Annotated in this window: 53 protein-coding genes and 2 pseudogenes (2 of these 55 running past the window's edge); 18 read left to right on the top strand and 37 right to left on the bottom strand. The window is 72.3% G+C overall.

Going from position 1 to position 56723, the window contains the following annotated elements; genetic code table 11:
• The 4 genes in view from BAY60_RS07665 to hemB are tightly spaced (at most 11 nt apart) and all read right to left on the bottom strand, a layout consistent with a single transcriptional unit that may run on beyond the window.
• Window positions 1-224, bottom strand: the 5' portion of a protein-coding gene (locus BAY60_RS07665; protein ID WP_112280063.1) for a hypothetical protein. Its footprint begins 124 nt before the window's first position; only the first 224 of its 348 coding nucleotides appear in the window; the start codon lies at window positions 222-224; its stop codon lies beyond the left edge, outside the window.
• Entirely contained in the window at window positions 221-661 is a 441-nt protein-coding gene (locus BAY60_RS07660; protein WP_112280062.1) for a DUF3093 family protein, read from the bottom strand. Before BAY60_RS07660 ends, BAY60_RS07665 begins: the two co-directional genes overlap by 4 nt.
• On the bottom strand, window positions 658-1179 hold the full coding sequence (locus BAY60_RS07655) for a hypothetical protein (protein WP_112280061.1): 522 nt from the start codon (window positions 1177-1179) through the stop codon (window positions 658-660). The genes BAY60_RS07660 and BAY60_RS07655 overlap by 4 nt, the downstream gene beginning before the upstream one ends.
• Window positions 1180-1190: 11 nt before the next feature.
• The gene (hemB, locus tag BAY60_RS07650) at window positions 1191-2162 is read right to left on the bottom strand and encodes a porphobilinogen synthase (protein WP_112280785.1); all 972 of its coding nucleotides are present in this window, start codon (window positions 2160-2162) and stop codon (window positions 1191-1193) included.
• A gap of 122 nt (window positions 2163-2284) precedes the next feature.
• Between hemB and BAY60_RS07645 the strand changes: the two genes are divergently transcribed.
• From BAY60_RS07645 to BAY60_RS07635, 3 genes are read left to right on the top strand one after another with little or no spacing between them, the layout of a single operon-like run.
• The gene (locus tag BAY60_RS07645; RefSeq protein WP_112280060.1) at window positions 2285-3262 is read left to right on the top strand and encodes a LacI family DNA-binding transcriptional regulator; all 978 of its coding nucleotides are present in this window, start codon (window positions 2285-2287) and stop codon (window positions 3260-3262) included.
• 35 nt (window positions 3263-3297) lie between these two features.
• The gene (locus BAY60_RS07640; protein WP_112280059.1) at window positions 3298-4416 is read left to right on the top strand and encodes a M20 family metallopeptidase; all 1119 of its coding nucleotides are present in this window, start codon (window positions 3298-3300) and stop codon (window positions 4414-4416) included.
• Between the two features lie 21 nt (window positions 4417-4437).
• On the top strand, window positions 4438-5427 hold the full coding sequence (locus BAY60_RS07635) for a magnesium transporter (RefSeq protein WP_112280058.1): 990 nt from the start codon (window positions 4438-4440) through the stop codon (window positions 5425-5427).
• Between the two features lie 65 nt (window positions 5428-5492).
• Here BAY60_RS07635 and BAY60_RS07630 read toward each other — a convergent pair whose 3' ends face one another.
• The 8 genes from BAY60_RS07630 to BAY60_RS07595 form a co-directional block, all read right to left on the bottom strand.
• Window positions 5493-7025, bottom strand: a complete 1533-nt coding sequence (locus tag BAY60_RS07630) for a bifunctional uroporphyrinogen-III C-methyltransferase/uroporphyrinogen-III synthase (RefSeq protein WP_112280057.1) — start codon at window positions 7023-7025, stop codon at window positions 5493-5495.
• Between the two features lie 69 nt (window positions 7026-7094).
• A complete protein-coding gene (gene hemC, locus BAY60_RS07625; RefSeq protein ID WP_112280056.1) occupies window positions 7095-8036 on the bottom strand; it encodes a hydroxymethylbilane synthase in 942 nt (313 codons plus the stop codon).
• Window positions 8029-9360, bottom strand: coding sequence for a glutamyl-tRNA reductase (locus BAY60_RS07620; RefSeq protein ID WP_112280055.1), 1332 nt, complete (start codon window positions 9358-9360; stop codon window positions 8029-8031). Before BAY60_RS07620 ends, hemC begins: the two co-directional genes overlap by 8 nt.
• On the bottom strand, window positions 9357-10187 hold the full coding sequence (locus tag BAY60_RS07615) for a redox-sensing transcriptional repressor Rex (RefSeq protein ID WP_112280054.1): 831 nt from the start codon (window positions 10185-10187) through the stop codon (window positions 9357-9359). Before BAY60_RS07615 ends, BAY60_RS07620 begins: the two co-directional genes overlap by 4 nt.
• Window positions 10188-10447: 260 nt before the next feature.
• On the bottom strand, window positions 10448-11137 hold the full coding sequence (locus tag BAY60_RS07610) for a fasciclin domain-containing protein (protein ID WP_112280053.1): 690 nt from the start codon (window positions 11135-11137) through the stop codon (window positions 10448-10450).
• A gap of 62 nt (window positions 11138-11199) precedes the next feature.
• Window positions 11200-12762 carry a molybdopterin-dependent oxidoreductase gene (locus tag BAY60_RS07605; RefSeq protein ID WP_112280052.1) on the bottom strand — a complete coding sequence of 521 codons (1563 nt, stop codon included), beginning with the start codon at window positions 12760-12762 and terminating at the stop codon, window positions 11200-11202.
• 142 nt (window positions 12763-12904) lie between these two features.
• Window positions 12905-13147, bottom strand: a complete 243-nt coding sequence (locus BAY60_RS07600; protein WP_112280051.1) for a glutaredoxin family protein — start codon at window positions 13145-13147, stop codon at window positions 12905-12907.
• A gap of 7 nt (window positions 13148-13154) precedes the next feature.
• Window positions 13155-14669, bottom strand: a complete 1515-nt coding sequence (locus BAY60_RS07595; RefSeq protein ID WP_425466448.1) for an AMP-binding protein — start codon at window positions 14667-14669, stop codon at window positions 13155-13157.
• A 276-nt stretch (window positions 14670-14945) separates the two neighbouring features.
• On the opposite strand from BAY60_RS07595, the gene BAY60_RS07590 reads away from it, so the two are divergent.
• The 3 genes from BAY60_RS07590 to BAY60_RS07580 all read left to right on the top strand — a co-directional run bounded on the left by BAY60_RS07590 (window position 14946) and on the right by BAY60_RS07580 (window position 17747).
• The gene (locus tag BAY60_RS07590; protein ID WP_425466462.1) at window positions 14946-15560 is read left to right on the top strand and encodes a sigma-70 family RNA polymerase sigma factor; all 615 of its coding nucleotides are present in this window, start codon (window positions 14946-14948) and stop codon (window positions 15558-15560) included.
• 99 nt (window positions 15561-15659) lie between these two features.
• Window positions 15660-16733 (top strand): DUF5667 domain-containing protein, encoded by a 1074-nt coding sequence (locus BAY60_RS07585; RefSeq protein WP_112280048.1) that lies wholly within the window; start codon window positions 15660-15662, stop codon window positions 16731-16733.
• 60 nt (window positions 16734-16793) lie between these two features.
• Window positions 16794-17747 (top strand): HAD family hydrolase, encoded by a 954-nt coding sequence (locus BAY60_RS07580; RefSeq protein WP_112280047.1) that lies wholly within the window; start codon window positions 16794-16796, stop codon window positions 17745-17747.
• Window positions 17748-17769: 22 nt separating this feature from the next.
• On the opposite strand, the gene BAY60_RS07575 is transcribed toward BAY60_RS07580, so the two are convergent.
• The 16 genes from BAY60_RS07575 to BAY60_RS07495 form a co-directional block, all read right to left on the bottom strand.
• Entirely contained in the window at window positions 17770-18747 is a 978-nt protein-coding gene (locus BAY60_RS07575; RefSeq protein WP_112280046.1) for a lysophospholipid acyltransferase family protein, read from the bottom strand.
• Window positions 18744-19778, bottom strand: coding sequence for an NAD-dependent epimerase/dehydratase family protein (locus BAY60_RS07570; RefSeq protein WP_112280045.1), 1035 nt, complete (start codon window positions 19776-19778; stop codon window positions 18744-18746). Before BAY60_RS07570 ends, BAY60_RS07575 begins: the two co-directional genes overlap by 4 nt.
• 161 nt (window positions 19779-19939) lie before the next feature.
• Window positions 19940-20041, bottom strand: a complete 102-nt coding sequence (locus BAY60_RS07565) for a 30S ribosomal protein bS22 (RefSeq protein WP_005453035.1) — start codon at window positions 20039-20041, stop codon at window positions 19940-19942.
• A gap of 119 nt (window positions 20042-20160) precedes the next feature.
• Window positions 20161-20379, bottom strand: coding sequence for a helix-turn-helix domain-containing protein (locus BAY60_RS07560; RefSeq protein WP_112280044.1), 219 nt, complete (start codon window positions 20377-20379; stop codon window positions 20161-20163).
• Window positions 20380-20563: 184 nt separating this feature from the next.
• The gene (gene proC, locus BAY60_RS07555; RefSeq protein ID WP_112280043.1) at window positions 20564-21376 is read right to left on the bottom strand and encodes a pyrroline-5-carboxylate reductase; all 813 of its coding nucleotides are present in this window, start codon (window positions 21374-21376) and stop codon (window positions 20564-20566) included.
• Window positions 21377-21425: 49 nt separating this feature from the next.
• Window positions 21426-22247 carry a thioesterase family protein gene (locus BAY60_RS07550; RefSeq protein WP_112280042.1) on the bottom strand — a complete coding sequence of 274 codons (822 nt, stop codon included), beginning with the start codon at window positions 22245-22247 and terminating at the stop codon, window positions 21426-21428.
• Between the two features lie 253 nt (window positions 22248-22500).
• Window positions 22501-23298 carry a sugar phosphate isomerase/epimerase family protein gene (locus BAY60_RS07540; RefSeq protein ID WP_112280041.1) on the bottom strand — a complete coding sequence of 266 codons (798 nt, stop codon included), beginning with the start codon at window positions 23296-23298 and terminating at the stop codon, window positions 22501-22503.
• A 3-nt stretch (window positions 23299-23301) separates the two neighbouring features.
• Window positions 23302-24729 (bottom strand): hypothetical protein, encoded by a 1428-nt coding sequence (locus BAY60_RS07535; RefSeq protein ID WP_112280040.1) that lies wholly within the window; start codon window positions 24727-24729, stop codon window positions 23302-23304.
• Window positions 24730-24817: 88 nt separating this feature from the next.
• Complete coding sequence (locus tag BAY60_RS07530; RefSeq protein ID WP_112280039.1) at window positions 24818-25789, bottom strand: Ppx/GppA family phosphatase; 972 nt, start codon at window positions 25787-25789, stop codon at window positions 24818-24820.
• Between the two features lie 27 nt (window positions 25790-25816).
• Window positions 25817-26506, bottom strand: a complete 690-nt coding sequence (locus BAY60_RS07525) for a response regulator transcription factor (protein ID WP_112280038.1) — start codon at window positions 26504-26506, stop codon at window positions 25817-25819.
• Window positions 26503-27738 (bottom strand): sensor histidine kinase, encoded by a 1236-nt coding sequence (locus BAY60_RS07520; protein ID WP_170160326.1) that lies wholly within the window; start codon window positions 27736-27738, stop codon window positions 26503-26505. The genes BAY60_RS07525 and BAY60_RS07520 overlap by 4 nt, the downstream gene beginning before the upstream one ends.
• Before the next feature lie 286 nt (window positions 27739-28024).
• Window positions 28025-28774, bottom strand: a complete 750-nt coding sequence (locus BAY60_RS07515) for a phosphoglyceromutase (protein WP_112280037.1) — start codon at window positions 28772-28774, stop codon at window positions 28025-28027.
• A 460-nt stretch (window positions 28775-29234) separates the two neighbouring features.
• Window positions 29235-29750: a type III secretion system chaperone family protein gene (locus BAY60_RS07510; RefSeq protein WP_112280036.1), complete on the bottom strand. Its 516-nt coding sequence runs from the start codon at window positions 29748-29750 to the stop codon at window positions 29235-29237.
• Window positions 29747-31042, bottom strand: a complete 1296-nt coding sequence (gene mshA, locus BAY60_RS07505; RefSeq protein WP_112280035.1) for a D-inositol-3-phosphate glycosyltransferase — start codon at window positions 31040-31042, stop codon at window positions 29747-29749. The genes BAY60_RS07510 and mshA overlap by 4 nt, the downstream gene beginning before the upstream one ends.
• A 4-nt stretch (window positions 31043-31046) precedes the next feature.
• Window positions 31047-31886, bottom strand: a complete 840-nt coding sequence (locus BAY60_RS07500) for an alpha/beta fold hydrolase (protein ID WP_112280034.1) — start codon at window positions 31884-31886, stop codon at window positions 31047-31049.
• Window positions 31887-31902: 16 nt separating this feature from the next.
• Complete coding sequence (locus tag BAY60_RS07495) at window positions 31903-33060, bottom strand: L,D-transpeptidase (protein ID WP_112280033.1); 1158 nt, start codon at window positions 33058-33060, stop codon at window positions 31903-31905.
• An 89-nt stretch (window positions 33061-33149) separates the two neighbouring features.
• On the opposite strand from BAY60_RS07495, the gene BAY60_RS07490 reads away from it, so the two are divergent.
• Window positions 33150-33881: an SDR family NAD(P)-dependent oxidoreductase gene (locus BAY60_RS07490; protein WP_112280032.1), complete on the top strand. Its 732-nt coding sequence runs from the start codon at window positions 33150-33152 to the stop codon at window positions 33879-33881.
• A 6-nt stretch (window positions 33882-33887) separates the two neighbouring features.
• Here BAY60_RS07490 and BAY60_RS07485 read toward each other — a convergent pair whose 3' ends face one another.
• On the bottom strand, window positions 33888-34937 hold the full coding sequence (locus BAY60_RS07485) for a UDP-N-acetylmuramate dehydrogenase (RefSeq protein ID WP_112280031.1): 1050 nt from the start codon (window positions 34935-34937) through the stop codon (window positions 33888-33890).
• Between the two features lie 25 nt (window positions 34938-34962).
• Between BAY60_RS07485 and BAY60_RS07480 the strand changes: the two genes are divergently transcribed.
• The 7 genes and pseudogenes from BAY60_RS07480 to purU all read left to right on the top strand — a co-directional run bounded on the left by BAY60_RS07480 (window position 34963) and on the right by purU (window position 40156).
• On the top strand, window positions 34963-35463 hold the full coding sequence (locus BAY60_RS07480; RefSeq protein ID WP_112280783.1) for a DUF2505 domain-containing protein: 501 nt from the start codon (window positions 34963-34965) through the stop codon (window positions 35461-35463).
• Window positions 35442-36257, top strand: coding sequence for a class I SAM-dependent methyltransferase (locus tag BAY60_RS07475; protein ID WP_112280030.1), 816 nt, complete (start codon window positions 35442-35444; stop codon window positions 36255-36257). Before BAY60_RS07480 ends, BAY60_RS07475 begins: the two co-directional genes overlap by 22 nt.
• Before the next feature lie 201 nt (window positions 36258-36458).
• Window positions 36459-37208 carry a GNAT family N-acetyltransferase gene (locus BAY60_RS07470; protein ID WP_112280029.1) on the top strand — a complete coding sequence of 250 codons (750 nt, stop codon included), beginning with the start codon at window positions 36459-36461 and terminating at the stop codon, window positions 37206-37208.
• 68 nt (window positions 37209-37276) lie between these two features.
• Window positions 37277-37960, top strand: a complete 684-nt coding sequence (locus BAY60_RS07465) for a lysophospholipid acyltransferase family protein (protein WP_112280028.1) — start codon at window positions 37277-37279, stop codon at window positions 37958-37960.
• On the top strand, window positions 37953-38738 hold the full coding sequence (locus BAY60_RS07460) for a DedA family protein (protein ID WP_112280027.1): 786 nt from the start codon (window positions 37953-37955) through the stop codon (window positions 38736-38738). The genes BAY60_RS07465 and BAY60_RS07460 overlap by 8 nt, the downstream gene beginning before the upstream one ends.
• Window positions 38638-39270, top strand: a pseudogene (locus tag BAY60_RS07455) (maleylpyruvate isomerase family mycothiol-dependent enzyme); the annotation flags it as partial. The gene BAY60_RS07460 and the pseudogene BAY60_RS07455, both read left to right, overlap by 101 nt.
• A gap of 25 nt (window positions 39271-39295) precedes the next feature.
• On the top strand, window positions 39296-40156 hold the full coding sequence (purU, locus tag BAY60_RS07450; protein ID WP_112280026.1) for a formyltetrahydrofolate deformylase: 861 nt from the start codon (window positions 39296-39298) through the stop codon (window positions 40154-40156).
• Here the strand turns inward: purU and BAY60_RS37805 are convergent.
• Window positions 40109-40234 (bottom strand): annotated as a pseudogene (locus BAY60_RS37805) (ABC transporter ATP-binding protein); the annotation flags it as partial. The gene purU and the pseudogene BAY60_RS37805 overlap by 48 nt on opposite strands.
• Window positions 40235-40372: 138 nt before the next feature.
• On the opposite strand from BAY60_RS37805, the gene BAY60_RS07435 reads away from it, so the two are divergent.
• Together BAY60_RS07435 and BAY60_RS07430 are read left to right on the top strand one after the other, a co-directional pair.
• Window positions 40373-41800 (top strand): 2-polyprenyl-6-methoxyphenol hydroxylase-like oxidoreductase, encoded by a 1428-nt coding sequence (locus BAY60_RS07435; RefSeq protein ID WP_146770983.1) that lies wholly within the window; start codon window positions 40373-40375, stop codon window positions 41798-41800.
• Window positions 41787-43361, top strand: coding sequence for a carboxylesterase/lipase family protein (locus BAY60_RS07430; RefSeq protein WP_170160325.1), 1575 nt, complete (start codon window positions 41787-41789; stop codon window positions 43359-43361). Before BAY60_RS07435 ends, BAY60_RS07430 begins: the two co-directional genes overlap by 14 nt.
• A 49-nt stretch (window positions 43362-43410) precedes the next feature.
• On the opposite strand, the gene BAY60_RS07425 is transcribed toward BAY60_RS07430, so the two are convergent.
• The 4 genes from BAY60_RS07425 to BAY60_RS07410 form a co-directional block, all read right to left on the bottom strand.
• Window positions 43411-45264: an ATP-binding protein gene (locus BAY60_RS07425; RefSeq protein WP_146770982.1), complete on the bottom strand. Its 1854-nt coding sequence runs from the start codon at window positions 45262-45264 to the stop codon at window positions 43411-43413.
• Between the two features lie 510 nt (window positions 45265-45774).
• Window positions 45775-46611 carry an ABC transporter ATP-binding protein gene (locus BAY60_RS07420; protein WP_112280021.1) on the bottom strand — a complete coding sequence of 279 codons (837 nt, stop codon included), beginning with the start codon at window positions 46609-46611 and terminating at the stop codon, window positions 45775-45777.
• The gene (locus tag BAY60_RS07415) at window positions 46608-47663 is read right to left on the bottom strand and encodes a FecCD family ABC transporter permease (protein WP_245992362.1); all 1056 of its coding nucleotides are present in this window, start codon (window positions 47661-47663) and stop codon (window positions 46608-46610) included. Before BAY60_RS07415 ends, BAY60_RS07420 begins: the two co-directional genes overlap by 4 nt.
• On the bottom strand, window positions 47660-48715 hold the full coding sequence (locus tag BAY60_RS07410) for a FecCD family ABC transporter permease (protein ID WP_112280019.1): 1056 nt from the start codon (window positions 48713-48715) through the stop codon (window positions 47660-47662). The genes BAY60_RS07415 and BAY60_RS07410 overlap by 4 nt, the downstream gene beginning before the upstream one ends.
• Window positions 48716-48833: 118 nt before the next feature.
• Here BAY60_RS07410 and BAY60_RS07405 point away from each other — a divergent pair, with 118 nt between their 5' ends.
• Window positions 48834-50507 (top strand): ABC transporter ATP-binding protein, encoded by a 1674-nt coding sequence (locus tag BAY60_RS07405; protein ID WP_112280018.1) that lies wholly within the window; start codon window positions 48834-48836, stop codon window positions 50505-50507.
• Window positions 50504-52276, top strand: a complete 1773-nt coding sequence (locus BAY60_RS07400) for an ABC transporter ATP-binding protein (RefSeq protein ID WP_425466447.1) — start codon at window positions 50504-50506, stop codon at window positions 52274-52276. Before BAY60_RS07405 ends, BAY60_RS07400 begins: the two co-directional genes overlap by 4 nt.
• 118 nt (window positions 52277-52394) lie before the next feature.
• On the opposite strand, the gene BAY60_RS07395 is transcribed toward BAY60_RS07400, so the two are convergent.
• The 3 genes from BAY60_RS07395 to BAY60_RS07385 form a co-directional block, all read right to left on the bottom strand.
• Window positions 52395-53045, bottom strand: coding sequence for a LysE family transporter (locus tag BAY60_RS07395; protein WP_425466446.1), 651 nt, complete (start codon window positions 53043-53045; stop codon window positions 52395-52397).
• A 235-nt stretch (window positions 53046-53280) separates the two neighbouring features.
• On the bottom strand, window positions 53281-53475 hold the full coding sequence (locus tag BAY60_RS07390) for an MbtH family protein (RefSeq protein WP_112280017.1): 195 nt from the start codon (window positions 53473-53475) through the stop codon (window positions 53281-53283).
• Window positions 53472-56723: the 3' end of a non-ribosomal peptide synthetase gene (locus tag BAY60_RS07385; RefSeq protein WP_112280016.1), read on the bottom strand. The gene runs 10191 nt beyond the window's last position; 3252 of the gene's 13443 nt are visible here — the last part of the coding sequence; its start codon lies beyond the right edge, outside the window; it ends in the stop codon at window positions 53472-53474. Before BAY60_RS07385 ends, BAY60_RS07390 begins: the two co-directional genes overlap by 4 nt.

The raw sequence follows: 56723 nt of genomic DNA, 5'->3' as shown, positions 1-56723 counted from the left end.
ATCGCCGCGCCCACCCAGTTGCCCGCGACGTGCCGGGAGACCAGCTCCGTGCCGTCGTCGAGGCGGACGACGATCTCGGTGAACGCCGAGTCCCAGCTCAGGAACGCGCCCCAGACGGCAACCCCGGCGACCACGAGTTCGGCGAGCGCGACGAACAGCCGCCACGGCTGGTGCAGCCGCTCGCTGGAGTAACCGGGCACCGCGGGCCAACTCACGTCGCTCACGCGGCGCAGTCTCTCATGGCCGACCGCAGCGCCGAGCGCAACGCGTCGGCGTCCCTGGCCCAGGCGAGCACCACGGTGCCGTCCTCGAGCCTGACCGGCAGCTCCTCGTACTTGCGGGGCACGCTCCAGCCACCGCCGAGCGGCCGGGCGCCCACCGGTGCGCCGACGTCGTCGATCTGGGCGATCCGCGCGATCGGCAGCCGCTCGCGGCCCTGCTCGAGCTCCGTCCCCGTGACGCGGACGGCGAGGAACCGGCGCCGCGCGTAGACCCAGACCGCCGTCAGCCCCAGCAGGCCGACCCCGGCGGCCAGCCACAGCACGGTGTGCGTGCGGATGCCCGCGAACAGCTCCGCGAGATAGCCGGCCAGTGCGAAACCGGGGCCCCACAGCAGGGGCCACCAGGTCGCGCCCGGCTCGGAGTACAGCGGCGCGCTCATGGCAGGCGCTTCGGCACCTTCGGGTAGTAGTCCTGGACGCTCGGCAGGTACATCAGCGCGACGGCGACGATCGACAGCAGCGCCGAGCCCAGCGTGATGAGGTTGGAGAACAACAGCATCTGGAAGACGAGCACGAGGGCCGCGAGCACGGTGAGCACCGTCCTCGCGGAGCGGGTGCCCTCCCGCGCCTTGTACGCGAACAGCCAGAACAACACGGCGAACACGATCCCGCCGACGAACAGCATCCACAGCAGCGACGTCACGCCGGAGGCGATCTGCTCGTTGGTGATGTTGGCGTCGTTGTTCATCTCGACCAGCGAGTCGATCATTCGCTGCTTGGCCGTCAGCGTGAAGCCGTATCCGGCGATGAGCACGAGGCCGGACAGGATCCACAGCACGAACGACACCTTGACCGGCTTCGGCGGGTTCACCGTGGGCTGCGGGTCACCGGACAGCCGGGGCGCGGGCGGCAGGCCCTTGGCACGCCGCTGGTCGTCCGATTCGTCTGAGTCAGTCACGGTCGCCGACCTTAGTCGAGCCAGCTCGCGGCCTCAGCCGCCCAGTAGGTCAGGATCATGTCCGCGCCCGCCCTGCGGATGGACAGCAGCACCTCGAGGACGGTGCGCTGCCGGTCGAGCCAGCCGTTCGCGGCGGCGGCCTCGACCATGGCGTACTCACCGGAGATGTTGTACGCGGCCACCGGCACCGGGGACAGCTCGGCGGCGGCCTTGATGACGTCCAGATAGGACAGCGCGGGCTTGACCATCACGGCGTCGGCGCCCTCGGCGATGTCCAGTTCGATCTCGCGCAGTGCCTCGCGGGCGTTGCCCGGGTCCTGCTGGTAGGTCTTGCGATCCCCCTTGAGCTGGGAGTCCACCGCCTCGCGGAAGGGCCCGTAGAAGGCGCTGGCGTACTTGGCGGAGTAGGCGAGGATCCCGGTGTCGCTGTAGCCCGCGTCGTCGAGCGCGCGGCGGATGACCCCCACCTGGCCGTCCATCATCCCGCTGGGCCCCAGCAGGTGCGCGCCCGCCTCGGCCTGCGCGAGCGCCATCTCGGCGTAGCGCTCCAGCGTCGCGTCGTTGTCCACGCCGCCCGCGGAGTCGAGCACGCCACAGTGGCCGTGGTCGGTGAACTCGTCCAGGCACGTGTCGGCCATGAGCACCGTGTCGTCGCCGAGTTCGGCCCGCAGGTCGCGCAGCGCCGCGTTGAGCACGCCGTCCGGGTCGGTGGCACCCGAGCCGACGGCGTCGCGGGTGCGGGGAACGCCGAAGAGCATCAGCCCGCCGACGCCCGCGCGCACGGCCTCGACGGCGGCCTTGCGCAGCGTGTCGCGGGTGTGCTGGACGACGCCGGGCATGCTGGAGATCGGGCGGGGGGCGTCGGCGCCCTCGGCGACGAACAGGGGCAGGATCAGCTGGCGCGGCCGCAGCGTGGTCTCACTGACGAGCCGCCGCATGGCCGCGGTGCCCCGCAACCGCCGGGGCCGATGCTCGGGAAACACCTTCCTCACGGTACTCCGGCGCCTCGCGGCCGCGCTGACGACCCGTGGGCCGCGCCGCGCTCGGCATGGCAGGAGTGCGGCGGCTACCATGCTGGAAAACGTTTGCCGAGCGCCGGAGGGTCATGGCCACGATCCACGACGTCGCCAAGCTCGCCGGGGTGTCCACGTCGACGGTGTCGCGTGTGCTGTCCCGCTCGCGTGCGGTGACGCCGGACTCGGCACGGAAGGTACTGGCCGCCGCCGAGCAACTCGGGTACCGGTACAACGCGGTGGCCCGCGCGCTGCGGACCAACCGCTCCGGCACGGTGGGCATGCTCGTTCCCCAGATCTCGAACCCGTTCTTTCCCGCGCTGGTGGAGGCCGTGGAGCGGCGCCTGCAGCGGGAGGGGCTCGAACTGTTCCTCTGCGACTCGCAGCGCGATGTCGACGTCGAGGCCAGGCGCCTGCGTGCGCTCGTCGAGCGGCAGGTGGACGGCGTCATCATCAGCCCGTACGACTTCACCGGGAGCGCACCCGCCGTGCGGGGGATCGTCGGTCAGATCCCGGTGATCCAGGTCGACCGGCGCGTCGAGGGCTCGCTCACCGACTGGGTGGGCGTCGACGACGCGGCCGGGTTCACGCAGGTGGTGGACCACCTCGTGGCGGCGGGCAGGTGCAAGCTGGTCTTCGTCAGCGCCGAGCTCACCAACTACTCCGCCAAGGCCCGGCGCAGCGCCTTCGATTCGGCGCTGTCCCGGCACGGCCTCACCCCGGCACAGGCGCCGCTGCTCGGCGGTTTCGAAGTGGAATGGGGCCTCACGGCCGCGGCCTTGGTGGATCTGTCCGTTGTGGACGGCATCGTGTGCGGCAACGACGCCATCGCGCTGGGGCTGCTGCGCGGGCTGCGCAAGGCGGGGGTCGCGGTTCCCGCCGACGTGGCCGTCACCGGGTTCGACGACATCGGCTTCGCCGAGATCTCCGACCCGCCGCTGACCACGGTGCGCCAGCACTGGGACGCCATCGCCGACGAGTGCGTGCGGCTGCTGCTCCAACCGGCCGATCACGGTCCCCGCAGCATCGCGATCACCCCTACCCTGCAAGTCCGGGAGTCCACCCCGTGACCACACCGGTTCAGGGAGCTGGGAGGCGAGGCGGCATGAGTGTCGACGTCGTGAAGCTGACGCGGGACCTCGTGGCGGTCGACACGATCGGCCACGCGGAGAGCGATGCACTGGCGGTGGTCGCGCCGCTGCTGGAGAAGGCGGGCTTCGCCGTGGACATCGGCGAGCACGAACCCGGCAGGGGCACGCTCGTCGCCGAGTGGCACACCGGGCTGGAACAGCCGCCGCTGTGCCTTTCCGGGCACGTCGACACGGTGCCGCTCGGTGCCGCGCCGTGGCAGCACGACCCGTTCCGTGCCGAGCCGGACGGCGACCGCCTGCACGGCAGGGGCACCAGCGACATGAAGGGCGGCGTCGCCGCGATCGTGGCGGCGGCGGCCAAGATCGCGGCCCTGCGGCCGAGCAGGGCCGGGCTGCGGCTGGTGCTCACCGCCGCCGAGGAGCCCGGGTCGGCGGGCGCCCGGCACGCCGTACGCAGGCTCAGCGGCAGGCCGAGCGGTCCGCTGGTGATCACCGAGCCCACCGGCAACGCCGTGCTGCACGGCCACAAGGGCGCACTGTGGCTCACCGCGTCGGCGTCCGGAGTCACCGCGCACGGCTCGATGCCCCACCTTGGCGACAACGCCGTCTACACGCTCGCCCGCGCGGTGAACCGCCTGGAGACCCACGACTTCGGCGTGCCACCGCACCCGGCGATGGGCAGGCCGACGCTCAACGTCGGCACCTTCCACGGCGGGCTCAACACCAACTCCGTGCCGGACAGCGCCGAGGCGACCATCGACGTGCGCACCGTCGCCGGGCAGGACCACGGCGGCGTGCTGACCGGTCTCGCCGGGCGGGTGGGCGACACGGTGCACCTCGAACCGCTGATCGACCTGCCCGCCGTCTGGACCGACCCTGGCGATGCCTGGGCGGCGTCGGTGGCGGAGATCGCCAGGGAGATCACCGGCGCCAAGGACACCGAGCCACGCGCGGCGACGTACTTCACCGACGCCTCCGTGCTTACGCCCGCGTTCGGTCATGTGCCGACCGTCATCTGCGGGCCGGGTGAGGCCGAGCAGGCCCACGTCACCGACGAGTGGGTCTCGTTGCGCAAGCTCGCAGACTCGGTCGCCATCCTGGAACGGGTGTGCGTCGACTGGTGCGGCACCTGACGCCGTGGCCGACAATGCGGCATGACCGCCACCGCGACGGGCCCCGACGCTGACCCCGACTTCTTCGGCACGGCCGCGGAGCACGCCACCAGCGCGGTACCCGTGGGGGCACCCCGGGACCGGGTGGCGGACCTGCTCGCCGCCATGCGCGGGCGGAACTACGACAGCGCGGCGCTGGTCGCGGTGTGCGACGCAGGCCGGCTCGCCGGGCTGGTCACCGCCGAACGGCTGCTCACCGCGCCCGCGACCGCGGAACTGGCCGAGGTCATGGACGCCGACCCGCCCGTGGTGGCTCCGGGCATGTCGCAGGAACGAGCCGCGTGGACGGCGGTGTGCCACGACGAGGCGGGGCTCGCCGTCGTCGACGCCGACCGCCGTTTCCTCGGCATCGTCCCCGCACAGCGGCTGATGGCGGTGCTGCTGGCAGAGCACAACCAGGACCTCGCGCGCCTCGGCGGCTTCCTCGGCACCGCGTCGGCGGCAAGGCAGGCCACCTCGGAGCGCGTGCCGAGGCGGCTGTGGCACCGGCTGCCGTGGCTGCTGATGGGACTGACCGGGGCGATGCTGTCCGCCGGGATCGTCGGCGCCTTCGAGGAGGCACTGCAGCGCAACGTGCTGCTCGCGTTCTTCGTGCCCGCTGTGGTGTATCTGGCCGACGCGGTCGGCACGCAGACGGAGACGCTCGTCGTGCGCGGGCTGTCGGTGGGGGTGCCCATCGGCCGCGTCGCGGCCCGCGAGGTGGTCACCGGCCTCCTCATCGGGCTCCTGCTGGCCGGGCTGGCGCTGCCGCTGACCCTGCTGCTGTGGGGCGATCCGGCCGTCGCGGTCTCGGTGGGCCTCGCGCTGTTCGCCGCCTGCGCCATCGCCACGTTGATCGCGATGGCGCTGCCGTGGCTGCTGTCCCGGTTCGGCGCCGACCCGGTGTACGGCTCCGGCCCGCTCGCCACCGTGGTGCAGGACCTGCTGTCGATCCTGATCTACCTGGCAACGGCGACGCTGGTGGTGATGTAGAACGGCCCGTCACCGACGAGGGTCGGCGACGGGCCGTTCGTCTGAGCCGTCAGGCTGCTGCGCCGTCAGGAGCGGCGGGCGCGCTTGGCCTTGCGGGGCGGCGGAAGGGCGCCCTCGGCGCGCAGCTTGGCGGCGTGCTCGGCGAGCGCGTCGACCAGCTGCACGACGTTCGGCTTCTCCGGCTGCACGTCCACGCGCAGGCCGAACTCGGTCGCCGTCTCGGCCGTCTTCGGCCCGATGCAGGCCACGAGCGTCCGCGCGTGGGGCTTGCCCGCGATGCCCACGAGGTTGCGGACCGTGGACGACGAGGTGAAGCACACCGCGTCGAAGCCACCGGTCTTGATCATCTCGCGGGTTTCCGCGGGCGGCGGAGCCGCGCGCACGGTCCGGTACGCCGTGACGTCGTCGATCTCCCAGCCCCGGTCGCGCAGGCCCGCCGCCAGTGTCTCGGTGGCGATGTCGGCCCGCGGCAGCAGCACGCGGTCCACCGGGTCGAGCACGTCGTCGTAGGGCGGGAACTCCTCCAGCAGGCCTTCGCTGGACTGCTCACCGGAGGGCACCAGCTCGGGGATGATGCCGAACGAGCGCACCTTCTCGGCGGTGGACTCCCCGACACAGGCGATCTTCACGCCGGAGAACGCCCGCGCGTCGAGACCGAACTCGGCGAACTTCTCCCACACGGCCCGCACCGCGTTGGTGGAGGTGAACACGATCCACTGGTAGCGGCCGTCGACGAGGCCCTTCACGGCGCGCTCCATCTGCGCGGGGCTGCGCGGCGGCTCCACCGAGATCGTCGGCACCTCGTGCGAGGTGGCGCCGTGGCTGCGCAGCCGCTCGGCCATGTCGCCCGCCTGCTCCTTGGTGCGCGGCACGAGCACCTTCCACCCGTACAGGGCGCGGGACTCCCACCACGACAGCTTCGAGCGGTTGCCCACCGCGCCACCGATGCTCACCACGAGCGGGCCGACCAGCTCGCCGGCGTCGGCGGAGAGGGAGGCCAGCGTGGTGTCCACCGTGCGCTGGGTGTTGCTGGTGCCGTTGGAGGTCACCGCGACCGGTGTCTGCGGGGCCTGGCCGTGCTCGACCAGCGCCGACGCCGCCTCGGCGAGGTGGCTGGACGTGGCGTGCAGCACGATGGTGCCCGGCGTCGCGGCCAGCCCGGCCCAGTCGACCTCGGTGCGCACGTCCACCTCGGCATGGGCGCCGCCGAGCGCGACACCCGCGTAGGCGGGCACCGCGGTGCCCGGCGAGACGCCCGGCACCACGTCGAACACGGCGCTGGTGCGCGACACCGCCTGCACCTCGGCCACCACGGCGGGCTGCGTCAGCGGGTCGCCCGCGACGAGCCGCAGCACGAGCCTGCCCGCCTTGGCCTCGTTGGCGAGGTCCTTGGCGACGTCACCCGGCTCGCCGACGGCCGGGCGGACCTCGGCCTCGGAACCGGCGAAGGCGAGCACACCGGCGGGCACGTCCGGGTCGGTCACCACGAGCTCGGCCTTCGCGAGCAGTTCCTGGGCGCGAACCGTCAGCAGTCCGGCGTCACCGGGGCCCGAGCCCACGAAGGCGACGCGCCCCGTGGTCTTGCGTGCGCGGGTCATCTACTTCGTCTCTCCTCGTTGCCGCGCGACCCAGCAGGGCCGCGCGAGGTCGTTCGTACGATCCGGACGTCAGCGGAGCAGGGCCCCGGCGCCGAGGTCGAGCAACTCGGCGGCCAGTGATCGGCCGAGACTGTCCGCTTCCTGCATCTCGGCGATGGCCGACGCGCGCAGGATCCGGACGGAGTCGCCTTCGACCCCGGTCGCGGCGACGCCGCGCAGCGAGAGCCGCTCCACCACGGCGCCTTCGCTGTCCAGGTCCTCCACCACCTCGGCCAGTGCACCGACGGGCGCGCTGCAACCGGCCTCGAGCGCGGCCAGCATGGCCCGCTCGGCCGCCACGGCGGCCCGTGTCGCTTCGTCATCCACAATGGACTGAAGCAAGTGTTCGGTGTCCACGTCGTCGACGCGGGTCTCCACCGCCAGCGCGCCCTGGGCGGGCGCGGGCAGCATCTGGATGGGATCCAGGGTCTCGGTGATGACGTCGAGCCTGCCGACCCTGGCCAGCCCGGCGCGGGCAAGCACCACCGCGTCCAGTTCCCCGGACGTCACCTTGCCGATCCGGGTGTCGATGTTGCCCCTGATCGGCACGACGTCCAGCCCGAGGCCGAGCGCGCGCAGCTGTGCCATGCGGCGTGGCGACCCCGTGCCGACCACCGAGCCCGGCGGCAGCTCACCGAGGGTCAGCCCGTCCCTGGCGATCAGGGCGTCCCTCGGGTCCTCCCTCGGCGGCACCGCGGCCAGCGCGATGCCGGGCTCCGCGGCCGTCGGCAGGTCCTTGTAGGAGTGCACCGCCACGTCGACCTGCTTGTTCAGCAGGGCCTCGCGCAGCGCCGACGTGAACACCCCCACGCCGATCTCGGCGATCGGCGCGGTCGAGCGGTCGCCGGGCGTGGACACCGTGACGATCTCGACCCGCTGGCCCGCTTCCTCGAGTTTCCTGGCGATGGTTCCGGTCTGCGCCAGCGCCAGCTTGCTGCCCCTGGTGCCGATCCGGATGGCGTTCTCACTCACGCTTGTCACCGTCGATCTGGTCGTGCTTGGCGGCCGCCGACGGGCTGGACACCACGGTGGGCGCCTGCGGGTCGAGCTCGAACAGCTCGCGCAGCGCGTTCGCGTAGTCGGTGTCGGCCGTCTCGGCGGCGAGTTGCTTGACGCGCACCGTGGGCGCGTGCAGGAGTTTGTCCACGACCCGGCGAACCGTGCGGTCCAGCTCCTCGCGGACGTCGGCGTCGAGCTCCGGCAGCCGCCGGTCCAGGCGCAGCAGCTCGGCGTCGACCACCTCGGCGGCCCGCTTGCGCAGCGCGGTCACCGTGGGGGTGACGGCGGCGCTGCGCTGACCCGCGAGGTAGGCACGCACCTCGTCGAGCACGATGCCCGCGGCGCGTGTGGTCTGCTTCTCGGTGGTTCCGCTTCCGGATTCGTGCATCCGGCGGCGGACGGTCTCCAGGTCGACGACCTCGACGCCCGGCACCGTGGCGACGTCGCGCTCGACGTCGCGGGGCAGGCCGAGGTCGCAGACCACCAGCGGCGTGCCGGTACGCGGCTCGACGTGCTCGGCGGCCAGCACGGCGCCCTTGGCTCCGGTGCAGGACACCACCACGTCGGCGCCCGCGACGGCCGTGGCCAGCTCGCTCATCGGCACGGCCTCGGCGGGCACGCCCTGCTCGGCGACCGACGCGGCGAGCCGCCGGGCGTTGTCCAGCGTCCGGTTGGCGACGGTGATGCCGCCGATGCCCGCCTTGCGCAGCTGGGCGGCGGTGAGCGCGCCCATCGAGCCTGCGCCGACGATCAGCGCGCGCCTGCCGGTGAGCTCGCCCGCGGCGGCCAGAGCCTCCGACACCACCGAGGCGCCGAGGGCGTCGAGGCCGGTCTCGCTGTGCACGCGCTTGCCGACACGCAGCGTGGTCTGCACGAGTTCGTGCAGCGTCCTGCCGACGGTGCCCGCGTCGCGGGCCGTGGCGTAGGCGCCCCGGACCTGGCCGAGGATCTGCGTCTCGCCGACCACCATCGAGTCGAGGCCGGACGCGACGGAGAACACGTGCTCCACGGCGGCGCCCGCGTAGTGCACGTAGAAGTTGTCGTAGAGATCGGCGGGCGCCATGCCCGCCTGCCGGGCCAGCACCTCGGAGATGTCGCCGAGGCCGCCGTGGAAGGTCTCGACGACCGCGTAGACCTCGATGCGGTTGCACGTGGACAGGAGCATGACCTCCGACACGTGCTCGGTCTGCTGCAGCTCGTGCAGCACCTTGCCGTGCTCGGCGGCGGGAACGGCGACCCGCTCCAGCGTCTCCAGATCGGCCGTCCGGTGGGACAGCCCGAGCGCGAGGATGCTCACGACGGCATCACCGCCGGGTCGACCACGTGGCCGTTCACCCCGCCTGCGGCGGCTTCGGCGTTGTCCGCCCTCCGCGCCACGTGGAAGGACAAGATCTGCAGTTCCACAGCCAGGTCGACCTTTCGCACCTCGACATGTTCCGGCACTTGCAGCACCACCGGCGCGAAGTTCAGGATGCACTGCACTCCGCCCGCGACCAGGCGATCGCACACCGACTGTGCCGCGGCGGGCGGCGTCGCGATGACCCCGATGGAGATCTGCCGCTCGGTGCACACCCGCGGGATGTCGTCGAGGTGGGACACCGGCAGCCCGCCGACCGGGACCCCGATCAGGTCGGGGTCGATGTCGAACAGCGCCTCGACCGGGAAGCCACGGCCGGGAAACCCGCCATAGTTGGCCAACGCATGGCCCAGGTTCCCGATTCCCACCACGGCCACCTTGTGCTGGCGGGTCAGGCCGAGGGTGCGCTCGATCTGGCCGACGAGCACCTCCACCTCGTAGCCGACGCCCCGGGTGCCGTACGAGCCGAGGTAGGACAGGTCCTTGCGCAGCTTCGCCGAGTTGACGCCCGCTGCCGACGACAGTTCCTCGCTGGACACCGTCGTGGAGCCCTGCTCGGCCATCGCGGAAAGCACCCGCAGGTAGACCGCGAGCCTGGCGACGGCGGCCTCGGGAATGGCGCGGGCGCGGACCTCGGGGTCGGCGCCGTTCTCGCCGACGGCCGGCATCTCGGCGGTGGGAGCGTTGTCGGCGTCGGGCGTACCCGGCGGCCTCGTGCGCTTGTGCGCGGCTCCGGCCCCGTTTCGCCGGCCCCGCTGTGCCACCACGCTGGCTCTCCTGTCGCCGAAATGAGAAGTCAACCCTTGACCCGGCGCACGCGAAGGTGTTCGATACCGGCGCGCACGGGGTGTGTGGCAATAACGGTAAGCCATTTGTGAACGCAGGCACAAAGTGGCTGGTTGAGGGGTTGACCTAGCACACATTCCGGCGTTTTCTGACGTTTTGTCAGCTCAGGCTCGTGCCGGGCGCGGACGACGGCGGGCACGCGCCCGTGGCACGTGCCCGCCGTGACTGAAAGCTCACCGGATCACGAGTTGGTGCCCGGGGTCAGCACCGTGTCGATCACGAAGACGGTCGCGTTCCCGGTGGGGATGTTGCCGCAGAGGACCTTCGCGCCGTTGACGGTCATGTTCTCGCCGGAGCCCTCGATCTTCACGGGGCCGCCGTCGGCGTTGAGGCTGTCCACCTCACCGGCCTGTTCCAGGCCCTCGGCGTCGTAGCGCTGGCCGACCACGTGGTACTGCAGGATCGGCGCGAGCTGGTCGGGCTTGGCGGCCAGCTCCTTGAACTTCTGCTCGCCGAGCGCCTCGAAGGCCGGGTCGGCGGGCGCGAAGACCGTGATGGCCTCCTGGCTGTTGAGGGTGTCCACCAGGTTGGTGGCCTTCACCGCGGCGACGAGCTTGGTCAGCAGCGGATTGGTGCTGGCGGCCGTGGCCACCGGCTGCGGGCCCATCGAGTTCAGGCTGCCCGGCTCGTCGCCCTTGGGCAGCTGCGAGCAGGCAGGGCCGAACACGTCGGCGTTGGTGGTGACACCCTCGCCGCTCGGGGCCGCGGAGCTCTCCATCGGCGCCGTGCTGGAGGGGGCCTGCTGCTGGGCAGAGGAGTCGGTCTGGCCGCTTGCGGCGTCCTCACCGCCGCCGCAGGCGGCCAGGGAGAGCAGGGCCGCCGCGGCGATTCCGGCACCGGCGATGCGTCGGGTGTTGCTCACGAAGATCACTCCGTTCGGGGCTGATTGTGTCGTCGTGAGGCATTCGGAGCACCGGGCCGCGCGGATGGGTGCTATCGGGTGGTGAACGTGACGGTGTGCCGTCCGGTCGCGCCGTCGGGCAGCACGGGGGCGCGTTCGGCGGTCTGCGTGTAGCCGGACTTGTCCGTCGCGCGGCAGGTCAGCTGGTGGCTGCCGGGCCTGCGGACGTCCAGTTCGAGCTGCCACATGCGCCACGTGTTGTCGTTGACGTCGGCCGACAGCTCGGCCTCCTGCCACGGGCCGTCGTCGAGGCGCACCTCGACCTTGGCGATGCCGGTGAACTGCGCCCACGCGATGCCCGCGGCCACGACCCTGCCGGGGGGCACGGTCTGGAAACCCTTGGGCGCGTCGATCCGCGACTGCGTCTTGACCGGTGCCTCGCGGGCCCAGTCGCGGTCCAGCCAGTACGCCCGCCGCGCGTCCCAGGTGGTGAGCTCCAGGTCGGTGACCCACTTGGTGGCCGAGACGTAGCCGTAGAGGCCGGGGATCACCATGCGCGCGGGGAAGCCGTGCTCCAGCGGCAGCGGCTCGCCGTTCATGCCGATGGCCAGCAGGGCGCCGCGCTCGCGGTCCATCGCGTCCTCCACAGGAGTGCCACAGGTCCAGCCGTCGGCGCTGGTGGAGAACAGCTGCTGCGCGCCGGGCCGCACGCCCGCCTCGTCGAGCAGGTCGGCGAGGTCGACGCCGATGAAGTTGGCCGTGGAGATGTAGGGGCCGCCGACCTCGTTGGACACGCAGCACATCGTGATCGTGCGCTCGACGAGCGGCCTGCCGCGGATGTCGGCGTAGTCGAAGCTCAGCTCGCGCTCCACCATGCCGTGGATGCGCAGCGTCCAGTCCTCCGCGCGCACCTGGGGCACCACGAGCGCGGTGTCGATGCGGTAGAAGGCGTCGTTCGGGGTGAGGAAGGTCGGCGTGCCGAGCTTGGCGAAGTCGGCGTCGGCCGGGATGGGCGGCGCCTTGCGGGCCACCTTCAGCTCGCCCACGGCCCTGCGCGAGCTTCCCGCGTCCTTCGCGCGGCCCACGAGCTGCCCGGTCAGCGCGGCGATACCGGCACCCGCGGCGACCCCGCCGACGCCGGTGAGGAACCGGCGCCTGCTCGCGGCGTGGATGCCCTCGGCGACGGCGAGCCCCCTGGCGTGCAGCCAGCGGAACACGACCAGCCCGGTGAGCAGGCTCACGGCCGGGGCCAGCAGGGCCAGCTGGCCGAGGTCGGGCCGGGTGTGGACGGCGAAGCCCGCGAGGACGCCCAGCGCGACGACCACGACGACGCCCGGCCACGCAGTGCGCCGCGACAGCAGCCCGGCGGCCACGGCCACGAGCACCAGCACCACCGCCATGCCGCCGAGCAGCACGAGTTTGTCGTAGGTGCCGAACGTCCGGACCGCGAAGTCCTTGAGCCAGGCGGGGGTGAGGTCGATGGCGGAGTTGCCCACCGCCAGGTACGGCGAGGCGTTCGGACCGACGAACGCGGCGACCAGGTGCCCCCCGGCGAGCGCCGCGGCGAGCGCGAGCACCCCCGTGAGTGCGGCGGCGCCACGGGACAGCCGCGTTTCGGCAGTGGCAGGTCGGGGGGTGGTGCCGGGTTCGCTCATACCCCCATATTCGGCACCGACGGCCGCGTGGACTGCTCCCCGAGCGGTTACGGGTGGCTTACGACCACCCGGGGCCGCCCGAGCCCAAGGCCACCTTCGGTACGCATCGGGTACCCGGGGTGCCCTTCGGCTCGGCGCCGGGTCACGTGCTCAGGGCCGCGCGCAGCCGGTCCTCCTCCACCGACCAGTAGCCGTGCTCGGCGCCGTCCACGAGGATCACGGGCACGCGGTCGCCGTACTCGGCCCGCCACTCCGGGTCGGAGTCGACGTCGGCCGCCGACCACGGCACGCCCAGCTCGGCGCAGATCCGCTCCACGTCCCGCTCGGCGCGCACGCATGCCGAGCAGCCGTTCCTCGTCATCACGGTGACCTGGTGGCTCGTCATGGCACCATCATTCCCGCAGCCGCGCCCTGCGCACCTTGCCGGTGGCCGAGTGCGGCAGCCGTTCGGCGAACTCGACCGTGCGCGGCACCTTGTACCCGGCGAGCCGCTCGGCGCACCGGTCGAGCACCTGCTGCTCCGACAGCGCCGCACCCGCCGCCGGCACGACGACGGCCTTCACCGCCTCGCCGCTGCGTTCGTCGATGACCCCGACGACGGCCACCTCGGCGACCCCGGGCAACCCGGCGATGACGTCCTCGACCTCGTGCGGGAAGACGTTGAAGCCGTTGACGATGATCAGGTCGTTGGCGCGGTCGACCAGGTGCAGGTCACCGTCGACGTCGATGTAGCCCACGTCGCCGGTGCGGAACCAGCCGTCGGCGTCCGGGCCGTGGGCGCCGTCGGGCCAGTACCCGGAGAAGAGGTTCGCTCCCCGCAGCGCCACCAGGCCGGTGCCGCCCGACTCGTCGGCGAAGGTGTCGGCGGGGTCGGCCGGGTCCAGCGGCACCGCCTCCGGGGTGCCGTCGCTGTCCACCAGCCGCAGCTCCACACCGGGCACGGGGCGGCCCACGGAGCCCGGCTTGGCGTAGCCGGTGGCCAGCGTGGACGTCACCACGGGCGCGGCCTCGGTGAGGCCGTAGCCCTCGAACACGGCCAGCCCCGTCGCCTCGCGCATGGCCGCGAGCGTGCGCGGGTGCAGGGGTGCGGCACCGGAGATGAGCAGGCGGACCGTGGACAGCGCCTCGCCCACCTCGTCGGGCGGCAGCGCGGCCAGCTCCGTGTACATGCCGGGCACGCCGAGGACCACGGTCACTCGGTGAGCGGCGCAGTCGGCAAGGGCCTTCCTGGCGTCGAAGCGCTCAGCCAGGACGAGAGTGGCTCCGGCGGCCGTCGCCTGCAGCAGCCCGGGGCCGAGGCCGTAGATGTGGAACAGCGGGATGGCGAGGAACACCCGGTCACCGGGCCTGGCGACGGGCGGGCTGAGCTCGCCGACCTGCGCGACGTTGGCCAGCAGCGCCCGGTGCGACAGCATCACTCCCCGCGCGGGCCCTGCGGTGCCCGAGACGAAGCAGAGGGCGGCGATGTCCTCCCCGCCGGGTGCCGGTTCCACCGGCCCGCCCTGCCCGCCGGCTACGGCCGGGTCGATCGGTTCGAGCACCGCGAGGCCGTCGCCGAGGCCGGTGCCGTCGCGGGTGAGCAGCAGCCGGGCGCCTGCCTCGGTGAGGATCGGGCGCACCTCGGCGGGCGGCGCCTGCGGCGAGAGCGGCACCGCGACGCCCCCTGCTCGCGCGACGGCGAAGAACGCCACCGCCAGCTCGGCCGAGGTGGGCAGCCGCAGCGCCACGCGGTCACCGTGCGACAAGCCGGCCTCCAGGAGTGCCCGCGCCTGCGCGTCCACGGCGGCGTCCACGCCGGCCCAGGTCAGCGAGGCCCCGGACGCCGTGTCGACGAGCGCGGCGGCGTCCGGTCTCTCCTGCGCCGCGGCGGTGACAAGCTCCGCGACGTTCTGCAGCTCTGCGGCCACGGCCGGCCCCCTTTCGGTCGGGCACAGTGTGCCAGCCTCCTCCCCCGTCATGGGGAGGATTCACGGTCGTCTCCCGATCGCAACAACGACACCACTACCTACTTCGCGGTAACAACGCGTATGCTCCGACAGGCGACGTAGTGGCGATGATCACGCGGAGTCCGGGAACGGGCCCGGAGGAGGTGCAACACGATGAGCCTGCCGATCGCTGTTGCGGCTGGTCCAGCACCTGCACGGCTTCGGGCCGTGAACACCGTGGACACCGTCGACACCGTCATGCCGGTGGAGCATGCCGTGGCCGATCCGGCCGACGCCGCCGTCGCCGAGAACTGGGAGCTCGTGCGCGCCGCCCAGCGCGGCGACACAGCGGCCTTCGGCAAGCTCTACGACCGCTACGTGGACTGGGTGTACCGCTACGTCCTGCTCCGGGTCGGCGACCGCCACCTGGCCGAGGACGTCACGAGCGAGACGTTCCTGCGCGCGCTGCGCCGGATCACGTCGATCTCCTACCAGGGCCGCGACGTCGGCGCCTGGTTCACCACGATCGCCCGCAACCTGGTGTTCGACCACGTCAAGTCCAGCCGGTTCCGGCTCGAGGTCGTCACCGACGAGGTGTCCGAGTCGGGCACGCACCCGTTCGGCGGGTCCGGGCCGAACGGCGCGCCGGGGCCCGAGCAGCAGGTCATCAGCAGGACCACCAACGACGAGCTCTTGCGCTGCATCGCCGACCTCGGCGACGACCAGCGGGAGTGCATCATCCTGCGGTTCATCCAGGGGTACTCGGTGAGCGAGACCGCCAGCATCATGCAGCGCAACGAGGGTGCCGTGAAGGCCCTCCAGCACCGCGCCGTGCGCAGGCTCGCCAAGCTGCTGCCCAGCGAGCTGCGCTAGCCGCCCGCTCGTTGAAAATCGCACCGTAACTTCCGGCGTCCCGCATTCGTTTCCACAGCGAAAGAATCGATTGCCAAGTGCCTGAAGGCGGGGCGACGCGTGGACAAGCCTCGATGGCCGCGCGCGCGGCTCCGGGAACACGAGCGGTTCGCCCGTGCCGTCGAGGACGGGCAGGGCTCCGAGTTCGGTGACGAGCTCGCGGTGGTGTCCGCGCTGCGCAGGCTCGGGGCCACGGCCCCTGACCTCGACGAGGGCACCAAGGCGCGCATCACCGAACGGCTCGCCACGTCGTCCGGGACCACGCGGCGCAGGCCTCGCCTCGCACCGGTGCTGGCCGCCGCGCTGGCCGTGCTGCTGGGCCTCACCGGCATCGGCCTCCTGCTGTCCGGCAACGCACTGCCCGGCGAGACGCTCTACGAGCTCAAACGCGCCCGCGAGGCCACCGTGCTGCACCTGACCTTCGACGACGAGGCCAGGGCGCTGAAGCACCTGGAGTACGCCGAGCGGCGGCTCGACGAGCTCGCGGAGCTGGCCGAACGCGGCGCCCCGGCAGGCGGGTACGCCATCGCGCTCGACGACTTCTCCGGCGACACCACGGCAGGCGTCGCCCGGCTCACGGCGCTGGCCACCGCCTCCGACGGCCACCAGCTCCGCGACCTGCGGTCCTGGGCGAGCGAGCAGGCGGGCAGGCTGCTCGCCCTGCGGCCCGCGCTGCCCCCGAGCGCCGCCACCGAGCCGCACGAGCTGCTGCTGCGCATCGAGCAGCGCGCGCTGGCGCTGGGTGAGCGGATGGCGTGCTACCGGATCACCTCGGGCCGCTCCGACGAGCTGGGCGCGCTGCCCGCCACCGGCACGTGCGCCTCGCCGGAGGCGGCCGGGCCGGAGCGCACCGCGCCGCGGCGCCCGCCCGCGGACCCCGGCGGCACCAGCCGCGCGCCGCTCGTCGCCGACCTCGTGCCGCCCGCGTCGTCACAGGCGCCGTCGCGGATGGCGCTGACGCCCGAGCCGACCCCCGCTCCGCCCACCGCGCCCGTGACCACCACGCCGCCGGTGGTGCCCGCTCCGATCCCGGCGACCACCGGCCCACGGCTACCCGACGCCACGTCGCCACCGCCCCCAGCGGTGTCCATCCCGCCGTTACTGCCAGGGTTGCCGGACGTAACCGTCGGATAGCTCTCCGGTGTCGCCGGTATCCTCGATACTCTGTGCACAACACCGGGGTCGAGCTCGAACGTGGAGGCGGTGTGCGTGTCGCTGTGGCGGAGCCGCGGTAAGGGGCAGGAACGCGAGCGGCGCGCCGCGCTGGCCGGCGAAGCGTCCGCCGATGCCGCCGTGGCCATGGAGAGCGCGCTGGCGACGGTCGAGCCGCCTGCGCCGCTGCGCGACACCGGTGAGCCCGCCCCGCCGCCCGCGCCGCCCGACCTGACGGCCGCCGCCTTCTTCGACGTGGACAACACGATGATGATGGGCGCGTCGATCTTCCACTTCGCCCGCGGGCTCGCCGCGCGGAAGTACTTCACCACCTCCGACCTGGCCGGGTTCGCCTGGCAGCAGGTGAAGTTCCGGGTCGGGGGCAGGGAGAGCCACGACGGCATCCAGTCGCACCGCGAGCAGGCCCTGTCCTTTGTGGCGGGACGGTCGGTGGAGGAGATGGTGGCCGTCGGCGAGGAGATCTACGACGAGCTGATGGCCGACAAGATCTGGGCGGGCACCCGCGCGCTGGCGCAGATGCACCTGGACGCGGGCCAGCGCGTGTGGCTGGTCACCGCCACCCCGGTGGAGCTGGCGGCCATCATCGCGCGGCGGCTGGGCCTCACCGGCGCGCTGGGCACGGTCGCCGAGAGCGTCGACGGCGTCTACACCGGACGGCTCGTCGGTGACCTGCTGCACGGCAGGGCCAAGGCGCACGCCGTGCGGGCGCTCGCCGCGAGGGAGGGGCTGAACCTGCGCCGGTGCACCGCCTACTCCGACTCCCAGAACGACGTGCCGATGCTGTCGGTGGTCGGCACCGCCGTGGCCGTGAACCCGGACGCGGGGCTGCGCGACGCGGCACGCAGGCGCGGGTGGGAGATCCGCGACTTCCGCACCGGCCGCAAGGCCGCCAAGATCGGCGTCCCTTCGGTGCTCGGCGCCGGGGCCGTGGCGGGTGCTGTCGCCGCGGGCCTCGCCTACCGGCGCCGCGCCTGACCCGCCGCCGGTCCCCGGACCCTCAGCCCTTGAAGACGCTGCGTCGCTGCGACAGCCGCCGGTAGAGCATCTGCTGGATGGCCTCGCGCACCTGGTCGGTGAGGTTGAACACGAGCATCGGGTCCTCGTGCGCCTCGGGGTCGTAGGCGTCGGTGGGCAGCGGCTCGCCGAACTCGATGTGCCACTTCGTGGGCAGCGGGACCGCACCCAGCGGCCCGAGGAGCGGGAAGAACGGCGTCACCGGGAAGTACGGCAGGCCCAGCAGCCTGGCCAGCGGCTTGAGGTCACCGAGCTTCGGGTAGATCTCCTCGGCGCCGACGATCGACACCGGCACGATCGGCACGCCGGTGCGCAGCGCCGCCGAGACGAAGCCGCCCCTGCCAAACCGCTGCAGCCGGTACCGCGACGAGAACGGCTTGCCGACGCCCTTGAACCCCTCCGGCCACACGCCCACCAGCTCACCGGCACCGAGCAGCCGCTCCGCGTCCGGCGCGCACGCCAGCGTCTGCCCCGACTTGCGGGCCAGCGTGCCCAGCAGTGGTGTCTTGAACACCAGGTCGGCACCCAGCATCCGCAGGTGCCGGTGGTACGGGTGGTTGTCGTGCACGGCGAGCGCCGTCATGACCGAGTCGAGCGGGAGCACACCCGAGTGGTTGCAGACCAGCAGGGCCCCGCCGTCCAGCGGCAGGTTCTCCACGCCGTGGGTCTCGACGCGGAACCACCTGTCGTAGAGCAGCCGCAGCGGCGGCAGCACCACCGTCTCGGTCAGCTCCGGGTCGAAGCCGAACTCGTCGACGGTGAAGTCACCGGTGAGCCGGTGCGCGAGGAACGTCAGCAGCCTGCCGAGCCGGTCCTGCTCCGCGGCGGGCCCGGTGCCGGCCGAACCGCCCGGGAACAGCACCACCGGCGCGTCCCGGTCCGGTCGCGGCGCCTGCCCGCGCCCGGGGCCGCCCCCGTCCCTGTGCAGGGGGATGACCTGCGCGGAACTGCTCGTCGTCACAGCTTCGCCCTCCAACCGTCGACCGCGGTGGCCAGCCCGGCGAGCCGCTGCCCGTCGACGACCGGTCGCAGGCCCCTGCCCTGCACGTAGTCGTCGAACGCGTCCTGGGTGGTCCACCGGGGGATGTAGCCGAAGACCTTCTTGAGCCGGGTGTTGTCCACGACCCGGCCGAAGTTGAGCAACCGCACCTGGTCGGACGAGAAGTCGACGACCCGCGCACCGCGCAGGAGCCTGCTCACCGACGGCATCATGGCGCGCGCCACCGGCAGCTCCACCCGCCCGGCCCTGCGGATGGCCTGCGACAGCGTCAGCACACCGTCCCCTCCGACGTTGAACACGCCCGGCCGGTCGTGCAGCGTGGCCTGCTCCAGCACGGCAAGGGCGTCGGAGGAGTGCACCAGCTGCAGCCGCGCGTCGTACCCGAACACCGTCGGCACGACGGGCATCGCGAAGTAGCGGGAGAGCACCGTGTCCACGTCCGGCCCGATCAGGTTCACCAGCCGGGCCGTGGTCACCGTGATGTCGGGCCGCCGCCGCGCAAGGCCGCGGACGTAGCCCTCCATCTCCACCGCGTCCTTGGCGTAGCCGTTGGACGAGGCCGGGATCAGCTCCGAGTCCTCGGTGAACACGGCGGGCGAGCGCGAACTGGCGCCGTACACGGCCGCCGTCGACTTGACCACGAGCTTGCGCACGAGCGGCGAGCGCTGGCAGGCCGCGAGCAGGCGCATCGTGCCGATGACGTTCACTTCCTTGATCGCCATCCGCCTGCCGGGACCCGCCGGGTGGCACGTCGTCGAGGCGTGCACCACCGTGTCGACCCGGGCAGTGCTGATGATCTTGGCGATCAGCGGGTTGCGGATGTCCGCGCGGACGAACTCGGCGTGGCCGATGCGGCGCAGGACCTCCTCACGCGGCGGGGAGGTGTCGACACCGATGACCCGTTCCAGGTCCGGGTTGTTCCCCAGCCGCGTGAGCAGCCTGCCGCCCAGTTCGCCGGCGACCCCGGTGACGAGGACGATGTTGGACGGCATCAAACCCCCTGGCGGGCACGAATGGGGTGCAAAGGCGAGGCGCTAGTCGGATGTTACTCCCGGGAACGGGTCGCGGAACCGTCCCTAACACGCTATTTACCGGGGTTACGCCTCGCGGCCACCAGGACTCCCCTGAACGCGTGACGCGCAGGGGGCCGTGCTTACTTGCCCTGCTTGCGGCGCTGCACCCGCGTGCGGCGAAGCAGCTTGCGGTGCTTCTTCTTGGACATACGCTTGCGGCGCTTCTTGATCACCGAGCCCACAGATGCTCCTTCACGTCGGTCGTTCCCTCGCATGGGCAAGCACGCGAACGGCCTATCAGCCTACCTGGGGCTTTTCCGGCACCTCGCCTCGGCCTTGCCATGCACGGGACGCGCGCGGCTCAGCCGACGTCGAAGTACGCGTTGTCCAGATAGTCGTGCACGGCCTTCTCGGGAACCCGGAACGACTTGCCGACGCGAACGGCAGGCAGCTCGCCCGAGTGCACGAGGCGATAGACGGTCATCTTGGAGACGCGCATGAGCGACGCGACTTCAGCGACCGTCAAGAATTGGACCTGCCGGGGCCCGCCCGGCACGTCGTCTTTCCTGTTCGGCAGCATAAGGTTTTCACCATGTCCCTTGACACGTGTCGCGCCGCCTGGCTTCCCCACCGGGCGGTATCGACACGCACGTGCTACCACCGAGGGTAGCGGGACTGCTGGGACTCGTGCGACGGCTATCGAGGGGAACGACTGGCCCGAATGGCCCACGCGCGGGGCGACCCCGCGCAGCGTGGCCGCCGGATCAGTCGCGTTCGTGCCCCTTGCCGAGTTCCACCGATCGGTCCCTCGCCGCCTCGATCGCGGCGAGCAACGCGGCCCGGACGCCGTGCTTCTCCAGCTCGCGGATCGCGTTGATCGTGGTGCCCGCGGGCGAGGTGACGTTCTCGCGCAGGATCACCGGGTGCTCGCTGCCCTCGGCCAGCATCTTCGCCGCGCCGACCGCCGACTGCACGATCAACTGCTCGGCGACGGCCCGGGGAAGGCCGAGCAGGATCCCGGCGTCGATCATGGCCTCGACCAGGAAGAAGAAGTAGGCGGGCCCGGAGCCGGACAGCGCCGTCACCGCGTCCTGCTGCGACTCGGGCACCTCGACGACCTTGCCGACGCAGGACAGCATCTCCTCGACGATGCGAACGTGCCCGGCGGTGGCGTGGCTACCCGGCGACACCGCGCTCATGGCCTCGTTGACCAGCATCGGGGTGTTCGGCATCACCCGGACGACGGGGGTGCCTTCGGGGAGCCTGCGCTCGTACAGCGACGTCGGAAGGCCCGCACACAGCGACACCACCAGCGAACCGGGCCCCACCAGGGGCGCGAGCTCGTCCAGCACCGGGTCGATGTCCTGCGGCTTGACGGCCACGACGAGCACGTCGGCGCGCTTGGCCGCGTCGGCCACCTCGACCGCGGCGATGCCGTAGCGCGCGGTCAGCTCGGCGGCCCGCTCCGGATGCCGCTCGGTGAACAGCAGGTCACTCGCGCTGCGGCCGCCGTGCAGCAGCCCCGACAGCAGCGCCTCGCCGATCTTGCCGGCACCCAGTACGGCGATAGTCGTCATGCCCCGAGACTAGGCAAGCCGCAGACGGGCCTGCCCGCAGGGCGGCGCGCTACGCCGACGGGGCGAGCGCCAGCTGGCGCGCCTGGCACACGATGCGGCCCTGCGCGTCCACCACCGTGGCGTCGGAGTCGAACCAGGAGTCCTGGATCGACCGGCAGTCCACGTGCACGCGCAGCCAGCCCGGCGCGGGACGGGAGCGCACCAGCGCGGTCAGCTGCGCCGTGGGCACCCAGCCGACCCTGCCGAGGTTGAACACCACGGGCGGGTTGATGTCGCCCGCGAGCAGCGCGAAGAAGGCGTCGGCGTCGCCGTCCCTCGGCCGGGCCCACAGCCGCAGCCGGGGCGGGTCGCCGGTGCGCCCGACGAGGAACCCCGCCGTGGCCGGATCCACCCGCACGTCGCAGCCCTTGGCCAGGTGGAACATGCCACCGGAGCTCTCGCTGGACAGCGTGATGGCGCCGGGGGGCGGCTCCGCGGGCAGCGCCGGTGCGTCGTTCCACACCGGCCGCCGCGTCGGCAGCCTGCCGACCGTCACCCTGGCCTCGACGCAACTGCGGCCCCGCTGCTCGAGTCCGACCGCCACCACGGTGGCCCTGCGGCCGATCTTGCGGATGTCGGTGCGCAGCAGCACCGGCCCGACCGCGGGCGGGCGGAGGAATTCCGTGCTCACCGCCATCGGGTCGGCGGCCTCTCCGCGCTCGGCGAGCGCGGCCACGCCCGCCTTCGCCAGCAGAGCCATCAGGAATCCCCCATGCGGGTGGCCTCCGATGGACCACTCCTGGCGCAGGTCGGCGGTGAACGTGCCGTCGCCGAGCGAACGCACGGCGACCGCCGCGCCGAAGGACGTCGGCTCGAAGTCCACGGTGCTCACGAACGGCCGACCAGCACTCGGCAGCAGGTGGGGCGGGCCCCGGGACCCGCTACGTCTCTCGACGTCGCATCCCGGAACGGCTGGTCACCGGACGGTACGTACGCGCGCACGGTCTCCCCTTCCGCCGCCGGCCGGCGCTGCTCACCAGGCCGGACCTCATACAGCAAGGCGAACGGCTCCACGGAGAGAACTGTACGTGTGACAGAGAGGAATCGGGTGTGTGCCCAAGCGAACAGTTGATCTTGAGGCGGGCTCACTGGCCGAGGTGCAGGCGGGTGAACAACAGGGACTCCGCCAGATCCGCGACCCGGCGATCCCTCGTGCGCGCGCTTCGTGTGTTCACCTCCAGCACGATCTGCCCGCTGAACGCGTTCCCCGCGAGGTGTTCCAGCAGCTCGGCGCAGGGCTGAACGCCCCGGCCGGGCACGAGGTGCTCGTCCTTGGGCGCGCCGGTGCCGTCGGCGAGGTGGACGTGCGTCAGCCCCTCACCCATCCGCTCGGCGAGCTCGAAGGCGTCCATGCCCGCCGCCGCCGTGTGCGACAGGTCCAGCGTGTAGTGGGCGTAGCCGACGTCGGTCGGATCGATCGACGGCCGGAACGCCGACACCCGGCTGGTGCGGCCACCACCCGGCGGACGGACCTTGAACATGTTCTCCACGGCGATGTCGACGCCGCTGCTCTCCTCCAGCTCCGCCACCAGGTCGGCGAAGTAGTCACCGTAACGGCGCTGCCAGCGAAAGGGCGGATGCACCACCACGGTGCGCGCCTCCAGCTCCATCGCGGCCTCCACGGAACGGCGCAGCCGCACGACGGGATCCGGTGACCAGACGCGCTGGGTGATGAGCAGCGACGGCGAGTGCACCGACAGCACCGGCATCCCGGTGTCGCGGCTGTGCTTGCGCAGCGTCGCGACGCTCTGGCTCTCCGGATCCGCCCACACCATCACCTCGACGCCGTCGAAGCCGAGCGACGAGGCGATCTCGAAGCCGGTGCCCGCACGCAGCGGCCAGACCGACGCCGTGGACAGTCCGACGGGGATCGCTGCGCTCACGCGCTACCTGGAGACGAGCAGCAACGCGGCGGGCGACACGGTGACCACCAGTCCCACCAGCAGGGCCAGCACGGTGGTCTGCAGGTCCTCCGCCCTGCGCACCTTACGGACGATCCACACCAGCCCGACCGTGGCGACGAGCGCCGCGACGAGCGCGGCGGCAGGCAGCTGGCCCCACAGCCAGTTGAAGCCCAGCCACACGGCCGCGCCACCCGCGACGCCCAGCGCGAGCTGGCCCGCCAGCGCGAGCCACTGCTTGGCGGGAGAGGCCTCCTCGTCGGCGTACTCCGCCTCCTCGGCGGGCTCGTCCTCGTAGTCGCCGTAGTCCTCGTCATCGGCCTCGTAGTCGCCGTAGGACTCGTCGTACGGGTCGTCGTAGGCCGGGTCCCGGCCGCCCTCGCCGAGCGGGTCGTCGTCGAGCACACCGGTGCGGAACGGCGCACCCGCACCGTCGGCGTCCTCGTCGTCGAAGTTCGGGACGTAGAACCCGGTGGGCGGGCCCTCGTCGGCGTCCTCGCCGGGCCGCCCCTGCGGGGCGGGCGCGTGGCCGGGAGGGCCGCCGGGGGGCACGGCAGGCATGACGCCCACCTCCGTGTCCTCCAGCTGCGCGTCCCGCTTGCGCATCCGCCAGCCAGCCAGTCCGGCAGGCGGCTCGTCGGCGGCGGGACCGGCGTCGGCGGGCGTGGCCTCCGGGCCCGCCACGGCCGGGAACTGCTCGGTGTTCGGCTCGGGCGGTGGGGGCGGAGCGCCCCTCGGCGGTCTGCGCCGCCTCGGCGGCAGGCCGAAGCCGCCCGTGCCCTGTGGCGGCGCGGGCGGGGGTTGCGGCGGCTGTTCGGGGGCGGGCGCCTCGCCGAGGCCGTCCAGCCGTGCGGCCAGGGTGCCCTCCGCCGTGGGCGGCGGCTCCGGCGGCGAGGAGGGCGCCACCGGCGGCACCCTCCGGGTGGCCGACCGGCGATCGTGCTGTTCGGCGGGCGGCGGAGCCACGCCACCCGCGGGCGGGGCCACCCCGTTGGCGGGCGGGGCCACACCGTTCGCGGGCGGAACGCCGTTGGCCTGGCGCGGCGGCAGTGGTGGCCTGCCCGCGTCCTCCGGTGGCGGCACGGGATAGCCGCCGGTGCCCTGGGCCGGGGCGGGTGGCACGGCACGCGGTGGGCGCCGCCGTGCCGGGGGCTGGGGTTCGCCCTGCTCAGGTGCGGGTGCGGCGCCGTTGCGTGGCTCCGCGGGCGGAGGCCCCTCGGAGCGCACCCGGTCGATGATCGCCTGTGGCGCCGTGTCGCTGATGCTGCGCTCGCCCGGCTGCCGTGGGGCGTCGTCGTCCTCGGCAGCGCGACGCCGCCGGCGGCGCGGAGCGCCGCCGACCTGGCCGCCATGCTCGGCGAGTAGCTCGGCCACGGTCTTCTGTGGCCGGCCGCCGTCGCTGTCTCGAGTCATCCTTTCCACCGTGCCCGTCGCGCGTCGTCTGCGTCCAGTGGGAGCACAGCCCCCACTCCCCACCCCACGTCTAGTGTGAACCCAGGCGTCATTCGTGCCGACCCTGGCCGGTCAACAATGCAGTGTGATCGGTGCCGTTCGCATGGTCCAGCCGCCGAAGGATCACACCTTCTCGCAGCGCCCAGGGACAAATCTCCAGGACCTCGAGTGACAACGCTCGCATCGTGGCCTGCGCCACGAGGGCTCCGCCGACGAGCTGGTGGGCCCTGCTGGAGCTGACGCCCTCCAGCTGCGCGAGGTCGGCCGACGACATCCGGGAGATGAACGCGATCAGCTGACGCAGGGCCGTGTCGGTGAGCACCCTGCGCACCCGCGGCCCGGCCGCCGACGGCGCGGCGCCGGTGAGCCTGGCCAACGAGCGGAACGTCTTCGAGGTCGCCACGGCGCGGTCGGGCTCGCCGAGCCGCGTGACCTTCTTCGCCAGGTCGGCCAGCTGCTCCTCCAGCCACGCCGAGGTGTCGACCAGCTCGGAGCGGGTGGGCGGGTCGTGGCTGAACCGGGTGCGGGTGATGCGGCCTGCGCCCAGCGGCACGGACTCGGCGAGCGCGGGCTCCTCGTCGATGCCCATCGCGACCTCCAGCGACCCGCCGCCGATGTCCAGGACCAGCAGCTTTCCCGCCGACCAGCCGAACCACCTCCGCACCGCGAGGAAGGTGAGCCGCGACTCCTCGACACCGGTGAGCACCTGCAGCTCGACGCCGGTCTGCTCGGTGACCTTGCGCAGCACCTTGCCCGCGTTGGCGGCCTCGCGCACCGCGGAGGTGCTGAAGGCCATCAGGTCCTCACAGCCGAGCCGGTGAGCGGACTCCTTGGCCGACTCCACGGCCCGGACCAGGTCGTTCACGCCCTCCTTGCCCAGCTCGCCGCGCGCGTTGATCCGCTCGGCGAGGCGCAGCACCGTCTTCTCGGAGTGCATGGGCGTGGGGTGGGCGCCACGATGGGCGTCCACGACCAGGAGGTGGACCGTGTTCGACCCGACGTCGAGTACCCCTAGGCGCACGAAAACCTACGGTACCCGGCCGCGCGTTCAGCTTTCGAACTTGTAGCCAAGACCGCGCACGGTCACCAGGTGCCGCGGCGACCCCGGATCCGGCTCGATCTTCGAGCGCAGGCGCTTGACGTGCACGTCGAGGGTCTTGGTGTCGCCGACGTAGTCCGCGCCCCACACCCGGTCGATGAGCTGGCCGCGGGTGAGCACCCTGCCCACGTTGCGCAGCAGGTACTCCAGCAGGTCGAACTCCTTCAGCGGCAGCGACACCTCGCTGCCACCGACCGTCACCACGTGCCGCTCGACGTCCATCCGCACCGGGCCCGCGGCGAGCACCAATGGGGTCAGCTCGCCCTCCGAGCCGGGCTCCCCGCCGCGGCGCAGGACGGCGCGCACCCTGGCGATCAGCTCCCGCGCCGAGTACGGCTTGGTGACGTAGTCGTCGGCGCCGAGCTCGAGGCCCACGACCTTGTCGATCTCGCTGTCGCGTGCCGTCACCATGATCACCGGCACGGTCGAGCGGTTGCGCAGCTGCTTGCACACGTCGGTGCCGCTCATCCCGGGCAGCATGAGGTCGAGCAGCACGATGTCCGCGCCGTTGCGGTCGAACTCCTCCAGCGCCTCCTGCCCGGTGGTGGCCACGGCCGCCGTGAAGCCCTCCTTGCGCAGCAGGAAGGCCAGCGGGTCGGCGAACGACTCCTCGTCCTCGACGATCAGCACCCTCGTCACAGTGTTCCTCCCTGTTCGGTGCTCTCCTGCCCGGTCGCGACGAGCGACTCGGACTCCTGTCGCGGAGTCTCGGCGGGCGCCTTGCCCGCGGTGACGTGCGCGGGTATGCGCAGCGTGAAGGTCGAGCCGACACCGGGGCTGCTCCACAGGCGCACCTCACCGCCGTGGTTCGCGGCGACGTGCTTGACGATCGCGAGCCCGAGGCCCGTGCCCCCGGTGGCGCGGGAGCGGGCCTTGTCCGCGCGGTAGAACCGCTCGAACACGCGCTGCTGCTCCTCCTCCGCGATGCCGATGCCGCGGTCGGTGACGGCGATCTCGACGAGCGAGGTGTCGGCGAGCCGCCTGCTGATCGACACCGGGCTGCCCGCGGGCGAGTAGGCCACGGCGTTCTCCAGCAGGTTGCTCAGCGCGGTGACCAGCAGCGTCCGGTCCCCCTCGACGAGCAGGCCGCTCGGGCCGTCCGTGGTGACGGTGATGTCGGCGGCCTCGGCGGCGAGCCTGGTGCGGCCGAGGGCCTCCCGCACCACCGCGTCGACCTCCACGACGTTGAGCTCCGGCAGCTTCTCGGCGCCCTGCAGCCGCGACAGCGCGATGAGCTCGGTGACGAGCTTGCCGAGCCGGGTGGACTCGCGCAGGATCTTCTCGCCGAAGCGGCGGACCTCGTCGGTGTCCTCCGCAGCGTCGAGCACGGCCTCGGCCAGCAGCGCGATGGCGCCGACCGGGGTCTTGAGCTCGTGGCTGACGTTGGCGACGAAGTCCCTCCGAGTGGCCTCGAGCCGCACGGCCTCGGAGTGGTCGACCGCCTCCACGACGGTGAACCCGTCGCCGAGCGGGCGGACCTCGCCGAGCACCGCCTCGGGCTGCCGCCCGCGCACCGCCAGGGGCGACAGGTCGATCTCCAGCGGTTCGCCGGTCTGCACGACCTGCTCGGCGGCCTTGCGGGCCCTGGCGTCGGCCTGGCCGACCCGGACGAGCCCGAGCGCGACGGCCCTGCGGTTGTGCAGGACCATGTCGCCGAACCGGTTGAGCAGCACGACGCCGTTGTTGGACGAGCGGACGAACCGGTCGAGCAGCTCGGCCGTGGAGGGCCCGGAGGGGGTGCGCTCGGCGACGCGCGATCGGGTGCGGGCGAGGAGAAAACCGATGACGGCACCGACCACCAGCGCGGCGGTGGCCAGCGCGAACGAAGCGGTCGCCGTCACGGGGGCATCGTAAGCATCGAGGTAGCCCATTGGCCTAGTCCTGGCAGCGTTCTCGTGATGGCCATGACACCTGGGAGGCGCATGTTCGCCGCTGCTTCAGGATCAGTTTACGTTCCGGTCGCTCTCCGTCGACGTACCCGCAAGATCACGTCATTCGATCGGGGCGAGTTCCACCCCAGCCGTTCCGGAGCGTCGCCCTTGCGTGGCGAGAAGCTCCCGAATGCGGCATTCGCTCCACTGGATGGACCGAATGCCGCATTGGCTCCATCCAGTGGAACAAATGTGGCATTGGGGAGCTTTGGGCGGCGGCTCGGCATCAGCGGCCCTGGTTGGCTACCGCGGCGGCGGCTTCCTTCGCCGCCTGGGGGTCGAGGTAGGTGCCGCCCGGGTTACGGGGCTTGAGGTCGGCGTCGAGGTCGTAGCGCAGCGGGATGCCGGTGGGGATGTTCAGCCCGGCGATCTCGGTGTCGGAGATCCCGTCGAGGTGCTTGACGAGGGCACGCAGCGAGTTGCCGTGCGCGGCGAGGAGCACGGTCCTTCCCGCGCGCAGGTCGGGCACGATCGCCGACTCCCAGTAGGGCAGCAGCCGGGCGACGACGTCCTTGAGGCACTCGGTCATCGGCATCTCGGCGCCCAGCCCCGCGTACCGGGCGTCGCCGTCCTGGCTGTACTCGCTGCCCGGCTCGATGGGCGGCGGCGGCGTGTCGTAGGAGCGGCGCCAGAGCATGAACTGCTCCTCGCCGAACTCCTCCAGCGTCTGCTTCTTGTTCTTGCCCTGCAGCGCGCCGTAGTGGCGCTCGTTGAGCCGCCAGTCGCGCCGCACGTCGATCCAGTGCCGGTCGGCGACGTCGAGCGCGATGTTCGCGGTGGAGATGGCGCGCCGGAGCAGGGAGGTGTGGACGACGTCCGGCAGCAGTCCCGTCTCGGCCAGCAGTTCACCGCCGCGCCGCGCCTCGGTCTCGCCCAGCTCGGACAGCGGCACGTCGACCCAGCCGGTGAACAGGTTTTCCGCGTTCCACGTGCTCTGCCCGTGTCGCAGCAGCACCAGAGTCCCAAGTTCGGCCATGCTGCTCAGCCTGCCAGAGGGCCCGCAATGCACCAGTGGCTGCCCGTGTCCACCGGGCTTCTACTGACAGTGTGGCACGCGCCGAACGGTCCCTCACTCGATTGCTGAGCGAAACGCCAACAAGATTTCAGCCGGGTTAACGAGGTCGCATTGCGTTAACGATCGCGGCAAAAATCACCCTATCGGGTTAGTGGGTAGTCTTGTGATTACAGTCCCGAGTCTGACAAGTTGACTACTAACCCGCCCGGCCGGAAACCACGCACTCCCCGGTCGGCCGCGGGCGCAGGCGCAGCTCGTCTCCCCCCTGCCGAGCTGCGACCCGCCGGCCCCGTTGGCATCCCCCTCGCCACCGGGTCCATCTGCGGCGGGAACGTCAGCGGGGCGGCTCGAGTTCGCGACTCCCCCCTCCCTCGAGCCGCCTCGCGACGTCCCGGCCGGTCCGGCCGGGTGCGCTCGTGTCTCAGTCCCCGGTCAGCGAACCGGGACGGTGCCCGTCGGCGGGCTCCACCAGGTGCTTGAAGGCCTGCAGGTTGGCCAGCGACTCCCCGCGCGACACCCGCCAGTCCCACTCCCTGCGGATCGAGCCGGCGAAGCCCAGCTCCAGCAGCGTGTTGAAGTCGCCGTCGGCCGCCTCGAGCACCTGCCCGAGCAGCGTGTCCAGCTCCTTCTCGGTCACCGTGTCCAGGCCGAACCGGCCGACCAGGTAGATGTCGCCTGCCTCGTCGATCGTGTAGTGCACGCCGTAGAGCCTGGCGTTGCGGCGGAGCAGGTAGCGGTAGACGTCCTCGTGGGCCTCGTCCGGCCTGCGGCACACGAACGCCTCGATGGCGAACGAGTGCTCCCTGGCGATCAGCCAGCAGTTGGTCTGCAGCTTCTTGACGCCGGGCAGTGTGACGAAGTACACACCGTCGCCCTTGCGGTCGTAGGTCAGCTCCGCCGAGTCGAGCGCCGAGCGGATCGTCGCGTCGATCGTCACACCGCCACCTCCAGCGCCGCGTCGCGGAACGCGGCCGTCGCCTCCGAGTACGCCTCGAGCAGCGTGTCCGTGGTGCGCGCCCAGGAGAACCTGCTCGCGTGCCGCACCGCGCCGCGGGCGAACTCGGCGTGGGTGGCCGCGTCCAGCGCCACGCTGCGCAGGGCCGTGGCCCAGTCCCCCGCCCGGTGCGAGGGCACGAGCAGCCCGGACACCCCGTGCCGCACGGCCACCGGCAGGCCACCGACCTCGGCGGCGACCACCGGAGTGCCGCAGGCCTGCGCCTCCAGCGCGACGAGCCCGAACGACTCGTTGTAGCTGGGGACGGCAACCACGTCCGCGGCTCGGTACACGTGCACCAGGTTTTCCCCGGACTGCGGCGGAACGAACCGCGTCAGCTCCCCGATCCCGAGCGAGTCCGCCAGCTCCCGCAGCGCCTGGGGCTGCTCCAGCCCCGTGCCGGACGGGCCACCGGCGACCAGTACCACCAGCCGCTCCCGCAGCGTGGGGTCGTCGGCGACCAGCTCCGCGGCGGCCCGCAGCAGCACGTCCGGCGCCTTCAACGGCTGGATGCGGCCCGCGAAGGCCAGCACCACCGCGTCCCGCGGCAGGCCCAGCGCGGCCCGCGCGGCCGCCTGCGAGCCCGGCCGGAAACGCTGCAGGTCCACGCCCGGCGACACGGTGCGCACCGCGCCGGGGTCGGCGCCGTAGAGCCCGATCAGCTGGTGCGCCTCGACGGCGGTGTTGACCACCAGCCGGTCGGCCTCGGCCACCACCTGCTCCTCCCCGATGACCCGCGTGCGCGGCTCGGGGGTGTCGCCGTCGGCGAGCGCGGCGTTCTTCACCTTGGCCAGCGTGTGGGCCGTGTGCACGAGCGGGACGCCCCAGCGGTCGCGCGCCAGCCAGCCGACCTGCCCGGACAGCCAGTAGTGCGAGTGGATGAGGTCGTAGTAGCCGGGCTCGTGAAACGCCTCGGCCCGCAGCACACCCGAGGTGAACGCGCACAGCTGCGCGGGCAGTTCGTCCCTGCTCAGCGGCTCGAACGGACCCGCGGGGACATGCCGTACGAGCACGCCCGGCGCCAGCTCGACCACGGGCGGCTGGTCGGAGGACGTGGCCCGGGTGAACACCTCGACGGCGACACCGCGGCGGGCCATCTCCACCGCGGTCTGCGAGACGTAGACGTTCATGCCACCGGCGTCTCCGGTGCCCGGTTGCTCCAAGGGCGAGGTGTGCACGGACAGCACCGCCACCCGGCGCGGCTGCGTCGCCGGCCGGTACCAGGAGATCGTCACCGAATCACCTTTCTGCTCGGGCACCGATCGCGCGTTCCCCGGCGAACCGCAGGAGCGTGGTGTTGAACTCCCGAGCGGCCTCGGCGAACGGTAAATGGCCTACACCAGGCAACCAACGTGATTCGGCCCCGGGAATCTTCCCGGCCGCGTACTCACCGGCACTGACGTCCACCACCGCGTCCTCGGTGCCGTGCAGCACGAGCGCGGGCACGTCGACCGCGGCGAGGGCGTCGGAGCTGTCGACGTCGCGGCGGAACAGGGCGGACCGCACCGACGGCGGCACCGTCAGCGAGGTGCCGAGCAGCGCCTGCGCGAGCGGGCCGGGCACCGGGTCCGAGGCCATGCCCGTGCACAGAGCGCTGAGCGCGGGCAGCGCCACCGCGGGGTCCTCCGACAGCGCGTCCGGCAGCGCCGCGCGCATCGCGGGCCCGACCCTGCCGCCGGGGTGGCCCTTCCCGATCTCGGTGATGGCGCCGGCCAGCATGATCCCGGCCAGGTCCCTCGTGCCGTGGACGCGCAGGTAGTCGGCGATCACCAGGCCGCCGTACGACCAGCCCACCACGACGGCCGGCTGCCCGGCGATGCCGAGCACGGCCGCCAGGTCACCAGCCCAGGCGACGGGATCGTCGTACCCGCCGCGGGGCACGTCGGAGGCGCCGTGCCCGCGGAGGTCGAGCGCGACGAGCCGGAAGCGCCGTCGCAGCTCCGGATCGGCGAACTGCGCGTCCCACGCCCGGGCCGACTGCGCCCAGCCGTGCACGAACACCACCGCGGGCGCCGTCTCGGTTCCCTCGACGCGCACGCCGATGCGGACGCCGCCGGCGCCGACTACCTCGGTTCTCATCTGCCTACCGGATCGCCTACAGGGCCGACATCGACTTCCAGGTCTCCCAGTCCAGCAACCAGTCCATGACGTCCGAGGTCGTCGGGAAGTTCGCCTTGGATCCGGTGATCTCGACCGGGTCGCCGATCAGCGCCGAGTCGAAGTAGGCCTTGGCATCGGCCTCGAACAGGTTGATGCACCCGTGCGAGGTGTTCGCCTTGCCGATGTTCGCGCGGTTCTCCTCGTTCTCGTGGATGTACTCCCCGTGGTTGGAGATCCGGCAGCACCACTTCTTCTTGACGTCGGTGTAGCCGTACCGCTCGTTGTCGAAGATCGAGGTCGGCTCCTTGGTCATGACGATGACGGTGCCGTTGGGCGTGTTGAGGTTCGGGTCGGCGTCCTTGCCGTTGCTGCACGGGTAGTTCGCCACCTCGGAGCCGTCGCGGTAGACCCGCATCCGGTGCTCCGGTGTGTGCACCTTCACGACCTGGTTGCGCCCGATCACGAACTTGGTGCTGACGTCGGCCTTGCCGTAGGCCCCGCCGCCGTAGTGCACGCCGTAGAGCTTCGCGGTGACCGTGACCTGGGTGCCCGCGGGCCAGTACTCCTTCGGCCGCCAGTCCACCTGCTGGTCGGAAAGCCACGCCCAGGAGCCCTCGACCTGGTTCGACGTCTCGACCGTCAGCGCGCGCTGCGCGGCGGCGCGGTCGGAGATCGGCGCGGCGAACTTGACGCTGACCGGCATGCCGACGCCCACCTCGGCGTCGTCCACCGGGTTCAGGGTGGCGCGCACGACGCTGGCCGGGTTCAGCGTGGCGAAACTGCCGGTGAGCTCGGCCACCTTGCCGTCGGTGCCCTTCGCCTTCGCGGCGTAGGTGTAGGTCTTGCCGTAGCCGAGCGGCTCCGTGCTGGTCCAGGTGGTCTTGGCCTCGTCGAGCTCGCCGGCGACCTCGCCACCGTCGGCGTTGGTGACCTTCACCTCGCTGAGCGCGCCCTCGCTGACCTTGACGGTGACGGGCTGCAGCACGGAGACGTCCTTGGCGTCCACGGCGGGTTCGACGGTGATCTTGGCCTTGGGAGGCAGGTTGGCCGGGTCCACCGTGGCCTCGCCACCGGTGGTGCCCGAGCAGGCGGCCAGCAGCCCCGCCGAGCCCGCCGCCGCGGCGGCCTTGAACACCGTGCGCCGTTCGATCACGCGTTTTCCTCCTGTAACACCACAGCACCCACGACGTGCACCCCGAATGCGGGCGTGAGCAGTCCAACGTTACCTGGCAGCATGCAGCCATGAGCACGCGAACCGCTGTCATCACCGGAGCCAGCGCCGGCATCGGCGCGGCGACCGCCAGGGCACTGGCCAAGGCGGGCTTCCGCGTCGTACTCGGCGCCAGGCGTCTCGACCGGCTGCAACCGCTCGCCGAGGAACTCTCCGGGATCGCCTGTGAACTGGACGTCACAGACGCCGACTCCGTTGCCTCGTTCGTCGCGCGGGTCCCAGAATGCCACGTACTCGTGAACAACGCCGGGGGCGCGCGCGGTCTGGAACGCGTGGAGGACGCCGACGAGGAGAACTGGCGCTGGATGTGGGAGACGAACGTGCTGGGCACGCTGCGGCTGACCAAGGCGCTGCTGCCCAAGCTCGTCGCGTCCGGCGACGGCCACGTCATCACCGTGACGTCGATCGCAGGGCACGAGGTCTACGACGGAGGCTCGGGCTACACGTCGGCCAAGCACGCCCAGTCGGCGCTGCACCGCACGCTGCGCTCGGAGCACCTCGGCGACCCGCTGCGGCTCACCGAGGTCATCCCGGGCCTGGTGGAGACGGAGTTCTCGCTGAACCGGTTCTCCGGCGACGCCGAGCGGGCCTCGAAGGTGTACCAGGGCGTCGAGGCGCTGACCGCCGACGACGTGGCCGACGTCATCGCCTTCGCCGCCACCCGGCCCTCGCACGTCAACCTCGACCAGATCGTGCTGAAGCCCCGCGCCCAGCTCAACGGCAGCCGCATCCACCGCGACTGACGGCGCTCACAGGGAGCAGTTGATGAGCAGCGGCTCGGGGTGGAGGGTGACCCCGAACCGGGCTCGCACGCCGTCGCGCACCTCGCGGGCGAGCGTGAGCAGGTCGGCGGTGGCGGCGCCGCCCCGGTTGGTCAGGGCCAGCGTGTGCTTGGTCGACAGCGACACCCGGCCGCCGGGACCGGGGTGGCCCTTGCCGAACCCGGCCCGCTCGATGAGCCATGCCGCGGACAGCTTCACCCCGCCCTGCGCGGGGTACTGCGGCACCGCCACGTCGGCACCGACGACCTCGGCGATACGGGCGAGCACGCCCGCGACGTCGGCCTCGGGCACGATCGGGTTGGTGAAGAACGAACCCGCGCTCCAGGTGTCGTGGTCGGCGGGGTCGAGCACCATGCCCTTGCCCCTGCGCAGCGCGAGCACGGCATCCCTGGCCTCGGTGACGGGCACCCGGGTGCCGACCTCGACGCCGAGCGCGCGGGCCAGCTCGGCGTAGCGGATGGGAGCCGAGAGTCCGTCGTCGCTCAGCGTGAACCGCACGCTCAGCACGAGGCCGGTGTCGGTGCCCTTGAGCACGCTCGTGCGGTACGCGAAGCCCAGCTCGGACGCGGCGAGGGTGCGGATCTCGCCGCTGCGCCGGTCGTACAGCTCGATGGAGTGCAGCACCTCGCTGATCTCGCAACCGTAGGCGCCGACGTTCTGGATGGGGGTCGCGCCCGCCGAGCCGGGGATGCCGGACAGGCACTCCAGGCCGCCCCTGCCCTCGGCGACGGTCGCCGCCACGTAGGCGTCCCAGTCCTGGCCCGCGGCCACCGTGTCCCCGTCCCAGCCGGTGGTGCCGATGCGCACGACCGTCCCGGGAAAGCCCTCGTCGGCCACCACGAGGTTCGACCCGCCGCCGAGCAGCAGCACCGGCTCCCCCGCGGCGTCCAGCTCGCGCACGGTGTCGACGAGACCGGCCGTGGTCTCGGCCACGACGAACCGGCGGGCCGGGCCGCCCAGCCGCAGCGTGGTGTAGCCGCGCAGGGCGTCCTGGGTGGACGTTTCGACAGTGCTCACGCCCCGCAACGGTACTGTCATGGCCATGGCATCACGTATCGAGCACCGGGCGACGTTCCCGCACAGCGTCGCCGACGTGCTTGCCGCCGACTCCGGTGAGGAGGCGCTGCGAGCCCGGCTGGCGGAGCTGGGCGGCAAGGACGCGCGGTTGCAGGATCACACCGTGACCGCGGACGGTGTCCGGTACACGCTGCTCCAGGGGGTCGCCGCGGAGAAGCTGCCGCAGGCGGTGCGCACCATCCACAAGGGCGATCTGCTGGTCACCCGCGAGCACGTCTGGACCGGCTCCGGCGACCGCTACACGGGCAGCATCAGGGCCCACGTCGGCGGGGTACCGAGCGAGATCACGGCACGCACGGAGCTGGTCGCGGACGGCGACGGCAGCGTGCTCGTCGTCCGTGGCGAGGCGAAGGTCCGCATCCCCATCGTCGGGGGAAAGCTCGAAAGCTACATCGCCGAGCAGGTCAGCGACCTGCTGCGGCACGAGTCCGGCTTCACGGCGAAGTGGCTCGAGCGCGGCAGCTGATCGGCGCGCCGACGCGAGGCACCACCAACCCCAACCGCTTACGCAGGATCGACCGCTGGCTCACCGCCGACCGCAGGGTCGCGCGCGTGCTGTCGGCCGCGCCCGATCCGCTGGTGGTCGATCTGGGCTACGGGGCCTCGCCGGTGACGACCGTCGAACTGGCCCGCCGGTTGCGGGCCACGTATCCCGGCGTGCGGGTGCTGGGACTGGAGCTGGATCCCGGGCGTGTGGCGGCCGCCGCGCCCTCCGCCGATCCGCCTCGCCTCGACTTCCGCCGGGGTGGTTTCGAGCTGGCCGGCACGCATCCCGTGCTCGTGCGCGCGTTCAACGTGCTGCGCCAGTACGCCGAGTCCGACGTCGCGCCGTCGTGGGAGGCCATGCTCACCGGCATCGCGCCGGGCGGGCTGCTCGTCGAGGGCACCTGCGACGAGGTGGGCAGGCTGTGCTCGTGGGTCACCGTGTCGCACGAGGGCCCGCTCACGCTGACCCTTTCGCTCAAAGTGGACACCCTCGACCGGCCGTCCACTGTGGCCGAGCGGCTGCCGAAGGCACTGATCCATCGCAACGTCGCGGGCGAGCGCGTGCACGACTTCCTCGCCGCGCTCGACGCCTGCTGGGCCACGGCGGCGCCGTTCGCCACCTACGGGCCGAGGGCGCGCTGGACGGAGTCCGTGCGCCTGCTCACCGAGCGCGGCTGGCCGGTGCGCGGCCGCCGCGACCGGTGGCGGCTCGGTGAGCTGACCGTGCCGTGGGAGACGGTGGCCCCCACGAAAGCCGGTGGGGCACACCGGTAAGGGCTGCCCTGAGTTGTCCCTGAGATTGCTCTCAGGTTCTGGTGGGCGGCGCTGGCGAGTGCCAGTCTCGATCGCACGAGATCACGAAAAGGGGGTCGCCGAGCGGCCACTCGGCGACCCCCGAAGGCACGAGCACCCCGCACGGCGATCCGTGTGGCGACGCACCGCGCGGGGTTCCTTCGAACCCGAACGGAGCCACCCATGCCCTCGCTGTCCACGGTACCCAGAAGTGCCTACGCGGCCTCGATCGCGCACACCCCGGAGCAGGTGCTCGCCGCGCAGCGCCTGCGCACCAGCGTGTTCGGCGGGGAACTGGGCGCCGCGCTGCCCGGTGAGCTCGACACCGACTCCTTCGACGCGGTGTGCGACCACCTGGTCGTCGAGCACCAGCCCACCGGCGAGGTCGTCGGCACCTACCGGCTGCTGCCGCCCGGCCGCACCGACCGGCTGTACTCGGCGGGCGAGTTCGACCTCGGCAGCCTCGACCCGCTGCGGGCCTCGCTGGTCGAGGCGGGCCGCTCCTGCGTGCACCCCGACCACCGGGGCGGCGCGGTCATCACGCTGATGTGGTCGGCGCTGGCGCGCTACACGCTGCTGTCCGGGCATCGCTACCTCGCGGGGTGCGCCTCGGTGCCGCTGGCCGACGGCGGCCGCGCCGCGGAGAGCACCTGGCGGCTGGGCCAGGCGCGGCACCGCGCACCCGCTGAGTACCGGGTCGCTCCCCACCGGCCCTGGGAGCCCGAGGTGCCCCGGCAGGACCGGCCCAGCTACGCCCACGTGCCACCGCTGCTGCGCGGGTATCTGCGCCTGGGCGCGTGGGTGTGCGGGCCGCCCGCGCACGACCCCGAGTTCGGTGTCGCCGATTTCTTCGTGCTGCTGCCGCTGGACCGCATCGACGAGCGGTACCTGCGCTTCTTCCTGGGTGACTCCGGTTCGGAGAAGACACGGTGAATCCCTGGATCGCAAGTTCACCATGTACTCCACGGTGCGTCACCCACGGTCGACCTCCCGTGGCCACGATGGAGGCCGTGACGCGACTCGCAGCACTGGCGAGGGCACTCGCCACCGCGGGTCCGCCGGACGCGCGGGCCCGTGCCGTGCTCGACGCCCTCGACGTCCGGCTGGACACCGACGCGGGCAGGCTCAGCGTGCCGGGGCCCACCGGCACGCTGATCGTGGCCAACCACGTCTCCTGGCTGGACATCGTCGGCCTGCTGGCGGTGGAGCCCGCGACGTTCCTCGCCAAGCGCGAGGTCGCAGGCTGGCCCCTGCTGGGGCGCGCGGCCACCCGGCTCGGCACGCTGTTCGTGGACCGCTGGGCGCTGCGTGCGCTTCCGGACAGCGTGGCGGCCGTGGCCGCACACCTGCGCACCGGCCGGTCGGTCGTGGTGTTCCCCGAGGCCACCACGTGGTGCTCGGCGCCGGGCGGCGAGTTCCGCAGAGCGGTGTTCCAGGCCGCGCTCGACGCGGGCGCGCCCGTGCGGCCGGTGAGCCTGGAGTACCTGCAGGGCGGGCGGCCCAGCACGATCGCCGCCTTCGTCGGCGATGACACGCTCGCGCGTTCGGTGGGCCGGGTCGCGAGGGCCGCGGAGCTGACCCTGCGGGTGCGTACCGGGACGCCGCTGTCGCCCGAGGGCGACCGCAGGTCGCTGGCGGACCGGGCACGCCGGGCCGTGCTCGCCGTGGAGCCCGCGCATGCTTGACGTGCTCAACGACCTCACGGCGGTGCTGCGCGACACGCTCGACTCGCCGTGGCTGTGGCTCATCGTGTTCGCGCTCGCCGGGCTGGACGCGCTGCTGCCGTTCATGCCCAGCGAGGGCACGGTGATGACGGTTGCCGTGCTGCTCGGCCCCGACCTCGGCGGGCTCGCCACGCTCGCCGTCGTCGCCGCGGGCGGAGCGCTCGCCGGGGACTGCTTCGGGCACTGGATCGGCCGCCGCGCGGGGCCACGCACCCTGCGCCGCCTGCAACGCGACGAGAAGGGTAGACGCCGGTACGAGTGGGCCCAGCGCAAGGTGCACCAGCACGCGACCGTGCTCATCATCGCGGGCCGCTACCTGCCGGGCGGACGCGTCGCCTCCGCGCTGGCCACGGGCAGCCTGCGATACCCGGCGGGCCGTTTCGCCCTGCTGGACGCCATCGGCGTGTCGATCTGGGCGACCTACGCCGTGGCGGTCGGCTACCTTGGCGCCGCCCGGTTCGCCGACGACCCGGTGAAGGCGCTGCTGCTCGCGTTCGGCATCGGATTGCTCGCACTCGGCTGCGTCGAGGCCGGGCGGCGGCTAGTCTCGCGCCGTGGACTACGCGACGTTCGTCCAGGCGATCGAGACCCACAGCGACGCATTGCGGGACGCGGCGGTGCAGGCGGGGCCACAGACCCCCGTCCCCTCGTGTCCGAAGTGGAACGTCCAGCGGCTGGTCCGGCACATCGCGAGAGTGCAATCCTGGGTTGTCGCCGCGAGGCGCGATCCGAGCGGTGAGCGGGTGAAGGCGGCCACCCCGCCGGAGAGCTGGGCCGAGCTGCTGCCGTGGTGGGACGAGCAGCGCGTGGCGCTGCGCGCGGCGTTCGCCGACGGGCCGGACGCCCCCGCCTGGCAGCCCTTCGCCGCGCTGACCCCCACGATGGCGTCCTGGGCCCGGCGCCAGGCCCACGAGGCCGCGATCCACCGGCTGGACGCGGAACTGGCGCTCGGCCGTGGCACGGTGACGTTCGACCGGGAGTTCGCGGCGGACGGCATCGACGAGCTGCTGACCATGGTCGTGCACCGGCGTGCCGACTGGAGCGCCTACACCGCCAAGGGCACGGTGCTCGTGCACGCCGAGGACGCGGGCCGGGTGTGGTCGGTGCGCCTGGCGCCCGGCGAGGCGCCGTACTTCGACGAGCAGCCGTTCGAGCCGGGTGTGACGATCGAGGGCCCGGCGAGCGAGGTGTACGCGGCGCTGTGGCGCAGGCCGAGCGAGGCGAAGGTCACCGGCGACGCGGCACTGCTGGAGCCGCTGGCGGCACCGTGAACCCGACCAGTGACAATGGGACACCGTGCCTGACGAACGCCAGTATGTGATCACCTTCGGCTGTCCCGACCGCACGGGCATCGTGGCCCGGATCGCGTCCTTCCTCGCCGAGGCGGGTGGCTGGATCGTCGAGGCCGCCTACCACACCGACCCGGACACCGGCTGGTTCTTCACGCGCCAGGTGGTGCGCGCCGACTCCCTGCCGTTCGACGCCGAGGAGCTGAGGGCGCGCTTCGCGGGCGTGGCCCGCTCGCTCGGTGCCGACACGGACTGGCGGATCGACGACACCGGCGAGCGGCGCAGGGTGGTGCTGCTGGTGTCGAAGGAGGGCCACTGCCTGTACGACCTGCTCGGCAGGGTCGCCTCCGGGGAGCTGGACGTCGACGTGCCCGCGGTGATCGGCAACCACGACGTGCTCGCCGACATCACGCGCGCGCACGGCATCCCGTTCCACCACGTGCCCTTCGGCGCGGACAAGGCCGCCGCGTTCGCCGAGGTGGCCAAGCTGGTGGACGAGCACGACCCGCACGCGGTGGTGCTGGCGCGGTTCATGCAGATCCTGCCGCCGGAGCTGTGCCGCGCGTGGGCGGGCAGGGCGATCAACATCCACCACAGCTTCCTGCCATCCTTCATCGGTGCACGGCCCTACCACCAGGCGTACGCGCGGGGCGTGAAGCTCGTCGGCGCGACGTGCCACTACGTGACGGCCGACCTCGACGCGGGGCCCATCATCGAGCAGGACGTGATCCGCGTCGACCACGGCGACACCGTGGCCGACATGGTGCGCAAGGGCCGCGACATCGAGAAGGTGACGCTGGCGCGCGGCCTGCGCTGGCACCTAGAGGGTCGCGTGCTCGTGCACGGCAACCGGACCGTCGTCTTCTGACGTGCGCTTGCGGTGCACCGGCACGATGAGCGGCGTGCCGGTCTCCGGGTCGTCGATCACCCGGCACGGCAGGCCGAATTCGGGCACACCCCCATGGAGTTGACCACGGACGAAATATGGCAGCCCCGCCAGCCATCATGGCTCTGGCTGAATGACCACTGATTGGCCAGTAGGTGACCTTCCCGGCGGACACCGGCATGCTGTTCGGTTTCGGGCATGAATGCCTCAGACCACCAATCAGACCACGGGCATGCTGTCGTGCTCGGCGGGAGCGTGGCCGGTCTCCTGGCCGCGGCCGCGCTCGCCCCGAGCTTCGGCCATGTAGCCGTGGTCGAACGTGACAAGCTCGACGAAGCCAAGAAACCCACACCGACCTCGCGACGGCGCGGGGTTCCCCAAGCCGCGCACGTCCACGCCTTCCAACCCCGGGGCCTGCAAGAACTCGAGTTCCTCCTTCCCGGCGCCCGCGCGGAGTTGCGCGCCCGAGGCGCCCACCTCGTCGAGCCCGGCTTCGATCAACGGATCGAGCTGAACGGCAACCTGCTCGCTCCCACCCGGACCCGGCTGGAGTCCGTGCAGGCGACACGGGGCCTGTTCGAGGACCACATCAGGTCTCGTGTTCGCGAACTCCCCAATGTCACCCTGCTCGACGACACGAACGCCGCCGGGCTGGTCCTCAATGCGCACGACAGCCAGGTGACCGGAGTCCGGGTCGCCGGCAGGACGCCCGGCGCGGCGGCGACCGAGCTGCCCGCCGAGCTCGTCGTGGACGCCATGGGCCGCGGCTCACGGCTACCGGCGTGGCTGGCGGCGTACGGCCTCGGCACGGCCGAGGTGGAGAGCCACCGGGTGGACGTCACCTACTCGACGGCTCTTGTCACGCTCCGGGATCTCCCGCGGGCCACGTCCTGCCTCATCGTCGGGCCTGGCCCCGGCCGACCCGCCGGCCTCGGGCTGATGGCGGTCGAAGGCGACGCTCACGTGCTGACTGTCGCCGGAATCGCAGGCCACAAGCCACCACGATCGTTCGACGAGTTGGTCGAGGCGGCCAGGTCGCTCCTACCCGACGACTTCGCCGGCTCGCTGGACGGCATCGAACGACACCCAGCGGCCGACGTCGCGACGTTCTCCTATCCCAAGGTGGAATGGCGGCGCCTGGACCGGCTGGCTCACAAGCCTGCGGGACTGCTCGCGATCGGCGACTCGTTGTGCGCCTTCAACCCCATCTACGCGCAGGGCATGACGGTCGCGGTTCTCCAGGCACGCGCACTTGCCGACGCCGTGGCCACGCCAGGGCGCCGCCGCATCGAGGCGCGTTATTTCGCCGCGACCCGCCCGCTGGTCAAGACCGCCTGGTCGATCGCGAGAGCTGCGGATCTGGCCGTCCCCGAGCTCCCCGGGCGGCGATCTCCGGCCATGCGGTTGCTGAACCGCTACGTCTCCCGTGTGCAAGCCGGCGCCGCGACCGATCCGCGGCTTGCTTCGAGCTTCATCAGGGTCGTGGGAATGATCGACCCGCCTCCCGCCCTGCTCAGTCCGGCCACCGTGGCGCGCGCGCTGAGGCCGCGTCCGCGGGCTTCCGGTTCGTCGCACGGTCGCCCGGCACCCTCGAACGGACAGAGGTCCCATGATGCCCACGCCTAGCCGAACCTCCGCGGTGGTGGCCATCGCGCTCGCTGCACTGGCCATGTGCCTTTCCGTCGCCCTGCCACGTGCGGGCTCCGCGGCCGCCACCCGGTCGATCACGCCCACCAATCCGGTCGTCCACACGACGGGCGGCGACCTCCGCGGCCACGTCGAAGGTGACCACGTGATCTGGCGAGGCGTGCCCTACGCCGCGCCGCCGGTGGGCGAACTTCGCTTCCGCGCGCCGCGACCGCCCGCCGGCTGGGAAGGCATCCGGGACGCCACGGCGCCCGCCCCTGCCTGTCCCCAGACCTACCAGCACAACGGCCCGCCGACCTACACGGGCGACGAGGACTGTCTCTACCTCAACATCTGGAAGCCAAAGGGGACAACCGGCCCCAAACCGGTGCTCGTGTTCTTCCACGGCGGCGGCTTCACCGGCGGAGACGGTTCGCTGTACGACCCACGCCGGGTCACGCGGCAGGGCGACGTCATCGTCGTCACGGTCAACTACCGCCTTGGCGCGCTCGGTTTCCTGCGGCATCCCGCTCTGCACGACCCGTGGGCCGGCAACTTCGGCATCGCCGACCAGCAGGCGGCCTTGCGGTGGGTCCGCGCCAACATCGCCTGGTTCGGGGGCGCCCGGAACAATGTGACCATCTGGGGCGAGTCCGCGGGCGCCTTCGGAGTCTGTGCCCAGCTCGCCCTGCCATCCTCGGCGGGACTGTTCGACAAGGCGATCAACCACAGTGGACCGTGTGGCAACGACTTCCTCACACTCGGGGTAGCGGAGCGCCGCGGACGGGTGGCCGCGAAGGACGTCGGTTGTCAGGGCAGGGACGTCCTAGCGTGTTTGCGTCAGGTGCCGGCGAAACGGATGTCCCAACTGTACTGGCAAGATGCCCGGCTCCTAGTGACGCGTATCGCCGACCTGCCATGGCTGCCCGTCGCGGGCACCGTTGCGATCCCACGACAGCCCATCGACGCCGTCCCACGTGGCCGGCACGTGCCGATGCTGCTGACCACCAACCAGCAGGAGATGCGCACCTACATCGTCGAACGGCTGCGTGCCGGACTGGGCCTTGTCACCGAGGATGAGTACCCGCGGCTCATCCACGACTACTACGGCCGCGCCGCCGACCAGGTCTTGGCCGAGTATCCGGCCAGCACCTACCCCACCCCGAGCGACGCCCTCGCCGCCGTGCTGTCCGACGACGGCCGTGCGGTCGGCGCGTGCCCTCAGCTGGAATTCGCGGCGAAAGCAGGCGGACGAACCTTCGCCGCCGAGTTCACGGTCCCGACAGGCGAGGCACCCGGCGGGTTTCCGGAGGGCGCGGCCCACGGCGCCGACATGCCGTACTTCCTCGACCCCAGCTGGGGCCGCGGCGAACCAATGACCGACGAGGAAGCTCGATACGCCCGGCGCCTCATCGACCACTGGACCGACTTCGCCCGCACCGGCAACCCCGGCTGGGCTCCTTACCGTCACGGCATAGGCCGGCAATTGACGCTCCAGCATGAATACGACGTTGATCTCGCGGCAGAGCACCGATGCGGGTTCTGGGACACCGTCCGCTGAGGACGAGACCGGTGAGTGTTGAGCGGGGGTGCTGACCCCCGCTCAACACTCACGAGGTCAGTTCACGCTGCCACAGCCACTCCGTGACGAGTTCGACGCCCCGGTTGCGGTGGCGACGGTAGGTGCTGAACGGAAGTCCGAGCAGTTCGGCGGCCTTCTCCTGGGTCGGCGCCGGGCGAAGCCAGGTGCGGTCGATGACGCGGTGCAGATTCTCTGTACGAGGGTCGCCACGCAGCGACTCGGCCGCCTCGATCACCAGTGATCTCAGGCGCTCGGCCGAGCTCTCCGACGGCTCCGCTGCCCCCCGCAGCACGAGCGCCGTCCGGGTCAGTGGATTGGCCGCAAGGCGGTCGTCGTTACGCAGGTCAGCCAGGGCACGACGCACGGCCTCCGCGAATCCGACCTGCGACAGTGCCACCTCCGGCGCGCTGCCGGTATCGGGTGGGGGCGCGCCGGTTTCCTGAGCCGCGGTCAGATCCAGCCATTCCGCGACGCCGACGCGACGCCAGTCGTGGGCGAATACGTGGCGGTGGCGGCCGCCGATGTCGAACTCGGCGTCAGGTTCCCGGTGATAGTCCAAGTAACGCATGAACGGCTGCCAGTACTCGAGATCGGTGTAGGTGGTGAGGAAATCCCAGGCGGTGGCCGGCCGCGCCAGGATGTCGATCAGACACCAAATGGCCGTGAGCGTGCCGGTCCGCTGCATGCGCCTGTCGTCAGTGATGCCGCGTTCGACCAGGAACCGCAAGGCCTTCACGGCCTGGCCGGGAAGCGGCGGCCGGTGACGCTGGGCGAATTCCCACAGCGCGCGCGTTCCCGGATCGGCGTTGATGTCCGCCTCGTCGGCGGCGTCGAGGTTCAGATAGCCGGCGTAGCCGAGCAGGTCGCCATGGTCGTCGCGGAAGACTCGGAAGGCACCCGGCTGCCTTTCGAGCCAGTGAGCGGCGCGGTCCGCCTCGGCACGGCCGTACTGCGCCCGGGTCAACTCGATGACGGCCGGGAAATGCTCCTCGGCGATCGGAGCCATATCGTCGAGTCCGAGCCGGTCCCATCGCCCGTGGACCTCGACCGCGGGATGACGCCGAATGAGGAACAGGACTTCGGTGGCGATCCGGATGCGGTCAGGCTCGGCGAGTTGCTGTACCCGATCCAGCAGGTACCGGCGAACCCGGCGATGGATCTCCGCGTGGGTCTCGGCATCGCGCCAGCGCAGGTCGGCGTCGAGTACATCGCGGGCGAGATCGTGGGGTCGCAGGCCTTGCGGGGTCTCGTCGACGAAGCTGAGGCTGCGTAACCACCCGAAGACCCGCTCGGAGGATTCCTCCACGACGGCGCGCAGCAAGGCCTCGGTGGTGATCGCCGCGTGCCCGAGGACGTGCAGCCCGATGCGGTGGGCTTTCGTCGGTGCCTCGTCGAGCAGGCGGTTCAGCAGGACACGCACGAGGTCGGGCAGTTCGGTCAGGCTCGCCGGAAGGTGCGCCTGCTCGTCGGCGCGGCGCACCGCGTCGACGAGCAGGCCCAGGGCCAGGGGGTGCCCGTGCGTGAGGTCGGCGACCTGATGGCTCAACGCCCGCGGGAGCCCCTCGGCCTCCGCGTAGCCGCGCGCCTCCTCGGGGTCGAGGTTGCGGAGACTGATGCTGCGGAGCAGTTCGCGCCACCCGGCATCCGCATGCCATTCCTCGGACAGCGGCGTCCGGCCGGCGAGCAGTACCAGGTCACCCTCCGGAAGGCTGGGCAGCAGGTCCTCCCGTAACCAGGTTTCGAGGCCCGGATGCCAGTGAAGGTCGTCGAAGACGACGATCCGTTGAGTGCCGCCCTCGGAGCGGGACAGGGCTGACTCGACGGCGTCGCGGTATCCGGCGGGACCGGGAACCGGCACGTGGCCGAGGTCGGGTGCCACCACGTGACGACCGGCCTGCTCGGCCGTTCTGCGTAGCTGGCCGAGCAGAGCCGACTTCCCGACGCCGCCAGGACCGTACAGGTGGAGTACCGCGAACGGTGGCTGGTCCGCTGCGAGCGCGGCTGCGAACAGCTCACGCTCGGCCGTACGCCCGACGAAGCGTCGTGTCCGAGCGCGCTGGAGGCGGGACCCGAGGGACCTCGGTCCGGCGGGAGCGCCGGCCAGGGCCGCGCGCCGACCGTCGCTAGCGGGTCCAAATGTCTCCACCGCCGACAAGATACGCGAACCCCGGCCGCTCGGTCGGGGCGTCTGAACCGTGGAGGCTCAGGTTTCGCAGTGGGCGAGCAACCGGTCACCGAGACGTGTGCGCGGGGGAGTAGGTAACGATCAGCAACAGGCCGGTCAGCACGTCGGGAACTTCACGCGGGAGCAGGTCTGCGGCGGGTCCTGGAATTCACCGGCCTCTTCGACCTCCTGGCGACGGTGACGCTGGCGCGCGGCCTGCGCTGGCACCTAGAGGGTCGCGTGCTCGTGCACGGCAACCGGACCGTCGTCTTCTGACCTGCGCTTGCGGTGCACCGGCACGATCAGCGGCGTGCCGGTCTCCGGGTCGTCGATCACCCGGCACGGCAGGCCGAACACGTCGCCGACCAGCTCCGCGGTGACGACCTCCGACGGGTCGCCCTGCGCGGCGATCTCGCCGCCCGGGCGCATGACGATGAGGTGGGTGGCGTAGCGGCACGCCTGGTTGAGGTCGTGCAGCACGGCGACGAGCGTGTGCCCCTTGTGCTCGTGCAGGTCGGCGCACAAGTCGAGCACCTCGACCTGGTGGGCGATGTCGAGGAACGTCGTCGGCTCGTCGAGCAGCAGGATCGACGTCTGCTGGGCGAGCACCATGGCCAGCCACACCCGCTGCCGCTGCCCGCCCGAGAGCTCGTCCACCAGCCGCGGCGCCAGCTCCAGCACACCGGTCAGCCGCATCGACTCGGTGACCACGGCCTCGTCCTCGGCCGACCACTGCCGGAGCAGCTTCTGGTGCGGGTAGCGGCCCCTGGCGACGAGGTCGCCGACCGTGATGCCGCTGGGCGCGATCGACGTCTGTGGCAGCAGCCCGAGCCTGCGCGCGACCTCGCGCGAGCGGTACGAGGAGATCAGGTTGCCGTCGAGGTAGACGCCGCCGCTCTTCGGCTTGAGCATCCGCGCGAGCGCCTTGAGCAACGTCGACTTGCCGCAGGCGTTCGGCCCGACGATCACGGTGAACGAGCCGTCCGGGATCGACACCCCGAGGTCCGTGGCGACGGTGGCCTGGTCGTAGGCCAGCGTCAGCCCCTCCGCATGGAGCCTGGTCATGTGTACCTGCCCTTCCCGCGCCACTCGGACGCCAACAGCCAGATCAAGTACAGCCCGCCGAGACAGCCGGTCGCGGTGCCCACCGGCAGCTGCGCGGTGGGAAACACCCGCTGGATCAGCAGGTCACCCGCGGTCAGCAGCAGCGCGCCCACGAGCGCCGACGTGACCAGACCCGGGGCGGGCGATCGGGTGAGCCTGCGGGCCAGTTGCGGCGCGGCGAGCGCCACGAACCAGATCGGTCCCGCCGCGGCGGTCGCGATGGCCGCGAGCAGCACGCTCACCACGATGAGCACGGCCTTGCTGCGTTCGACGCCCACGCCCAGCGCCTTCGCCGAGGCGTCGCCCAGTTCGAGCATCGCCAGCGGGCGCGCGTGGTACAACGCGAGCGGCAGCAGCACGGCCACGGCCAGTGCGGCGGCGGTGACGTGTTCCCAGCCGCGCGAGTTGACACTGCCGACGAGCCACGACTGCGCGGTGAGCGCGTCGTAGAGGCTCGCGCGCGTGATGAGGTAGGAGTTCACCGACAGGGCGAGCGCGTTGATGCCGATTCCGATGAGGACGAAGCGGAACCCTTGCACGCCACGGGTGAACGCCAGCAGGTAGATCAGCACGGCGGAGACGATGCCGCCGATGAGCGCGCCCGTGGCGACCTGCACCATGCTGCCGCCGGTCACGATGATCACCAGCAGCGCGCCGGTGGCCGCCCCGTTGTTGAAGCCGATGACGTCGGGACTGCCCAGCGAGTTGCCGGTGAGGCTCTGCAGGATCGCGCCGCTGACGGCGAGCGCCGCGCCGACGAGCAGCGCGGTGAGCAGCCGCGGCAGCCGCAGCGTGTTGACGACGAAGTCGGCGCCGCCCTCGCCCTGGCCCGCGATGGCCTTGAGCACGTCGGTCACGGACAGTTCGTACTCGCCCGTGGTGAGCGTGATCCCCATGACCACGACGAGCGCGACGGCCACACCGAGGCCGACGGTGAGCGCCCTGCCGTCCACGCGCACCGACAGCAGCCCGCGCCGGATCCGCACCACCCGGCCGGTGACGACGGCGCTCACAGCGCCGCCAGCTTTCGCTTGCGGCACAGGGCGATGAACACCGGCACGCCGATGGCCGCGGTCACGATGCCCACCTGGATCTCGCTCGGCGGTGCGATGACGCGGCCGACGATGTCGGAGGCGACCAGCAGGATCGGAGCCAGCACGAGCGAGTACGGCAGCACCCAGCGCTGGTCGGGGCCGACGAGCAGGCGCGCCATGTGCGGCACCGCGAGGCCCACGAACGCGATGGGGCCCGCCGCCGCGGTGGCCGCGCCGCACAGCAGGGTGATCGCGAGCGCGCCGAGGGCCCGCACCCGCGCGGGGTTGGTGCCGAGTGCCCTGCCGAGGTCCTCCCCCATGGCCAGTGCGTTGAGCGGGCGGATGAGCAGCAGCGCCAGCAGGATGCCCGCGGCGAGGAACGGCAGCACCGGCAGCAGCACGTCGACGTAGCGCCCGGCCAGCGAGCCGACGTTCCAGAACCGGAACTCGTCGAACGCCTCCGGGTCCATGAGCAGCACCGCCGTGTTGAACGCGTACATGACCGCCGTGACGGCGGCGCCGGCGAGCACGAGCCGCTCCGGGGTGGCGTTGCCGCGGCCGGTGCCGCCGAGCGCGTACACGACGACGGCGGCGAACGCGGCCCCCGCGAAGGCGAACCAGACGTAGCCGAGCACCGAGGACAGGCCGAAGAAGGCGAGCGAGATCACCACGCCGGTGGAGGCGCCCATGGTGACGCCGAGCAGGCCGGGGTCGGCGAGCGGGTTGCGGGTCAGCGCCTGCATCAGGGCGCCTGCGAGCCCGAGCGCGCCGCCGACGAGCATGCCGAGCAGGGTGCGCGGGATGCGGTACTCGTGGATGATGACGGCGTCGTTGGAGCCGTCGCTGTTCCACAGCACGTCCCACGTCGCGAGGAACGGGATGTCCTTGGAACCGAGCCAGATGCTGAGCAGCACGGTGAGGGCGAGGACGCCGAGCGCGACCAGCAGGCCCGCGGCCCGCAGGGCCTGCGCCCGTGCCTGTGGCCGGACCACGCCGTCAGCTTTCGACGGTGACTGCGTGGTGACGGACATAAGGTGAGGCTAACCGAACAGGTGAGGCCTGGTCCATCGTGACGAACTTCGCGTTCACGGGCCGCTACGGGCGGCGTAGTTAAGATAGCCTAACCTCCGCTACTGGGAGGTGACGGGCATGCCAACCGGCCGGAGCGTCCTCCGGGACGCCATCGCCGGCCAGCGCGGGCTGCTGGCCGGCGCATCGGCACTGGGGTCGGCGCACCAGGGTGGTGAGGCGCTGATCCCCGTGATCATCGGCGTGGTGATCGACCAGGCCGTGTCGGCGGGTTCGCTGGGCTCGCTCGTGCGCTGGCTGGTGGTGCTCGGCGTCGTGTTCGCCGCGCTGTCCTTCAGTTACCGGTTCGCGGCGCGGGCCGCCGAGCGTGCTGCCGAACAGGCGGCGCATCGGCTGCGGCTGGCCGTGAGCGAGCGGGTGCTCGACCCGCGCGGCGGTGCCGAGGCAGGCAGGCTGCCCGGCGCGCTGGTCAACATCGCCACCGGAGACGCCAAGCGGGTCGGCGCGGTGAACTCGGTGCTGCCCTTCGCGGTCGCCGGGCTGGTCGGCCTGCTGATCAGCGCCGTGCTGCTGCTGCGCATCTCGGTGCCGCTCGGACTGCTCGTGCTGCTCGGCACCCCGCCGATGCTGGTGCTGGCACACCTCATCGGCAGGCCACTGGAGCGGCGCAGCGGCGTGGAGCAGGAGCGGGCCGCCCACGCCTCGGGTGTCGCGGCCGACCTCGTGTCCGGCCTGCGCGTGCTCAAGGGCATCGGCGCGGAGGCCGCCGCGGTGGCCCGCTACCGGCGCACCAGCCGCGACTCGCTCGCGGCGACCCTGCGCGCGGCCAGGGCACACGCCGGGCACGACGGCGCGATCCTCGCGCTCACGGGCATCTTCATCGCGGTGGTCGCGCTGGTCGGCGCCAACCTGGCCGCGAGCGGCGACATCACCATCGGCCAGCTCGTGGCGGCCGTCGGGCTGGCGCAGTTCCTGCTCACCCCGTTCCAGATCTTCGCCTGGGTCGGGGGCCAGCTCGCGCAGGCGAGGGCGTCGGCGACCCGCATCGCGTCGGTGCTCGCCGCGCCGCACGCCGTCCTCGGCGGCGACGGCAGCCCCGCCGAGGACGGGCCTGGCGCGCTGCGCCTGCGCGCCGTGACACACGGCCCGCTCACCGGCCTCGACCTCGACGTCGCGCCCGGTGAGCTGCTCGGTGTTGTCACCATCGATCCTGCGGTGGCGACGCACCTGCTCGCCTGCCTCGGCAGGGAGACCGATCCGGAGTCCGGGTCGGTGGAGCTGGACGGCCGGCCCTTCGCCGAGCTGGACCCGACGGCCCTGCGCGGAGCCGTTCTCGTCGCGGCGCACGACGCCGACCTGTTCGAGGGCAGCCTGCTGGACAACGTGGTCACCTCCGGCCGCGACCCGGAACGGGCGCTGGCCGCCGCGGCCGCCGACGAGGTCGCCGAGACGCTTCCGCAGGGCGTGCACACGATGGTCGCCGAGCGGGGCCGGTCGCTGTCCGGCGGGCAGCGGCAGCGGGTCGCGCTGGCCAGGGCGCTCGCCGCCGATCCGCCCGTGCTCGTGGTGCACGACCCGACCACGGCCGTGGACGCGGTCACCGAGGCGCGTATCGCGGGCGAACTGCGGGAGATCCGGCAGGGCCGCACGACCGTGCTGGTGACCACCAGTCCCGCGCTGCTGGCCGTCACCGACAGGGTGGTGGTGCTCGACGGGGGCACGGTCTCGGCGGAGGGCACCCACGCCGAGCTGGTCCACGCCGACGAGGACTACCGGACGGCGGTGCTGTCATGACCCGGGAACGTGAGCTGGACCGCGAGCTGCTGCCGACCGCGACCGGCAGGCGCACGGCGGCCGCCGTCGGCGAGCTGCTGCGCCCGCGCCGCCTGCTGGCGGCCGGCGCGTTCACCGTGCTCGTCGCCGCGACCGCGGTCGGCCTGCTCACCGCGCCGCTGCTCGGCCACATCGTGGACGTCGTGGCCCGCGGAGGCAGCGACTTCACGGTCCCCGTGCTGGCGCTGGTCGGCGTGGCGCTGGTGCGCGGCGCGGCCAACGCGTGGGGACTGTCGCTGGTGTCGCGCCTCGGCGAGAGCATGCTGGCGACCCTGCGCGAACGGTTCGTGGAGCGCGCACTCGCGCTGCCGCTGGAGCGGGTCGAACGCGCCGGGGCGGGCGATCTGACCTCCCGCGTCACCAACGACGTCGCGATGATCGCCAGGTCCGTGCGCGAGGCACTGCCCGAGCTGGGACGCTCCGTGCTCACCATCGTGCTGACCCTGGGCGGGCTCGCGCTCCTCGACTGGCGGTTCCTGCTCGCCGCGCTGCTGGCGGCCCCGATCCAGCTCTACACCGTGCGCTGGTACGTACGCAGGGCCATCCCGCTGTACGCGAGCCAGCGGGTCAAGGACGGCGCCCAGCAGCAGCAACTGCTCGACACCGTCGGCGGTGCGCGGACGGTCCGCGCGTTCCGGCTCACCGAGCGGCACGTCGGCCGGGTGCGGCGGCGCTCGCAGGACGTCGTGGACATCACGATGCGCGCGACGCGGCTCGTGACGCGGTTCTTCTCCCGGCTCAACCTGGCGGAGTTCGTGGGCCTTTCGGCCGTGCTGATCGCCGGGTTCGTCCTCGTCGGCAACGGCAGCGCCACCATCGGCACCGCCACCGCCGCCGCGCTGTACTTCCACAGCCTGTTCAACCCCGTCAACGCCGCGCTCGCGCTCGTGGACGACGCGCAGTCGGCGGCGGCCAGCCTCGCCCGGCTCATCGGCGTCGCGGATCTGCCCGGCGAGCAGGAGCCACGGCACTCGGGCACTCCGGTGGACGCGTCGGTGAAGGCGGCCTCGCTCGGCCACGCCTACGTCGCGGACCACCCCGTGTTGTCCGATGTGGACCTCACGGTGGAGGCCGGGGAGCGGGTGGCGCTGGTGGGCGCGAGCGGTGCGGGCAAGACGACGCTGGCGAAGCTCATCGCGGGCATCCACCTGCCCACTGCGGGCTCGATCGCGCTGGGCGGGGTGGAGCTCGGCGAGCTCGGCCCCGCGGCGATCCGGCGCACGGTCGCGCTGATCAGCCAGGAGGTGCACGTCTTCGCCGGTGCGTTGGCCGACGACCTGCGCCTGGCCAGGCCCGAGGCCACCGACGAGCAGCTGCGAGAGGCGCTGGCCGCCGTCGGCGCGCTGCCCTGGGCGGAGGCCCTGCCGGACGGGCTGTCCACCGTGGTGGGAGAAGGTGCGCACCGGCTGACCGTGACGCAGGCGCAGCAGCTCGCGCTGGCGCGGCTCGTGCTGGCCGACCCGCCGATCGCGATTCTCGACGAGGCGACCGCCGAGGCGGGCAGCACCGGGGCGCGGGTGCTGGAACGGGCTGCCGACCAGGCGCTACGGGGCAGAACGGGACTGGTGGTCGCCCACCGCCTGACGCAGGCCGCCGCCGCGGATCGCATCGTGGTGCTCGACGCGGGCCGGATCGTGGAGACCGGCACGCACGACGAGCTGGTGGCGGCGGGCGGACGCTACGCCGCGTTGTGGGAGGCGTGGTCGGACACCCGGCAGCAGCCCGGCTGACCCGCGAGTCCTGCGTCCAGGCCCGCGAGTCCTGCACTCAGGCCCGCGAGTCCTGCGTTCAAACCCGCGAGTCCTGCGCTGGCGGTGAACGGCGGAGCTGGGCCGCGGCACTCGCGGGTCACACGACGATCGTCAGTGCCAGGGCCAGGATCACCGCGCTGGAGATCAGTGCCGTGGCCAGCCTGCCGCGTCTGCCGGTAACCAGGTGGCCGACGAGCGAACCACCCGTCGCGAGCACCAGTTGCCAGCTGGCGGAGGCCGCGAACGCCGCCAGCACGAACACCGCCGCCGTCGCCGGGGTCGCGGCGACCGTCGCCTGTCCGCCCAGAACCAGCGCCGCGAAGTAGACGACCGTGGCCGGGTTCAGGACCGTGATACCCAGCAGCGACAGATAGGCGCGCAAGGGCGAGGTGACCGTTCCGGCCACCGTGCCGTGCGCGGACTCGCCCGCGCGGTAGCGCCGCACGCCGGTGGCCGCGACCAGGACCGCGAGCCCGCAGAGCACCACGGCCGACGCCCAGCGCAACAGAGCCGCGATCGGGGCGATGGCGTCCGTCAGCGCCGAGCCGCCGACGACGGCGGCCAGCGCGTAGCCACCGTCCGCGGTGGCTACGCCGAGCGCCGCGCAGGCGCCGACCCACAGCGAGGTGCGCGCGGTCAGCGAGACGAGGTACACGCCGACGGCGCCCACGGGAATGGCGATGCCGTACCCGGCGGCCAGCCCCGCGACGAGCGCGGCGATCACGCGCGTGAGCGAGTAGCCCTCCACGGCGGCCGCACCTGCTGCGCGACCCGCGCACAGACGGCGGCAGTCGGCGGCAGCGGGCGTGCTGGAGTGGAAGTCATGACCGGTATCGTGCAGGCCGTACGTGCACCGCGGCAAATGCTTTCGCCCACCCTCGCTGGTCAACACCCCGCCGCCGCCGGCTGGCGATGACCTGAGTGCAGAACTCGCGGGCCTGAGTGCAGAACTCGCGGGCCTGAGTGCAGGACTCGCGGCCGGGTCAGCGGATGCTGGCCGGGCGCAGGTCCGTCCAGTGCTCCTCGACGTAGGCCAGGCACGCGTCCTTGCTGTCCTCGCCGAACACGATGCGCCAGCCCGCGGGCACCTCGGCGAACGACGGCCACAGCGAGTGCTGCTCCTCGTCGTTCACCAGCACGTAGAACCGGCCGTCCTGGTCGTCGAACGGGTTGGTCATCTCCGCCTCCTCGTCATGTCCTCGACAACGGTCCGCAGCTCGTCCGCCAGCCGTTCCACGGTGGCGGGGTCGAGCACGTCCCGCGCGTACGTCAGGTAGCAGTGCACGTCGCCGCCACCGCGCGGCTCGTAGAAGCTCAGCGTGAGATCCGCCTTCGCCACCGGCGCCTGCACGGCGGTCAGCGCACCGTGCCCGCCTTCCAGCTCGGCGAGGCGCGCCTGCTCGTGGTGCACCATCAGCACCCGCGGCCGCCAGCCGACGGCCTGCTCGACCTCGGCGAACGGCACGTCCTGGCGTTCCAGCGCCTCCAGGTTCGCCGCGCGCACCCGGGCCAGCAGCTCCCCGACGCCCGGCGACCCGGACATGTCCGTGCGCAGCACCACCGTGTTGAAGAAGCAGCCCACCAGATCGGCGAGCGCCTCCTCGGTGCGGCCCGCGACGATCGTGCCGATCGGCAGGTCCGTCCCCGCGCCGTTGGCCGACAGCACGGTCGCCAGTGCCGCCTGCAGCACCATGAACATGCTCGCACCGTGCGCCCGCGCGAGCCGGTCGACGTCGGCGTGCAGCTCGGCGTCGAGCGTCAACGGCACCGTGCCCGCGCCTCGCACACCGCCCGCGCGCTCGCCCGGCAACGACAGCCGCGGCGCGTCCCGCAGCCGCTGCCGCCAGAACTCCAGCTGCTCCTCGCGGCCCGGCAGGGCCGACGACCAGCGTGTGTAGTCGGCGTAGCTCACCGGCAGCGGCTCCCACCCGGGCTCCGCGCCCGCGAGCCGCGCCGTGTACGCGGCGCTCAGATCACGCAGCAGCGGCACCACCGACCACTCGTCCACGGCCAGGTAGTGCATCGCCAGCAGCAGCGCCTCGCCCGCGTCGCCGCGCAGCAGCGTCACCCGCACCGGGGGCTCCCGGGTCAGGTCCTGCGTCTGCGCGGCCAGCTCGGCCAGCCGGGTCTCGACGTCCGCACCGGACTCCACGCGCAGCTCCGGCGGATCGGTGAGCTCCTGCCGCTGCCCGGCGAACCGGGTGCGCAGCGGCTCGTGCCGCAGGGCCACATCCCGCCAGGCCGCCGCCAGCGCCGCGGCGTCGAAGCCCTGCCGCGAACGCAGGGCGAGCGCGTGGTCGAAGCCGGGATGCTCGCGGTGCAGCGTCCACTGCCAGCGCTGCACCGGCGCCAGGGGCAGGTGCTCGGGCCGCTCCCCGTGCTCCAGCACCGGCCTGCTCGCCGACGCGCCGTCGAGCTTCGCGGCCAGCCCGGCCACCGTGGGCGCGTCGAACACGTCGGTGATCGTCAGGTCGACGCCGAACGCCGAGCGGATGCGCCCCAGCAGCCGCATCGACGCCATCGAGTGCCCGCCGAGCTCGAAGAAGTCGTCGTGCACGCCGACCCGGTCCAGCTCCAGCAGGTCGGCGAACAGCCGCGCCAGCGTGTGTTCCTCGGGCGTACGCGGCCGTGCGTCGCCGGTGAGCGACGCCCAGTCGGGCGCGGGCAGGGCCCTGCGGTCGAGCTTGCCGTTCGGCGTCAGTGGCAGCGGCCCTTCGAGCCAGGTCACCAGCGCCGGGACCATGTACTCCGGCAGCCGGGTGCGCAGGTGCTCGCGCCAGTCGAACTCCTCGTCCGCCACCACGTAGGCCGCCAGGCGCACGACGTCGCCCCTGCGGTCGGCGATCACCGCCGCCTGGCCGGCAGCCGGGTGCGCGGTGAGCGCGGCCTCGATCTCGCCCGGTTCGATCCGGAAGCCCCGGATCTTCACCTGGTCGTCCACGCGGCCCAGGAAGTCGAGGGTGCCGCCGGCCCCTCTCCCGCCACCGCCCAAACGGAGACGCTCCGCGTCCGACTCAACCGTGCGCCAGCGCGCCCTGTCCCCCGTGCGGTACAGCCGGGAGCCGGGCTCGCCGAACGGGTTCGCCACGAACCGTTCCGCCGTCAGGCCCGGCCTGCCCAGGTAGCCCCGCGCCAGGCCGCGCCCGGACACGTACAGCTCGCCCGCCACCCCCGGCGGCACGGGCCGCAGCCGCTCGTCGAGCACGTAGCAGACGGTGTTGGGGTCGGGCCGCCCGATCGGCACCGGCCCCTGCCAGCCTCGCTTGGCGGGCCACAGCGTGGAGTTCACCGTCGCCTCGGTGAGGCCGTAGGCGGCGATGAGGTTGACGGTGCCCGCCCAGCGGTCGATCAGGTCCGGCGGCACCGTCTCCGTGCCCACGAGGATCGTCGAACCGCGCGGCAGCTCGCATCCGGCAGGCAGCGCCGACACCAGCGACGGCGGCAAAATCATGTGCGTGATCGCCTGCTCGTGCAGGAACTCGGTGAGCGCCTGGCCCGCCACGCGCGCCTCGCCGGGGATCAGCACCAGGCGCCCGCCGTGGCACAGCGCCATGGCCAGCTCGAACACGAACACGTCGAACCCGATGGAGGCGAACTGGAGCACGTGCGAGTCGGGCTCGAGGCCCATCCGGTCGACGGCCGTGGCCACGAGGCTCGCGATGCCGTCGTGCGGCACGACGACGCCCTTCGGCCTTCCGGTGGAGCCGGACGTGTAGATCACGTACGCCGCCTGGTCCAGCGACGTCACGGCGATATCCACATCGGACGCGTCGCGGTCGATCTCGCCGTCGAGCGCCAGCAGCGGCGCCACGTCCGGCACCGCGGAAGCCGCCTCGGGGGTGGTGACCACCAGCCGCGCGCCGGAGTCACCGATCAGGTAGGCCAGCCGCTCTCCCGGATGGGTCAGGTCCAGCGGAAGGAACGCCGCCCCGAGCTTCACCGTCGCCAGCACGGTCGCCACCGTGTCGATCGAACGCGGCACGGCGACGCCGACGACGCTCTCCGGGCCAACGCCACGGTCGGCGAGCAACCGCGCGATCCGGTTGGCCCTGGCGTTGAGCTCGGCGTAGGTGACCGACGCCGAACGCTCCACGACGGCCACGGCGTCCGGCCGCTCGGCCACCCGCCGCGCGAACAGCTCCGGCAGCGACGCCTCGTCCACCTCGCGCCGCGTGGCGTTGAAGCCCTCCAGCACGAGATGCCGCTCGTCGTCGCCGAGCACGTCGATGTCCGGCACCGGCATCTCCGGCCGCGCGGCCACGGCCCGCACCAGCGCGTCGAGCCTGCGGGCAAGCCGCTCGACCGTCTCGGCGTCGAACAGCTCCGTGCTGTACTCCAGCCGGCAGCGCACCCGGCCGGTGTCGAGCCGGTCGGTGAAGCTGAACACGAGGTCGAACTTCGCCGTCTCCGCCGCGAACGGCACGAA

The organism is Prauserella muralis, from assembly GCF_003202285.1.
Taxonomy (GTDB): domain Bacteria; phylum Actinomycetota; class Actinomycetes; order Mycobacteriales; family Pseudonocardiaceae; genus Prauserella_B; species Prauserella_B muralis.
The sequence above is the reverse complement of the archived record's forward strand: the minus strand, read 5'-3'. Positions and strand labels throughout refer to the sequence as shown.

Coding starts and splice junctions, on each gene's coding strand:
- BAY60_RS07560 (WP_112280044.1), bottom strand. CDS start 20,379: ATGCTGCCGAACAGGAAAGACGACGTGCCGGGCGGGCCCCGGCAGGTC.
- BAY60_RS07515 (WP_112280037.1), bottom strand. CDS start 28,774: ATGGCCGAACTTGGGACTCTGGTGCTGCTGCGACACGGGCAGAGCACG.
- BAY60_RS07405 (WP_112280018.1), top strand. CDS start 48,834: ATGCCAACCGGCCGGAGCGTCCTCCGGGACGCCATCGCCGGCCAGCGC.
- BAY60_RS07460 (WP_112280027.1), top strand. CDS start 37,953: ATGCTTGACGTGCTCAACGACCTCACGGCGGTGCTGCGCGACACGCTC.
- BAY60_RS07465 (WP_112280028.1), top strand. CDS start 37,277: ATGGAGGCCGTGACGCGACTCGCAGCACTGGCGAGGGCACTCGCCACC.
- BAY60_RS07435 (WP_146770983.1), top strand. CDS start 40,373: ATGAATGCCTCAGACCACCAATCAGACCACGGGCATGCTGTCGTGCTC.
- BAY60_RS07430 (WP_170160325.1), top strand. CDS start 41,787: ATGCCCACGCCTAGCCGAACCTCCGCGGTGGTGGCCATCGCGCTCGCT.
- BAY60_RS07520 (WP_170160326.1), bottom strand. CDS start 27,738: ATGGGCTACCTCGATGCTTACGATGCCCCCGTGACGGCGACCGCTTCG.
- BAY60_RS07600 (WP_112280051.1), bottom strand. CDS start 13,147: ATGACGAGCCACCAGGTCACCGTGATGACGAGGAACGGCTGCTCGGCA.
- BAY60_RS07630 (WP_112280057.1), bottom strand. CDS start 7,025: ATGACCCGCGCACGCAAGACCACGGGGCGCGTCGCCTTCGTGGGCTCG.
- BAY60_RS07490 (WP_112280032.1), top strand. CDS start 33,150: ATGAGCACGCGAACCGCTGTCATCACCGGAGCCAGCGCCGGCATCGGC.
- BAY60_RS07535 (WP_112280040.1), bottom strand. CDS start 24,729: ATGACTCGAGACAGCGACGGCGGCCGGCCACAGAAGACCGTGGCCGAG.
- BAY60_RS07570 (WP_112280045.1), bottom strand. CDS start 19,778: ATGCCGTCCAACATCGTCCTCGTCACCGGGGTCGCCGGCGAACTGGGC.
- BAY60_RS07590 (WP_425466462.1), top strand. CDS start 14,946: ATGCCGGTGGAGCATGCCGTGGCCGATCCGGCCGACGCCGCCGTCGCC.
- BAY60_RS07500 (WP_112280034.1), bottom strand. CDS start 31,886: ATGAGAACCGAGGTAGTCGGCGCCGGCGGCGTCCGCATCGGCGTGCGC.
- BAY60_RS07480 (WP_112280783.1), top strand. CDS start 34,963: ATGGCATCACGTATCGAGCACCGGGCGACGTTCCCGCACAGCGTCGCC.
- BAY60_RS07470 (WP_112280029.1), top strand. CDS start 36,459: ATGCCCTCGCTGTCCACGGTACCCAGAAGTGCCTACGCGGCCTCGATC.
- BAY60_RS07400 (WP_425466447.1), top strand. CDS start 50,504: ATGACCCGGGAACGTGAGCTGGACCGCGAGCTGCTGCCGACCGCGACC.
- BAY60_RS07635 (WP_112280058.1), top strand. CDS start 4,438: ATGACCGCCACCGCGACGGGCCCCGACGCTGACCCCGACTTCTTCGGC.
- proC (WP_112280043.1), bottom strand. CDS start 21,376: ATGACGACTATCGCCGTACTGGGTGCCGGCAAGATCGGCGAGGCGCTG.
- BAY60_RS07410 (WP_112280019.1), bottom strand. CDS start 48,715: ATGTCCGTCACCACGCAGTCACCGTCGAAAGCTGACGGCGTGGTCCGG.
- BAY60_RS07605 (WP_112280052.1), bottom strand. CDS start 12,762: ATGAGCGAACCCGGCACCACCCCCCGACCTGCCACTGCCGAAACGCGG.
- BAY60_RS07640 (WP_112280059.1), top strand. CDS start 3,298: ATGAGTGTCGACGTCGTGAAGCTGACGCGGGACCTCGTGGCGGTCGAC.
- BAY60_RS07390 (WP_112280017.1), bottom strand. CDS start 53,475: ATGACCAACCCGTTCGACGACCAGGACGGCCGGTTCTACGTGCTGGTG.
- BAY60_RS07420 (WP_112280021.1), bottom strand. CDS start 46,611: ATGACCAGGCTCCATGCGGAGGGGCTGACGCTGGCCTACGACCAGGCC.
- BAY60_RS07660 (WP_112280062.1), bottom strand. CDS start 661: ATGAGCGCGCCGCTGTACTCCGAGCCGGGCGCGACCTGGTGGCCCCTG.
- BAY60_RS07645 (WP_112280060.1), top strand. CDS start 2,285: ATGGCCACGATCCACGACGTCGCCAAGCTCGCCGGGGTGTCCACGTCG.